54 protein-coding genes and 3 pseudogenes (2 of these 57 only partly in view) are annotated in these 56,093 nt (G+C 67.0%); 25 read left to right on the top strand and 32 right to left on the bottom strand.

Annotated features, from left to right (window positions below):
• Both K3G64_RS25085 and K3G64_RS25090 read left to right on the top strand, forming a co-directional pair.
• Window positions 1-620, top strand: partial view of an NAD(P)/FAD-dependent oxidoreductase gene (locus tag K3G64_RS25085; protein ID WP_238888269.1) — the 3' portion only. The gene continues 565 nt to the left of window position 1, outside the view; only the last 620 of its 1,185 coding nucleotides appear in the window; its start codon lies off the left edge, out of view; it ends in the stop codon at window positions 618-620.
• Between the two features lie 119 nt (window positions 621-739).
• Window positions 740-910 carry a hypothetical protein gene (locus K3G64_RS25090; protein WP_238888270.1) on the top strand — a complete coding sequence of 57 codons (171 nt, stop codon included), beginning with the start codon at window positions 740-742 and terminating at the stop codon, window positions 908-910.
• An 81-nt stretch (window positions 911-991) separates the two neighbouring features.
• Here the strand turns inward: K3G64_RS25090 and nrdE are convergent, their stop codons facing one another.
• The 4 genes from nrdE to K3G64_RS25110 all read right to left on the bottom strand — a co-directional run bounded on the left by nrdE (window position 992) and on the right by K3G64_RS25110 (window position 4,872).
• Complete coding sequence (gene nrdE, locus K3G64_RS25095) at window positions 992-3,169, bottom strand: class 1b ribonucleoside-diphosphate reductase subunit alpha (protein ID WP_238888271.1); 2,178 nt, start codon at window positions 3,167-3,169, stop codon at window positions 992-994.
• On the bottom strand, window positions 3,136-3,582 hold the full coding sequence (gene nrdI / locus K3G64_RS25100) for a class Ib ribonucleoside-diphosphate reductase assembly flavoprotein NrdI (protein ID WP_238888272.1): 447 nt from the start codon (window positions 3,580-3,582) through the stop codon (window positions 3,136-3,138). Before nrdI ends, nrdE begins: the two co-directional genes overlap by 34 nt.
• 15 nt (window positions 3,583-3,597) lie before the next feature.
• A complete protein-coding gene (locus tag K3G64_RS25105; protein ID WP_238888273.1) occupies window positions 3,598-3,855 on the bottom strand; it encodes a redoxin NrdH in 258 nt (85 codons plus the stop codon).
• A 474-nt stretch (window positions 3,856-4,329) separates the two neighbouring features.
• Complete coding sequence (locus tag K3G64_RS25110; protein WP_238888274.1) at window positions 4,330-4,872, bottom strand: NADPH-dependent FMN reductase; 543 nt, start codon at window positions 4,870-4,872, stop codon at window positions 4,330-4,332.
• Between the two features lie 90 nt (window positions 4,873-4,962).
• Here K3G64_RS25110 and K3G64_RS25115 point away from each other — a divergent pair, with 90 nt between their 5' ends.
• Genes K3G64_RS25115 through K3G64_RS25125 form a run of 3 tightly spaced genes read left to right on the top strand, consistent with a single transcriptional unit; the run spans window position 4,963 to window position 7,834 of the window.
• The gene (locus K3G64_RS25115; RefSeq protein ID WP_238888275.1) at window positions 4,963-5,571 is read left to right on the top strand and encodes a TetR/AcrR family transcriptional regulator; all 609 of its coding nucleotides are present in this window, start codon (window positions 4,963-4,965) and stop codon (window positions 5,569-5,571) included.
• On the top strand, window positions 5,568-6,635 hold the full coding sequence (locus tag K3G64_RS25120) for a DNA polymerase IV (protein WP_238888276.1): 1,068 nt from the start codon (window positions 5,568-5,570) through the stop codon (window positions 6,633-6,635). Before K3G64_RS25115 ends, K3G64_RS25120 begins: the two co-directional genes overlap by 4 nt.
• Before the next feature lie 2 nt (window positions 6,636-6,637).
• On the top strand, window positions 6,638-7,834 hold the full coding sequence (locus K3G64_RS25125) for an AAA family ATPase (RefSeq protein WP_238888277.1): 1,197 nt from the start codon (window positions 6,638-6,640) through the stop codon (window positions 7,832-7,834).
• Here K3G64_RS25125 and K3G64_RS25130 read toward each other — a convergent pair.
• Both K3G64_RS25130 and K3G64_RS25135 read right to left on the bottom strand, forming a co-directional pair.
• The gene (locus K3G64_RS25130) at window positions 7,831-8,691 is read right to left on the bottom strand and encodes an SDR family oxidoreductase (RefSeq protein WP_238888278.1); all 861 of its coding nucleotides are present in this window, start codon (window positions 8,689-8,691) and stop codon (window positions 7,831-7,833) included. The genes K3G64_RS25125 and K3G64_RS25130 overlap by 4 nt on opposite strands.
• Before the next feature lie 14 nt (window positions 8,692-8,705).
• The gene (locus tag K3G64_RS25135; RefSeq protein ID WP_238888279.1) at window positions 8,706-9,338 is read right to left on the bottom strand and encodes a TetR/AcrR family transcriptional regulator; all 633 of its coding nucleotides are present in this window, start codon (window positions 9,336-9,338) and stop codon (window positions 8,706-8,708) included.
• 130 nt (window positions 9,339-9,468) lie between these two features.
• On the opposite strand from K3G64_RS25135, the gene K3G64_RS25140 reads away from it, so the two are divergent.
• Window positions 9,469-10,953, top strand: coding sequence for a cytochrome P450 (locus K3G64_RS25140; RefSeq protein ID WP_238888280.1), 1,485 nt, complete (start codon window positions 9,469-9,471; stop codon window positions 10,951-10,953).
• Window positions 10,954-10,967: 14 nt separating this feature from the next.
• Here the strand turns inward: K3G64_RS25140 and K3G64_RS25145 are convergent, their stop codons facing one another.
• Window positions 10,968-11,480, bottom strand: a complete 513-nt coding sequence (locus tag K3G64_RS25145; RefSeq protein ID WP_370647041.1) for a homocitrate synthase — start codon at window positions 11,478-11,480, stop codon at window positions 10,968-10,970.
• Between the two features lie 361 nt (window positions 11,481-11,841).
• On the opposite strand from K3G64_RS25145, the gene K3G64_RS25150 reads away from it, so the two are divergent.
• The gene (locus K3G64_RS25150; RefSeq protein ID WP_238888281.1) at window positions 11,842-12,090 is read left to right on the top strand and encodes a hypothetical protein; all 249 of its coding nucleotides are present in this window, start codon (window positions 11,842-11,844) and stop codon (window positions 12,088-12,090) included.
• Between the two features lie 62 nt (window positions 12,091-12,152).
• A complete protein-coding gene (locus K3G64_RS25155) occupies window positions 12,153-12,905 on the top strand; it encodes a sulfite exporter TauE/SafE family protein (protein ID WP_238888282.1) in 753 nt (250 codons plus the stop codon).
• On the opposite strand, the gene K3G64_RS25160 is transcribed toward K3G64_RS25155, so the two are convergent.
• From K3G64_RS25160 to K3G64_RS25175, 4 genes are all read right to left on the bottom strand, one after another.
• A complete protein-coding gene (locus K3G64_RS25160) occupies window positions 12,902-13,966 on the bottom strand; it encodes a phosphotransferase family protein (RefSeq protein WP_238888283.1) in 1,065 nt (354 codons plus the stop codon). The two genes, K3G64_RS25155 and K3G64_RS25160, sit on opposite strands and share 4 nt — an antisense overlap.
• A 12-nt stretch (window positions 13,967-13,978) precedes the next feature.
• Window positions 13,979-14,806, bottom strand: a complete 828-nt coding sequence (locus K3G64_RS25165) for a class I SAM-dependent methyltransferase (protein WP_238888284.1) — start codon at window positions 14,804-14,806, stop codon at window positions 13,979-13,981.
• A 102-nt stretch (window positions 14,807-14,908) separates the two neighbouring features.
• Window positions 14,909-15,478 (bottom strand): hypothetical protein, encoded by a 570-nt coding sequence (locus K3G64_RS25170; protein ID WP_238888285.1) that lies wholly within the window; start codon window positions 15,476-15,478, stop codon window positions 14,909-14,911.
• 5 nt (window positions 15,479-15,483) lie between these two features.
• Window positions 15,484-15,861 (bottom strand): hypothetical protein, encoded by a 378-nt coding sequence (locus tag K3G64_RS25175; RefSeq protein WP_238888286.1) that lies wholly within the window; start codon window positions 15,859-15,861, stop codon window positions 15,484-15,486.
• A 169-nt stretch (window positions 15,862-16,030) separates the two neighbouring features.
• Between K3G64_RS25175 and K3G64_RS25180 the strand changes: the two genes are divergently transcribed.
• Window positions 16,031-16,705: a winged helix-turn-helix transcriptional regulator gene (locus tag K3G64_RS25180; protein WP_238888287.1), complete on the top strand. Its 675-nt coding sequence runs from the start codon at window positions 16,031-16,033 to the stop codon at window positions 16,703-16,705.
• A gap of 66 nt (window positions 16,706-16,771) precedes the next feature.
• On the opposite strand, the gene K3G64_RS25185 is transcribed toward K3G64_RS25180, so the two are convergent.
• Complete coding sequence (locus K3G64_RS25185) at window positions 16,772-17,539, bottom strand: SDR family NAD(P)-dependent oxidoreductase (protein WP_238888288.1); 768 nt, start codon at window positions 17,537-17,539, stop codon at window positions 16,772-16,774.
• A 98-nt stretch (window positions 17,540-17,637) separates the two neighbouring features.
• Between K3G64_RS25185 and K3G64_RS25190 the strand changes: the two genes are divergently transcribed.
• From K3G64_RS25190 to K3G64_RS25205, 4 genes are all read left to right on the top strand, one after another.
• Window positions 17,638-19,176 carry a molybdopterin-dependent oxidoreductase gene (locus K3G64_RS25190; RefSeq protein WP_238888289.1) on the top strand — a complete coding sequence of 513 codons (1,539 nt, stop codon included), beginning with the start codon at window positions 17,638-17,640 and terminating at the stop codon, window positions 19,174-19,176.
• Between the two features lie 65 nt (window positions 19,177-19,241).
• The gene (locus K3G64_RS25195) at window positions 19,242-20,789 is read left to right on the top strand and encodes an ATP-dependent DNA ligase (RefSeq protein ID WP_238888290.1); all 1,548 of its coding nucleotides are present in this window, start codon (window positions 19,242-19,244) and stop codon (window positions 20,787-20,789) included.
• A gap of 49 nt (window positions 20,790-20,838) precedes the next feature.
• Entirely contained in the window at window positions 20,839-23,133 is a 2,295-nt protein-coding gene (locus tag K3G64_RS25200) for a carbon starvation CstA family protein (protein WP_238888291.1), read from the top strand.
• Between the two features lie 8 nt (window positions 23,134-23,141).
• Window positions 23,142-23,279 carry a YbdD/YjiX family protein gene (locus tag K3G64_RS25205; protein WP_370647044.1) on the top strand — a complete coding sequence of 46 codons (138 nt, stop codon included), beginning with the start codon at window positions 23,142-23,144 and terminating at the stop codon, window positions 23,277-23,279.
• A gap of 10 nt (window positions 23,280-23,289) precedes the next feature.
• Here the strand turns inward: K3G64_RS25205 and K3G64_RS25210 are convergent, their stop codons facing one another.
• Both K3G64_RS25210 and K3G64_RS25215 read right to left on the bottom strand, forming a co-directional pair.
• Window positions 23,290-24,528, bottom strand: coding sequence for a cytochrome P450 (locus K3G64_RS25210; protein WP_238888293.1), 1,239 nt, complete (start codon window positions 24,526-24,528; stop codon window positions 23,290-23,292).
• Window positions 24,525-25,571 (bottom strand): LLM class F420-dependent oxidoreductase, encoded by a 1,047-nt coding sequence (locus tag K3G64_RS25215; protein WP_238888294.1) that lies wholly within the window; start codon window positions 25,569-25,571, stop codon window positions 24,525-24,527. Before K3G64_RS25215 ends, K3G64_RS25210 begins: the two co-directional genes overlap by 4 nt.
• Before the next feature lie 86 nt (window positions 25,572-25,657).
• Between K3G64_RS25215 and K3G64_RS25220 the strand changes: the two genes are divergently transcribed.
• Complete coding sequence (locus K3G64_RS25220) at window positions 25,658-27,154, top strand: acyl-CoA carboxylase subunit beta (protein WP_238888295.1); 1,497 nt, start codon at window positions 25,658-25,660, stop codon at window positions 27,152-27,154.
• On the opposite strand, the gene K3G64_RS25225 is transcribed toward K3G64_RS25220, so the two are convergent.
• The 4 genes and pseudogenes from K3G64_RS25225 to K3G64_RS25240 all read right to left on the bottom strand — a co-directional run bounded on the left by K3G64_RS25225 (window position 27,151) and on the right by K3G64_RS25240 (window position 31,095).
• Window positions 27,151-28,197, bottom strand: coding sequence for a TIGR03857 family LLM class F420-dependent oxidoreductase (locus K3G64_RS25225; protein WP_238888296.1), 1,047 nt, complete (start codon window positions 28,195-28,197; stop codon window positions 27,151-27,153). The two genes, K3G64_RS25220 and K3G64_RS25225, sit on opposite strands and share 4 nt — an antisense overlap.
• Window positions 28,194-28,331 (bottom strand): annotated as a pseudogene (locus K3G64_RS25230) (nuclear transport factor 2 family protein); the annotation flags it as partial. The pseudogene K3G64_RS25230 and the gene K3G64_RS25225, both read right to left, overlap by 4 nt.
• Before the next feature lie 38 nt (window positions 28,332-28,369).
• Window positions 28,370-29,482: an alpha/beta hydrolase gene (locus K3G64_RS25235; RefSeq protein ID WP_238888297.1), complete on the bottom strand. Its 1,113-nt coding sequence runs from the start codon at window positions 29,480-29,482 to the stop codon at window positions 28,370-28,372.
• A complete protein-coding gene (locus K3G64_RS25240) occupies window positions 29,479-31,095 on the bottom strand; it encodes a flavin-containing monooxygenase (protein WP_238888298.1) in 1,617 nt (538 codons plus the stop codon). Before K3G64_RS25240 ends, K3G64_RS25235 begins: the two co-directional genes overlap by 4 nt.
• A 164-nt stretch (window positions 31,096-31,259) precedes the next feature.
• Here K3G64_RS25240 and K3G64_RS25245 point away from each other — a divergent pair.
• The 6 genes and pseudogenes from K3G64_RS25245 to K3G64_RS25270 all read left to right on the top strand — a co-directional run.
• Window positions 31,260-31,551: pseudogene (locus tag K3G64_RS25245) on the top strand (hypothetical protein); the annotation flags it as partial.
• On the top strand, window positions 31,548-32,162 hold the full coding sequence (locus K3G64_RS25250; RefSeq protein WP_238888299.1) for a PaaI family thioesterase: 615 nt from the start codon (window positions 31,548-31,550) through the stop codon (window positions 32,160-32,162). The pseudogene K3G64_RS25245 and the gene K3G64_RS25250, both read left to right, overlap by 4 nt.
• Before the next feature lie 8 nt (window positions 32,163-32,170).
• A complete protein-coding gene (locus tag K3G64_RS25255; RefSeq protein WP_238888300.1) occupies window positions 32,171-33,823 on the top strand; it encodes an acyl-CoA synthetase in 1,653 nt (550 codons plus the stop codon).
• A gap of 103 nt (window positions 33,824-33,926) precedes the next feature.
• On the top strand, window positions 33,927-35,138 hold the full coding sequence (locus K3G64_RS25260; protein ID WP_238888301.1) for a cytochrome P450: 1,212 nt from the start codon (window positions 33,927-33,929) through the stop codon (window positions 35,136-35,138).
• A 33-nt stretch (window positions 35,139-35,171) separates the two neighbouring features.
• A complete protein-coding gene (locus K3G64_RS25265; RefSeq protein ID WP_238951010.1) occupies window positions 35,172-36,386 on the top strand; it encodes a CaiB/BaiF CoA transferase family protein in 1,215 nt (404 codons plus the stop codon).
• Window positions 36,387-36,501: 115 nt separating this feature from the next.
• Window positions 36,502-37,647: a thiolase family protein gene (locus tag K3G64_RS25270; RefSeq protein ID WP_238888302.1), complete on the top strand. Its 1,146-nt coding sequence runs from the start codon at window positions 36,502-36,504 to the stop codon at window positions 37,645-37,647.
• A 57-nt stretch (window positions 37,648-37,704) separates the two neighbouring features.
• On the opposite strand, the gene K3G64_RS25275 is transcribed toward K3G64_RS25270, so the two are convergent.
• The 8 genes from K3G64_RS25275 to K3G64_RS25310 form a co-directional block, all read right to left on the bottom strand.
• Window positions 37,705-38,193 (bottom strand): nuclear transport factor 2 family protein, encoded by a 489-nt coding sequence (locus K3G64_RS25275; RefSeq protein ID WP_238888303.1) that lies wholly within the window; start codon window positions 38,191-38,193, stop codon window positions 37,705-37,707.
• Window positions 38,190-39,212, bottom strand: coding sequence for an NAD-dependent epimerase/dehydratase family protein (locus K3G64_RS25280; protein ID WP_238888304.1), 1,023 nt, complete (start codon window positions 39,210-39,212; stop codon window positions 38,190-38,192). The genes K3G64_RS25275 and K3G64_RS25280 overlap by 4 nt, the downstream gene beginning before the upstream one ends.
• 82 nt (window positions 39,213-39,294) lie before the next feature.
• Entirely contained in the window at window positions 39,295-40,482 is a 1,188-nt protein-coding gene (locus tag K3G64_RS25285) for an acyl-CoA dehydrogenase family protein (protein ID WP_238888305.1), read from the bottom strand.
• Window positions 40,482-41,537, bottom strand: a complete 1,056-nt coding sequence (locus K3G64_RS25290) for an acyl-CoA dehydrogenase family protein (RefSeq protein ID WP_238888306.1) — start codon at window positions 41,535-41,537, stop codon at window positions 40,482-40,484. Before K3G64_RS25290 ends, K3G64_RS25285 begins: the two co-directional genes overlap by 1 nt.
• Window positions 41,538-41,539: 2 nt before the next feature.
• On the bottom strand, window positions 41,540-42,373 hold the full coding sequence (locus tag K3G64_RS25295; RefSeq protein ID WP_238888307.1) for an amidohydrolase family protein: 834 nt from the start codon (window positions 42,371-42,373) through the stop codon (window positions 41,540-41,542).
• Window positions 42,370-43,923, bottom strand: coding sequence for an acyl-CoA synthetase (locus tag K3G64_RS25300; protein ID WP_238951012.1), 1,554 nt, complete (start codon window positions 43,921-43,923; stop codon window positions 42,370-42,372). Before K3G64_RS25300 ends, K3G64_RS25295 begins: the two co-directional genes overlap by 4 nt.
• A gap of 61 nt (window positions 43,924-43,984) precedes the next feature.
• Window positions 43,985-45,193 carry an amidohydrolase family protein gene (locus K3G64_RS25305; protein WP_238888308.1) on the bottom strand — a complete coding sequence of 403 codons (1,209 nt, stop codon included), beginning with the start codon at window positions 45,191-45,193 and terminating at the stop codon, window positions 43,985-43,987.
• Window positions 45,190-46,035 carry an enoyl-CoA hydratase gene (locus K3G64_RS25310; protein ID WP_238888309.1) on the bottom strand — a complete coding sequence of 282 codons (846 nt, stop codon included), beginning with the start codon at window positions 46,033-46,035 and terminating at the stop codon, window positions 45,190-45,192. The genes K3G64_RS25305 and K3G64_RS25310 overlap by 4 nt, the downstream gene beginning before the upstream one ends.
• A 294-nt stretch (window positions 46,036-46,329) precedes the next feature.
• On the opposite strand from K3G64_RS25310, the gene K3G64_RS25315 reads away from it, so the two are divergent.
• Entirely contained in the window at window positions 46,330-47,700 is a 1,371-nt protein-coding gene (locus tag K3G64_RS25315; protein ID WP_238888310.1) for a hypothetical protein, read from the top strand.
• Window positions 47,701-47,835: 135 nt separating this feature from the next.
• Here K3G64_RS25315 and K3G64_RS25320 read toward each other — a convergent pair whose 3' ends face one another.
• Together K3G64_RS25320 and K3G64_RS25325 are read right to left on the bottom strand one after the other, a co-directional pair.
• Window positions 47,836-48,843, bottom strand: a complete 1,008-nt coding sequence (locus K3G64_RS25320) for a dihydrodipicolinate synthase family protein (RefSeq protein ID WP_238888311.1) — start codon at window positions 48,841-48,843, stop codon at window positions 47,836-47,838.
• A gap of 31 nt (window positions 48,844-48,874) precedes the next feature.
• A pseudogene (locus tag K3G64_RS25325) lies at window positions 48,875-49,496 on the bottom strand (SDR family NAD(P)-dependent oxidoreductase).
• Window positions 49,497-49,734: 238 nt separating this feature from the next.
• Here K3G64_RS25325 and K3G64_RS25330 point away from each other — a divergent pair.
• Window positions 49,735-50,472, top strand: coding sequence for a TetR/AcrR family transcriptional regulator (locus K3G64_RS25330; protein ID WP_370647045.1), 738 nt, complete (start codon window positions 49,735-49,737; stop codon window positions 50,470-50,472).
• A gap of 2 nt (window positions 50,473-50,474) precedes the next feature.
• Here the strand turns inward: K3G64_RS25330 and K3G64_RS25335 are convergent, their stop codons facing one another.
• From K3G64_RS25335 to K3G64_RS25350, 4 genes are all read right to left on the bottom strand, one after another.
• Window positions 50,475-51,650: a thiolase family protein gene (locus K3G64_RS25335; RefSeq protein ID WP_238888313.1), complete on the bottom strand. Its 1,176-nt coding sequence runs from the start codon at window positions 51,648-51,650 to the stop codon at window positions 50,475-50,477.
• 77 nt (window positions 51,651-51,727) lie between these two features.
• Complete coding sequence (locus tag K3G64_RS25340; RefSeq protein WP_238888314.1) at window positions 51,728-52,597, bottom strand: enoyl-CoA hydratase/isomerase family protein; 870 nt, start codon at window positions 52,595-52,597, stop codon at window positions 51,728-51,730.
• Window positions 52,598-52,606: 9 nt separating this feature from the next.
• Entirely contained in the window at window positions 52,607-53,380 is a 774-nt protein-coding gene (locus K3G64_RS25345) for a FadR/GntR family transcriptional regulator (protein ID WP_238888315.1), read from the bottom strand.
• Window positions 53,377-54,030, bottom strand: a complete 654-nt coding sequence (locus tag K3G64_RS25350; protein ID WP_238888316.1) for a hypothetical protein — start codon at window positions 54,028-54,030, stop codon at window positions 53,377-53,379. Before K3G64_RS25350 ends, K3G64_RS25345 begins: the two co-directional genes overlap by 4 nt.
• A gap of 121 nt (window positions 54,031-54,151) precedes the next feature.
• On the opposite strand from K3G64_RS25350, the gene K3G64_RS25355 reads away from it, so the two are divergent.
• The 3 genes in view from K3G64_RS25355 to K3G64_RS25365 are tightly spaced (at most 15 nt apart) and all read left to right on the top strand, a layout consistent with a single transcriptional unit that may run on beyond the window.
• Entirely contained in the window at window positions 54,152-54,934 is a 783-nt protein-coding gene (locus tag K3G64_RS25355) for an enoyl-CoA hydratase/isomerase family protein (protein ID WP_238951014.1), read from the top strand.
• Window positions 54,935-54,949: 15 nt separating this feature from the next.
• Window positions 54,950-55,753, top strand: a complete 804-nt coding sequence (locus K3G64_RS25360) for an enoyl-CoA hydratase/isomerase family protein (protein WP_238888317.1) — start codon at window positions 54,950-54,952, stop codon at window positions 55,751-55,753.
• A protein-coding gene (locus tag K3G64_RS25365) for an enoyl-CoA hydratase/isomerase family protein (protein ID WP_238888318.1) crosses the window boundary here: on the top strand, window positions 55,750-56,093 show its 5' end (the start). The gene runs 442 nt beyond the window's last position; only the first 344 of its 786 coding nucleotides appear in the window; the start codon lies at window positions 55,750-55,752; the stop codon falls past the right edge of the window. The genes K3G64_RS25360 and K3G64_RS25365 overlap by 4 nt, the downstream gene beginning before the upstream one ends.

Raw genomic sequence — 56,093 nt, forward strand, 5'->3', positions numbered from 1 at the left:
ACTCCGACAGCCTGGACATCTACCTCAAGCTGGCTTTCGAAGGCGACCAACTGCCGGGGTACGGCTGGGTCTTCCCGATGGGCAACGGCATCTTCAACATCGGGCTGGGCTACGTCAACAGCTACAAGAACTGGCAGTCGATCAACGCGACCCAGTTCCTCGGCGATTTCCTGCGCACGCTGCCGCCCGAGTGGGAGTTGCCGCCGATCGAGGAACTCAAGAAGAACAAGAGCGTACGCGCATGGCGGCTGCCGATGGGCTTCACGGCCTGGCCGCCGTGGCGACCGGGCGTGCTGTTCACCGGCGACTCGCTGGGGGCCGGCAAGCCGGCGTCCGGCGCGGGCATCTCCAAGGCGCTGGAGTCCGGGCTCGCCGCGGGTGAGTGCGCGATCGCGGCGCTGCAGAACGGCGGGCCCGACGACTTCACCAACTACGCGCAGCGGATGGAAGCGGCGTGGGGCCGCGAGTACAAGCGCGGCCGCTATTTCCACAAGTTGCTGGGTCAGCCGCGGTTGGCCAACGCCGGCATCAAGCTGATCGACAACGCGGCGTTCCGCGACCGGATGCTTCGCGCCCTGTACAAGAAGGCCCAGGGCCCGCAGCACACCATCAAGAAGTAGGCCAGGCGTCGCGGCCCCTAATCCCCTAGCGGTCCACCCACCGCAGCCCGGATGCCCGCCCGGCAAGTAGCGGCGTCCGCCCCGTTTCGGTGCCGCCGGCTGCCCGGCATGCTGACGCCATGAACACCTATCTGGCCGCGATCGCCATGTCCGTCGGCCTCGGGCCGGCCCCGCACGCCGGCGGGGAAACCGACGCCTTCTGGGCGTTCGACACGGAGCAGTCCGACGACATCGGTGTGTGCTGTGAGTACGACGCCGGCGGAAAGCTCCCCGTCTCCGCGGTGGACTAGCGCACATGGCGCCGAGTGTCGGCTCAAGGCACGGTCAGACCGTACTTTGCGTGCGACAACCCGACACTCGGCGTCGAATCCCTACAGCATGCAGGACACGCAGCCCTCGACCTCGGTGCCCTCGAGCGCCATCTGACGCAGCCGGATGTAGTACAGCGTCTTGATTCCCTTGCGCCAGGCGTAGATCTGCGCCTTGTTGACGTCGCGCGTGGTGGCGGTGTCCTTGAAGAACAGCGTCAGGCTCAGCCCCTGGTCGACGTGCTGGGTCGCCGCGGCGTAGGTGTCGATGACCTTTTCGTAGCCGATCTCGTAGGCGTCCTGGAAGTACTCCAGGTTGTCGTTGGTCATGTAGGGCGCCGGGTAGTACACCCGGCCGATCTTGCCCTCCTTGCGGATCTCGATCCGCGACGCGATCGGATGGATCGACGACGTCGAGTGGTTGATGTAGCTGATCGACCCCGTCGGCGGGACCGCCTGCAGGTTCTGGTTGTAGATGCCGTGCACCTGCACCGACTCCTTGAGCCGCAGCCAATCGTCCTGCCTCGGAATACGAATGCCCGCGCCGGCGAACAGTTCCTTGACGCGATCGGTCTTGGGCTCCCACATCTGCTCGGTGTACTTGTCGAAGAACTCACCGCTGGCGTACTTCGAGCGCTCGAAGCCCTTGAAGTGCGTGCCCCGCTCGATCGCGATCCGGTTCGACGCCCGCAGCGCGTGGTAGAGCACGCAGTAGAAGTAGATGTTCGTGAAGTCGACGCCCGCTTCGGAGCCGTAGTGAATCCGCTCGCGTGCCAGGTAGCCGTGCAGGTTCATCTGCCCGAGGCCGATGGCGTGAGAGTCGTTGTTGCCCTGCTCGATCGACGGCACCGACCAGATGTGCGTCTGATCGCTCACCGCGGTCAGCGCCCGGATCGCCACCTCGATCGACTGGGCGAAGTCCGGCGAGTCCATCGTCTTGGCGATGTTCATCGAACCCAGATTGCACGAGATGTCCTTGCCGACCTTGGCGTAGGACAGATCCTCGTTGAACACCGACGGTGTCGAAACCTGCAGGATCTCCGAGCACAGGTTGGAGTGGGTGATCTTGCCCTCGATCGGGTTGGCCCGGTTCACCGTGTCCTCGTACATGATGTACGGGTAGCCGGACTCGAACTGCAGCTCGGCCAGCGTCTGGAAGAACTCGCGCGCCTTGATCTTCGTCTTGCGGATCCGCGCGTCGTCGACCATCTCGTAGTACTTCTCGGTTACCGAGATGTCGGCGAACGGTGACCCGTAGACCCGCTCCACGTCGTACGGCGAGAACAGGTACATGTCCTCGTTCTTCTTCGCCAGCTCGAAGGTGATGTCGGGGATCACCACCCCCAGGCTCAGCGTCTTGATCCGGATCTTCTCGTCGGCGTTCTCGCGCTTGGTGTCGAGGAAACGGTAGATGTCGGGATGGTGGGCGTGCAGGTACACCGCGCCGGCGCCCTGCCGCGCCCCGAGCTGATTGGCGTAGGAGAACGAGTCCTCGAGCAGCTTCATGATCGGGATGACGCCCGAGCTCTGGTTCTCGATGTTCTTGATCGGCGCGCCGTGCTCGCGAATATTGCTCAGCAACAACGCCACTCCCCCGCCGCGCTTGGACAGTTGCAGCGCCGAGTTGATGGAGCGCCCGATGGACTCCATGTTGTCCTCGATGCGAAGAAGAAAACAGCTAACTGGCTCACCGCGCTGCTTCTTGCCTGAATTGAGGAATGTCGGTGTGGCCGGCTGGAACCGGCCGTCGATGATCTCGTCGACGAGCTTTTCAGCTAACATCGTGTCGCCGGCGGCCAGCGTCAGCGCCACCATCACGACGCGGTCCTCGAAGCGCTCCAGGTACCGCTTACCGTCGAATGTCTTGAGCGTGTACGACGTGTAGTACTTGAACGCGCCGACGAACGTCGGGAAGCGGAACTTCTTCGCGTACGCCCGGTCGATCAGCGTCTTGACGAAGTTGCGGGAGTACTGGTCGAGAACCTCGCGCTCGTAGTAGTTCTCCTGGATCAGGTAGTCGAGCTTCTCGTCATAGTTGTGGAAGAAGACGGTGTTCTGGTTGACGTGTTGCAGGAAGTACTGGTGCGCAGCCTCACGGTCCTTCTCGAACTGAATCTTGCCGTCGGCGTCGTAGAGATTCAGCATCGCGTTCAGGGCGTGGTAGTCCGTCTCGCCGGGTAACGCATGCGCGTGCGGCGCGGGGACGGCTACAGGCTCTGAAGCTGTGACGGTTGGTGGCACGTCTGGTCCTTCCAGAAGTCGTTGAGGCCTGCGCGAACCGCGAGCACGTCGTCGGTGGTGCCCATCAGTTCGAAGCGGTAGAGGAACGGGACGCCGCACTTACGGGAGACGACGACCCCGGCGTAGCCGAATTCGGCACCGAAATTGGTGTTGCCCGCGGCGATGACGCCGCGGATCAACGACCGGTTGTGTTCGTTGTTGAGGAACGCGATCACCTGCTTGGGGACGTATCCGCCGCGGTCCGGATCGGGACCGTTGGCGTGACCGCCGCCGTAGGTGGGCAGCACCAGCACGTACGGCTCACCGACCTCGATGCGCCCGTGCAGTGGGATACGGGTGGCGGGCAACCCCAGCTTCTCGACGAAGCGGTGGGTGTTCTCCGAGACGCTGGAGAAGTAGACGAGGTTGCTCATGCCCGCCGGATCCCGTCAGGCCGTGGCGGCGACTGCGCCGAGGGCCTTGATGCGGTCGGGCCGGAAGCCCGACCAGTGCTCGTGACCGGCCACGACGACCGGGGCCTGCAGATAGCCCAGCGCCATGACGTAGTCACGGGCCTCGCTGTCGAGGCTGATGTCGACGGTCTCGTAGGCGATGCCCTGCTTGTCCAGCGCCTTGTAGGTGGCGTTGCACTGCACGCAAGCCGGCTTGGTGTACACGGTGACGAAGGACTGTGCTGGCTGGGACATCTGCGGTACGGCTCCTCTGCGACGGGGTCTGGCAACTGGACGGGTACTGCGCTCCGCCGATGCTCACCACAATTCAGCGGACCGGAGACCCTTGAAATTCCTTGCGCCCGGTGCCTCGGTCCGGTGTGGCGGGCAACCGACACGGCCGGATTTCGGGGCTCCGGCCGACCCTTTTCAGCTCAGGAACTGTGGGGGCCTGTCGGTGCTCGAAACACTACACCTAGTGTCCGACATCGCATGCGGATACCAGATGTTCTGAATAACATTTTTGAAATTCCCAGGTCGTAAGCCATTCCTCGACACCGCGCACGGCGTGTCGTGCATCACAATCGCCGGTGTGTCGCCCACGGCCCCTATATCTAGCAGGGCGCACCGACATCTCCCGGGAGATCGGTTCGCGAACAGCAAAGCGCCGGCGGGGCGCCAAGGCTCCGCCGGCGCTGCGGTGCTGCCGGTGCCGAGACGCTGCAGCGACTAGCCGACCTCGGCGACCAGCTTGCCGACGATGTCACGCAGCGTCTGCGCCACCTCGGCGTTCTCGCGCGGATGCTTGCCGTCGAAGACCGTGGTCTGCACCGAGAGCTTGAGGTCCTCGACCACCCGGGGTCCCGCGATGCCGAACGACTTGCGGGTCTCGTCGTGCGCCCACACCCCGCCGTACTGTCCGAGCGCCGCCCCGACCACCGCCAGCGGCTTGTCGTTCAGTGCGCCGTTGCCGTACGGCCGCGACAACCAGTCGATCGCGTTCTTCAGAACGCCCGGGATGCTGCCGTTGTACTCGGGAGTGACGACGAGCGCCGCGTCGGCGCCGGCCGCCGCCTGCCGCAGCGCTGCAACGGGCTCGGGGACGTCACCAGTGTCGAGGTCCTCGTTGTAGAACGGCAGCTCGCCGAGCCGGTCGAACAGCTCGAGCCTGACCCCCTCGGGCGCCGACTCGACCGCCAGTTCGGCCAGCTGGCGGTTGATCGACGCGGCGCGCAGGCTTCCGACCAGCACCAGCACCTTGATGTCCGACATGTGCACACTTCCTTCCGATGATTGCGAGGCGTTTCACCCAGGTGAACCGGACCGCAGTCCGAATCATTCCCGCTGATCTAAACTGCTGCCATGGCCGCACCTCGTCACCTGGCCGAGTTGCCGGTGACCGACCAGACGCCGCACGAGCGGGGTGATGCCGCCCGCAACCGGGCGCTACTCCTTGACGCCGCCCGGCGGCTGATCGCCGAGCACGGCGCCGACGCGGTCAGCACCGACGACATCGCCGCGGCCGCCGGGGTGGGCAAGGGGACGTTGTTCCGCCGGTTCGGCAGCCGGGCGGGCCTGATGATCGTGTTGCTCGACGAGGACGAAAAGGCCGAGCAGCAGGCGTTCCTATTCGGCCCACCACCGCTGGGCCCCAGCGCCCCTCCGTTGGAGCGCCTGCTGGCCTTCGGCCGCCGACGGCTGGCGTTCGTCCGCAACCACCACGCGCTGCTCTCCGACGCCAACCGCGATCCGCAGACGCGGTTCAACGCGCCGGCCACCCTCCACCACCGGCACGTCCGCGTGCTCCTCGAGGACGCCCACACCAGTGGCGACCTGGACGCCCAGGCGACCGCCCTGCTGGCGCTGCTCGACGCCGACTATGTGCACCATCAGCTGACCGAACGCCGTGCGACCCCGACGTCGCTGGCGCAGGCCTGGGAATCGTTGGCACGCAAGCTCTGTGGCACATGACCCGATGGGTGCTGCACGTCGACCTCGACCAATTCCAGGCGGCAGTGGAGGTGCGCAGGCGTCCCGAACTGGCCGGGCAGCCGATCATCGTGGGCGGCAACGGCGATCCGACCGAGCCCCGCAAGGTGGTCACCTGCGCGTCGTACCCTGCCCGTGACTTCGGGGTGCATGCGGGAATGCCGCTGCGCACCGCGGCCCGCAAGTGCCCGAATGCGACGTTCCTGCCGCTGGACACCGACGCCTACGACGAAGCCTCCGAGGAGGTGATGGGCCTGCTGAGCGACTTCGGCCACCCCGTCGAGGTGTGGGGCTGGGACGAGGCCTACGTCGGCGCGGACCTCGACGCCGAGAGCCCGTTCGGGTTCGCCGCGCGGATCCGTGAGGTCGTCGCCGCCGAGACGGGGCTGTCATGCTCGGTGGGCATCAGCGACAACAAGCAGCGTGCAAAGGTCGCCACCGGCTTCGGCAAGCCACGCTCGGGTGAGCCGGATGCGACCGGAGTCTTCCAGCTGACCGACGACAACTGGATGGCGGTCATGGGCGACCGCTCGGTCGACGCGCTCTGGGGTGTGGGCCCGAAGACCTCGAAAAAGCTTGCCGCGATGGGCATCACGACCGTCGCCGACCTTGCAGGCACCGACGCGACGGTGCTCACGTCGACGTTCGGCCCGACGACCGGCCTGTGGGTTCTGCTGCTGGCCAAAGGTGGCGGCGACGCGAATGTCAGTGCCGAGCCGTGGGTGCCACGCTCGCGCAGCCACGTGATCACGTTTCCGCGCGACCTGACCGACGGCGCCGAGATCGACTCGGCCGTGGTCGGACTCGCCCAGCAGACGCTCACCGAGATCGTCGGGCAGGGCCGGATCGTCACCCGCGTGGCGGTGACGGTGCGCACGACGACGTTCTTCACCCGCACCAAGATCCGCAAGCTGCCCGAACCGACGGTCGCCCCGGAGGTCGTCACGGCGACGGCTCTCGATCTTCTCGGCCAGTTCGAACTCGACCGTCCCATCCGGCTGCTCGGTGTCCGGCTGGAACTCGCGCCGCCCGACGGCGGGTACTGACCGTGTTGCAGACAGTCGCGATCCGCGGATACCGCTCCCTGCGCGACGTCGTCCTGCCATTGGCGCGGTTGACGGTCGTCACCGGCGCCAACGGCACGGGCAAGTCGTCGCTGTACCGTGCGCTGCGGCTGCTGGCCGACTGCGGCCGCGGTGAGGTGATCGGCTCGCTGGCCCGCGAGGGCGGGCTCGAGTCGGTGCTGTGGGCGGGCCCGGAGCAGCCGGCCGGAGCGCGTCGAACGGGCCGCGTCGAGGGCACCACCCGCACCGGTCCGGTGTCACTCGAACTGGGTTTCGCGTCGGATGATTTCGGATATCTGGTCGATCTCGGCCTGCCGCAGATGGCCGGCCACAATTCGCTGTTCGCGCGTGATCCGGAGATCAAACGCGAGGCCGTCTTCGTCGGCCCCGTCATGCGCAACGGCTCCACCCTGGTGCGCCGCACGCGCGAGTACGCCGAGGCCAGCGCGGCGTCGGGGCGGGGCTTCGACAAGTTGTCGCACTCGCTTCCGGCCTATCGCAGTGTGCTCGCCGAGTACGCCCATCCGGGCGCGCACCCCGAACTCGCTGCGGTACGGGACCGGTTGCGCGACTGGCGCTTCTATGACGGGTTCCGTGTCGACGCGGCCGCGCCTGCGCGTCAACGCCACGTCGGGACCAGGACACCGGTGCTGTCCGACGACGGCCGTGACCTGGCCGCCGCGATCCAGACGATCCTCGAGGGGGGCTTCGACGACCTGCAGCACGTGGTCGCCGACGCGTTCGACGGTGCCGAGCTCTCGGTCACCGCGCACGACGGCCTTTTCGACCTGCAGCTACACCAGCCCGGCATGCTGCGGCCGCTGCGGGCTGCCGAATTATCCGACGGCACATTGCGATTCATGCTGTGGGCGGCCGCGTTGTTGAGCCCCCGGCCGCCGTCGTTGATGGCGCTCAACGAACCCGAGACATCGCTGCATCCCGATCTGGTGCGCCCGCTGGCGTCGTTGATCCGCACCGCTGCACAGAGCACCCAGGTGGTCGTGGTCACTCACTCACAGACACTGCGGTCCTGTCTGGGCGCGGTGCCCGTGGCCGGCCGGGACAACCCGCGCGATGGCGACGAGGCCGTGGAGATATGCCTGTTCAAGGACCTCGGCGAGACCCGCGTCGAGGGCGTAGGCATGCTGACCGCGCCGGCGTGGGACTGGGGTAAGCGCTAGCCGCGCGGTGGCGGCCGAAGCGCGCGAGTGAAGGCCACGTTGACCCGCCGCATGACGATGCTGTACGGCCACCACATCGTTCGCTTGAACAGGTAGAGCGCCCGGATGTCAGCCGAGGTGTAAATGAGGAAGCGGTTGCGGCGCACACCGGTGAGCATGCGGTCGGCGACATGCTCGGGCGACTTGGCGTGGCCGACGAACAGGTCGACCAATCGGGCCACTCGCGGATGCTCACGGTCCACGCCCGCTATGTCCACGGTCCGCACCAGTTGTGTTCTCACTGCCCCCGGTACCACCACCGACACTCCGATGCGGTGGCGCGCCAGGTCGAAACGCAGTACCTCCGACAGGCCACGCAGCCCGTACTTGCTCGCGCTGTAGGCGGCGTGCCAGGGCAGCGCGACCAGCCCGGCCGCCGACGACACGTTGACCAGGTGTCCGCCCTTGCCGGCCAGCACCATCGGCGGCACGAACGATTCGATGACGTGGATCGGCCCCATCAGGTTGACGTCGATCATCGAGCGCCAGTGGCGGTGCTCCAGCGTGGAAACCGTGCCCCATGCCGAGATCCCGGCGATGTTCATCACCACGTCCATCGCGGGATGACTGGCGTGGATATCGGAGGCGAACTGCGTCACCGCGTCGTAGTCGGAGATGTCGAAGGCGCGGTGCGCGCTGACCGTGCCGCCGAGCGAACGCACGTCGGCGACGGTCAGTTCCAGGCCCTCGCGGTCACGATCGGTCAGGAAGAGGTCGGCGCCCTCGGCGGCCAGTTTCAGCGCCGTGGCACGGCCGATGCCGCTGGCGGCACCGGTCAACAGACACCGCTTACCCGCGAAACCGCTCTGAGCCGCCATGGCGGTGACGATACCTAGTCGCCACGGAGGTGCGAGTCGCCCCAGAAGGCGGACACCCACAGCCGCTCGAGTGCGTCGACGGCGCGCGCCGGATCGGCGCCGCGGCCGACGAACATGCTGTCGTGGGTCAGCGTCATCGTCGTCACCGCCGCCAGCGTGCGCACGAGTGCGGGCAGGTCGTCGCTGATCGGCCGGGTGTCGGGATCGCTCTCCAAGAGCGCGATGAGCTTGTCGATTATGCCGTCGTAGAAGTCGTCCATCATCTCGCGGATCTGCGCGTCGGTGTTGCGGGCGACGGCGCACGCCTTGAGGACCGGGTCGTCGTTGGCGTACACGGCCGCGGCGCTACCGACCATCCGCTTGGCGAAGTCGCGCGGTGACTCGCCCGGTTCACGCAGCGCGAAATGATGGGTCAGGCTGTCGAGCAGTTCGCCGGCGTCGGCGAGGATCACGGCGAGCACGGCGTACTTGGAGTCGAAATAGAAGTAGAAGCCCGAGCGGGCCACTCCCGCGCGCTCGCTGATGGTGCTGACCGACAGGTCGGCGAACGATCGCTCGTGCAGCAGCTCACGGACGGCACTGACGATCGCGTCACGCTGCCGGTCGCCGCGGCTGCGGCGGGCTTGCGGTGCGGGCTGGGCGGTCATCGTTGTTAGACCTTCGCACCGCGCCACGCCAGAACCAAACTTGACATGCGTCAAGTCTGCCATTCAGGATGAAGATGGAAGTGACGATAGCCACAGTCTGGCCACCGAATTCATGCCCAGGAGCGTGCCAATGACGGCGACCATCAGCACCACCGATTACCTGCTCGACCAGGCGAAGCGGCGGCTGACCCCGTCGTTCAACAATTTCCCCGGCGTGGGCATGGTCGAGCGCAGGCTACTGAACACCGACTTCCCGCAGCACCCGATGGCCACCCCGCCGCCGGGCAGCGACCTCAAGCCGGTGGTCGGCGACGCCGGCCTGCCGATCATCGGCCACATGATCGAGATGTTCCGCGGCGGGCCGGACTATCTGCTGCACGTCTACCGCAAGTACGGTCCGCTCTACTACGCCGACTCGCCGGCGCTGCCCGCGGTCGCGGCGTTGGGACCCGACGCCGCACAGGCCGTCTACTCCAACCGCAACAAGGACTTCTCTCAGCAGGGCTGGGTGCCGGTGATCGGCCCGTTCTTCCACCGCGGCCTGATGCTGCTGGACTTCGAGGAGCACATGTTCCATCGGCGGATCATGCAGGAGGCCTTCGTGCGCACCCGCCTGGTCGGCTACCAGGAGCAGGTGGACAAGGTCGTCTCGCAGGTGATCGCCAACGACTGGGTGATCAACGACGGCCGCTTCCTGATGTATCCGGCGATGAAGGAACTGACGCTCGACATCGCGTCGATGGTCTTCATGGGTCACGAACCGGGCTCCGACAAGGAATTGGTCACCAAGGTGAATCAGGCGTTCACCACCACGACGCGCGCAGGCAACGCCATCATCCGCAAGCCCGTGCGCCCGTTCACCTGGTGGCGCGGCATCCAGGCGCGCAAGCTGCTCGAGGACTACTTCGAGGAGCGAGTGAAGGAACGTCGCGGCAAGGACGGGTCGGACCTGTTGACCGTGCTGTGCCACACCGAGGACGAGCACGGCAACAGCTTCACCGACGAGGACATCGTCAACCACATGATCTTCTTGATGATGGCCGCCCACGACACGTCGACCTCGACGGCCACCACGATGATCTACCACCTGGCCAAGCACCCCGAGTGGCAGGAACGCTGCCGCGAGGAGTCCGATCGCCTGGGCGACGGTCCGGCCGACATCGAGTCGCTGGAGAAGCTGGAATCGCTGGATCTGGTGATGAACGAGTCGATCAGGCTCGTCACCCCCGTCCAGTGGGCCATGCGCCAGGCCGTGCGCGACACCGAACTGCTGGGCTACTACCTGCCCAAGGGCACCAACGTGATCGCCTACCCGGGCATGAACCACCGGCTCGAGGAGCTCTTCCCGGAGCCGATGAAGTTCGACCCGCTGCGCTTCACCGAGCCGCGCAACGAGCACAAGAGCCACCGCTACGCGTTCAGCCCGTTCGGCGGCGGGGCGCACAAGTGCATCGGTATGACGTTCGGCCAGCTCGAAGTCAAGACGATCCTGCACCGGCTGCTGCGCAAGTACCGGCTGGAGCTGCCCTACCCGGGCTACACCACCGAATGGGACTACGGCGGGATGCCGGTGCCCAAGGACGGCATGCGCATCGTGCTGCGGCCACTGCACTGACCGTGCTGTCGCGATCAGGGCGCGATCAGGCGCCCGACCTTTAGGCGATTGGCGCACGCGATCATCGCGCCCAGCGCCGACTGGGTGGGATCCTCGGCGAGCCCCATCGCCCATTCGGCGCGGGTGCCGTCGGATCCGCGAATGAACGTCGCGGTCCGCTGACCTGCCCGCACCTGGTGGAACGCGGTCATCTCGACGGGGAAGCCGCGGTCGTAGAGCATCGCCGTCAGCGCCGCGACGGGTCCGGTGGCGGCGGCCGACGAGGTGCAGATCCGGTCGCCGATGGCCAGGGTCGCCTGGTACGTGCGCGCCTGCGGGCCCACCCGGGCGGCCGGGCGGTCACCGTCCGCGCAGCGCCAGTTGCGCAGGCGCAGCGGTCCTGCGGTGGGTGCGTACTCGGCGAGGAACGTCTCGAAGGACATCGCGTCGGCCTCCTCACGCAGCCCGCGGGGCATCGGGGCGTCCATGTGAGCCGCGAACGGCAGCGACGCTGCGCTGGCTGCGGGTTCTCGTGCGATTGAGATCATGTGCCGGTTTCTTCTTCGATGAGGAAGTGACCGACTACGTAGCGACGACCCACAGCGAGGGGTCGGTCCGGATCAGACCCCGCTGCGGGTTGCTACTACGAGTCGCCTCGGCACGGGTCCGATGCTAGACGGCGGGCAACCGGGTACGCAAAGGGTTTCCGCTTCGCGAATTGATCATCGGATTTCGCCATCCGGCTGTCGATTCGGGCGGAGGGGTGCGATGTTGTGTCCTACTTTCTGGGGTCGGGGGAACGGCCTGGGGGAACGGTGGGATCGTCAGCACGGACCGGGGGTGCGGTGAGCGTGGGACACCGCCTTCGGTGATCGAGCGCGTCGGCTGCAGCCGAGCACCGCGCTGGTGATGTCGCACAAGCATCCCCTCGACGCGGCCGGCATTGCGTTGTTCATCGAGGCGGTGTCCGGCGCGGGCCGGCCGTTCAGCAGCCGACACCGCATCGTCGACGCGAGGGGCCGGGTGCGCCCGGTGCTCGTCATCGCCGAGCGGATGTTCGACCCGCCCGGTGACATCCGCGAGCGCGCCGACCATCTGCTGCTGACGGCGCGCCATCGCATCCACCTCCCGGCGCGCACGCGCAGCGACGCCTGCTGAGGAAGTCACCGCACCCGGGCGGCGGGTTGACGGCCGCGACGCCGTAATGTGAGCCCCCGACGATGAATTGGGCCCTGCTGTTCGCCGCCGGAGTGCTGGGCGGGCTGACGGGCAGCATCGCCGGCCTCGCCTCGGTTGCCACCTATCCCGCACTGCTACTCGCCGGTCTTCCTCCGGTGACGGCCAACGTCACCAACACGGTCGCCCTGGTCTTCAACGGCATCGGGTCGGTGCTGGGGTCGCGCCCCGAACTGGTCGGCCGGGCGGCGTGGATCAAGCGCAGTATTCCGGTTGCCGTGCTCGGCGGTGCGGCCGGAGCGGTCCTGCTGATGTCCACACCCGCCGAGGGGTTCGAGAGAGCCGTCCCGATCCTGCTCGCGGTGGCCTCGATCGCGATCCTGGTTCCGGTGCGTGCTGCCGGTGAGGCACAGGTCGCCGACCACCGGAGGCACCGCATGCGGATGATCACCGAGTCGTCGGCAATTCTCGGCATCTGCGTCTACGGCGGGTATTTCGGTGCTGCGGCGGGCGTGCTGCTGCTGGCTCTACTGCTGCGAGCCGGCCACTCCTCGCTCGCGCATGCGAATGCGGGCAAGAATGTCATCCTCGGCATTGCGAACGGCGTGGCCGCGGTGATCTTCGCCGTCGTCGCGCCGGTGCAGTGGTGGGCAGTGCTGTATGTCGGCCTCGGTTGCCTGCTCGGATCACGGCTGGGCCCGATCGTCGTGCGGCACGCCCCGGCGGGCCCGCTGCGCGTGGTGATCGGTGCGGCCGGAGTGGCGCTGGCGGTCAAGCTGGCGATCGACGCTTACTAGAGCTCAAACGGGCTGTCGCCCTTGGCGACTCGGGTGCCGAGGTCGATCAGGTTCTGCGCGTTGGCGTGGAGCCGCTCCCCCGCGTCGCGGCTGGCCTGGCCGATCAGAAACCGCGACCAGGTGCCCTCGATGACGACGCCGAGCTTGAAGCACGCCATCGCGACATACCAGTCCAGCCGCGACGTCTCGCGACCACCGGCCGCCAGGTAGGCGTCGAGCAGTTCGCGGCGGCTGGCCAGCCCGCCCAGTGCGGCCAATTGCGCGCCTGCGGTGATCGTGTTGGTCTCCAGCGGCCAGCAGATCAACATCCAGCCCAGGTCGAGCAGCGGGTCGCCGACCGTGCACATCTCCCAGTCGACGAACGCCGCCAACTCCGGTTCGTCGCGCCGCAGCAGCACGTTGCTCAGATGCGGGTCACCGTGCAGGATTCCGGGTCTGCCGTCCGGTGGGCGGTTTGCCATCAGCCAGTCCGCCAGGTCGGTGACCGCCAGCGACGCGGGGTCGTACCGGTCGTGCCGGTAGCTTTCCAGCAGCCGCAGAAACTGAGGAACCTGGCGCTCCAGGAAAGATCCCGGCCGTTTGAGCTCGGCGAGCGGACTGCCCTCCCACTCGGCGTTGCCCAACCGGGCCAGACTGGCCGCATAGGACAGGCCGACGTCGTGGCGCATGCTCGGATCCCGGACGTAGGCCTCCGACATGGAATCGCCGGGGTTGAAGCCGTCGACCTCTTCCATCAGGTAGAACACCACGCCGAGAACGCTGAGATCGTCGCAGCCGGCGATGAACCCGGGATGCGGCACCGATGAGCCGGCGAGGGTGCGCAGCGCGGCGATCTCGCGCAGCATCGTCTTGTCGCTCGTCGGCCGTGGGTGGGCAGGCGGTCTGCGTAGCACCATGGCCCGGTTGTCGACGCGCAGGCGCACGACGATGTTCTGCGTTCCCCCGGTCAGCGGCTCGACGTCGCTGACGATCGAACCCAGGCCCTGCTGCCGCACCCACCGCGCAAGGGCGGCCTGGGCCTCGTCGTCGAGGGTCGGCAACTGCTGCGCGTCATCGGGCATGCACACATCGTGTCAGGCGCGGCGAGCCGTCAACAGCAGGTACTCCCACTCCATTGTTGAGTCGCCGCTCAAGACGCTGTCGCCCACGTGCGCAATGGCCGCGTCGAGTTCGGCCACCCGGTCCGCGTCGTCTTCGATGTTGCGGTACACCGCGATCGTCGGGCCGTAGGTGGCCTTGAAATAGTCGCGGAAGGCAGCGCCGTCTGAGAAGTGGTCAACGCTAAGGGTGCGTCGCTCGGTGACGACGTCGGTGACGCGGTCACCGAGCAGTGCACGAACGTGTTCCTCTTGCCCCCACAGCGGTGGCGGCTGAGCCCCGAACGGTGGCGGCGAGGCGTAGGGCTTCATCGTCGCCCAAAGCCGACCGATATGCCCCTCGGGCGTCCAGCTGATCAGGCCGATCCGCCCGCCCGGCTTGCACACCCGGACCATCTGGTCGGCTGCCCGCTGATGAAAAGGTGCGAACATCACGCCGATACACGACATCACGATGTCGAATTCATGGTCCCCGAAGGGCAGTTCGTGCGCGTTGGCTTCGCGCCATTCGAGTTCGACTTCGCGCTCGGCGGCTAATTGAGCGCCGGCGTTCAACAGGTCCGGGCACAGGTCACTGGCGACGACGCTCGCACCGGCTTCCGCGGCGGGGATCGCGGCGTTTCCGGTGCCTGCCGCCACGTCGAGTACCCGGTCGCCCGGACCGATCCCGATGGCTTCCACCAGCACGGGTCCGAGCGGTGAAACGAGTTCGGCGGCGAGCCTCGGGTAGTCGCCCGACGCCCACATGGCGCGGTGCTTTGTCGCCACTGCCTGATCGTCGACGGTCGATGATGGATGAGTCATTGTCTGCTCCTGACGCGAGTTTGCTATCTGAAATCGTGCGCTTGCTGACGGTGGTTATCTAGTGGCGGTTTCTTCGGTCGTCGGTCGGATTGGGGGCCGACCTCAGGAAACCAGGGTGAGGCGGCAGGTTTCGACCTGGTGCGTCGATCCGCTGCGGAAGTCGGGCAGGCGGATTGTGGCGTAGAACTCGTCGGCCTGCGGCGTGATGCTGGTGCTCCCGCGACCTTCGGGGGAGAATCCGGAGTCTTCGTCCAACTCGGAGTTGGAGCGCTGCGCTGACCCGCGCATTCCCAGACCGGCGGGCGAGGCCCAATAGCGCTCCGGATTGAAACTCGCGAGCAGTTGGTCCGATTCGGCGTCGTCGCCCCACAGGCGGAACGATGCCTCTTCATTGCCGGGACGGTCGATGTAGGACCTCGCGTCACTCTCTGACATGGCCGCATAGGCCTCGACGATGGCCAGAGAATTGCCGTTGCCGACGTCCTGCAGCGAGAATTCCCGCACTTGCAGGATGTTGCCGGCGCCGACGGGGCCAACGCAGGATCCCGTGTAAGCGTGAGCGATTCCGGCCGGGGTAAGGGCTCCCGCGCTGAGTCCGATGATGCTTGCCGCGACTGCCCCGGCCGCGAGCCGGTGAGCCGTCCGAGACCAGATTGTGTCGATGTGAGTCATGATCTTCAGCCCACCCCTCCGGTTGTCGGCCCGATGTCCCCGGGCGGGGCCGGCAGCGGCGCTGGTTGCATGACGTGGGTCGGCGCGCTGGTCAGTGGATTGCGGCCGCTCTGCCCGGGAGGCGGTGCCTTACAGGCAGTTCCGTGGCCGTCGGGTTTCCAGTCGCCTCCGGTCTTCCAGCAGCACTCGCGTAACGCGTCATCGCCGTATTCACCCAGCAGCACATCGTCAGGGATCGCGCGGACGCAGCTGTCCCAGGCGACAACGTCCCATACCGGCTCGGCGGTGGCGCCGGCGGCTGATCCAATCGCCACGCCTAGCGCGAGCGCTGGGCCCGCAAGGTAGCGGGTCACACGTCTGGTGGTTGATGCTTCGGTGGTCATGTCCTTCTCCTTCGGTGAGCTTTCGCCTGCAAACATGCTCGGCTGAAGGAACATGGGCGCTCTAGTCACAGATCTGTAGCGGCCCCAATCCTGAATCTGTACTAGTCAGCGTCATGATCATGCTGTGTACTATGCGTACTGTTTGCTGGCCTTGGGGAGGCGGGTGCAGATGTCTGGTTACGGTCAGTTTTGCCCGGTGGCCAAGGCCATGGAATTGCTCGATGAGCGGTGGACCGTGCTCGTGGTGCGCGAGTTGCTGGCGGGAAGCACGCACTTCAACGATCTCCGCCGCGGTGTGCCGAAGATGTCGCCGACGCTGCTGTCCAAGCGGTTGCAGACCCTTACTCGCGCCGGGGTGGTGGAGCGGTCCGAAATCGACGGCCGCACCATCTACACGCTGACCGACTGCGGGCGCGAGCTTGTCAGCGTGGTCGAAGCGCTCGGTACCTGGAGCGTTCGCTGGATGAGCGACCTCGTCGAGAAAGACCTCGACCCCAGCGTGTTGATGTGGGACATCCGCCGCACTATCCCGCTCTCGGAGTGGCCACGCACGCGCACCGTGGTGGCGTTCCGATTGTCGGGCGCGCCTCCAAAGGCGTCGTCGTGGTGGCTGATGGTCACCGACGGTGTCGCACAGGTTTGCGACTTCGATCCCGGATACGAAGTGGCGGCATCGGTTTCGACCAGCTTGCGGACGCTGAGCCAGATCTGGCGGGGCGACCAGTCCTGGCAGCGGGCCGTGTCGGATGGGTCGGTCGTCATCGACGCCTCACGCGAGGTACGTCAGGCACTGCCCACCTGGATCGGTCAATCGAGCCTGGCGGCGGTGCCGCGGCCGGCGTGAGCGTGCCCTAAGCGATCTGTGTGCGCGGGGGAGCGCTCACCGTTCCTCAACGCACACGAACCACATCTACTTGGGAGCGAAGCGCTGGCCCGCGTCCAGTCGCAGGCACTGCCCGTTGAGCATCGGGTTCTCGACGATCGCGGCCACCAGCCTGGCGTACTCCTCGGGCCGGCCCAGGCGCTTCGGGAACGCCGCGTCCTTGGTCAGCGCCTTGGCGAACTCGTCAGGGATGCCCTCGGTGAGGCCGGTCGCGAACAGGCTGGGCGCGATGGCCAGTGCCCGGATACCCAGGCTGCCCATGTCGCGGGCCATGGTCAGGCACATGCCGGCGATCGCGGCCTTGGAGGCGGTGTAGGCGACCTGGCCGATCTGGCCCTCGAACGCGGCGATCGACGCGGTGTTGATGATGACGCCGCGCTCCTCCTGCTCGTCGTCGACCAGGTCCTGCTGACTCATCTGCCACCCGGCGAGCCTGCTGATGTTGAAGGTGGCGATGAGGTTGAGGTCGATGCACTTGCGGAAGGAGTCCAGGCTGTGTGGACCATCCTTCTTCACCGTGCGCTCGGCGGCGCCGCCACCGGCGGTCGTGACGATGATGTGCAGCCCGCCCAGGCTGTCGATGGCCTGCTTGAGCACCTTCTCCGTGCCGTCGAAGTCGGTGACGTCCACCTCGAAGAAGGAGCCTCCGATCGCGTTGGCGACCTCCTTGCCCTTCGACTGCGGACGGTCCAGCACCGCCACCTCCGCGCCGCGCTTGGCCAGCAGTTCGGCCGTCGCCTTGCCGAAGCCCGACGCGCCGCCGACGATGATGGCCTTCTTGCCCTCGATCTCCATCCAGGTGCCTTTCCAGAAATTGGTCGAATCGTAAAGCAACTTAGCCGACGTCATCGTCCGGTAAGGCCTTCGGGTCGTCCGCTGAGTAGTTTGGCGGCATGACCGCACGCGGCACCAAAGCGATGGGCGGCGTCGCGGCAGCCGCCGTCGCGCTCGGTGTCACTCAGCTGCTCGCCGTCTTGTTCGGACCACAGGCCGATGCGCGGGTCGCGGTGGGTTCGGCCGTCATCGACCTGACACCGGGCCCGGTCAAGGAATGGGCGATCGACACCTTCGGCATGGCCGACAAGCTGGTGCTGACGGTCATGGTGCTGGCGGTGATCGCCGGCATCGCAGCGGTGACCGCTCAGTACGAGACCCGGCAGCGTCCTGTCGGCAGCATCGCGATCGCGGTCGGCGGCGCCGCCGGGTGCGCGGCGGTGCTCTCGGAGGCGGGCACCACGCCCGTCGACATAATCCCGACGCTGCTGGGCGCCGTGTGCGGCATCGGGGTGCTGCGACTGCTGGTCTCGGGCCGGTTCACCGACGCACCACACACTTCCGAGCGTGGCCCCGACCACGGCAGGCGGCTGTCGCTGGTGACGCTGGGATTCCTCGCCGTAGGTGCGATAGCCGGCGTCGGCGGCACGGTGCTGTCCAGGCGGGCATCATCGGTGGCCGGCGACCGCGATGCGTTCGCGCTGCCCGAGATCGACGTCCGGGCACCGCCGGTGCCGCCTGCGGTGCAGCCGGAAGGCGTTGCGCTGCCGCCGTTCGTCACGCCCAACGCCGACTTCTATCGCATCGACACCGCGCTCACTGTGCCGCAGGTCAGCCGCGAGGAATGGCAACTGCGGATTCACGGCATGGTCGACAGGGAGGTGACCTACCGCTTCGCCGACCTCAAGCGGTTCGAGGTGGTGGAGAAGCTCGTGACGCTGACGTGCGTGTCCAACCCGGTCGGCGGCGAGCTGATCGACAACGCCGCGTGGACGGGATGCCGGGTTCGAGACCTGTTGGCCGAGGCGGGTGTTCAGCCCGACGCCGACATGGTGCTGTCGATGTCGGTCGACGGCTTCACCGCAGGCACCCCCGTTGAGGCGCTCACCGACGGCCGTGACGCGTTGTTGGCCATCGGCATGAACGGCCAACCGTTGCCGACCGATCACGGCTATCCCGCCCGCCTCGTGGTGCCCGGGTTGTACGGGTACGTCTCGGCGACCAAGTGGGTTGTCGACCTTGAGGTGACGCGGTTCGACCGCGCCGAGGCCTACTGGACCAAGCGCGGCTGGTCGGCGCGCGGTCCGATCAAGACCCAGTCCCGCGTCGACGTGCCCCGCAGCGGGCAGCAGGTGGCGCTCGGGCCGGTGACGTTCGGCGGGGTGGCGTGGGCGCAGCCGCGCGGGGTTCGCGCCGTCGAAGTCCGCATCGATCCGCCTGATGCGCAGGGCGATTGGCAGCCTGCCGACCTCGGCGCGAGTTACTCCGACGACACCTGGCGGCTGTGGAGTCTCGATTGGGAGGCGACGCGACCCGGCCCGCACACCATCACGGTGCGCGCCACCGACAACGCAGGCAACGTCCAGACCGCCGACCTCGCCGAACCGGTCCCCGACGGCGCCACCGGCCGGCACAGCGTCACCTTCACCGTCGAGTAGGGTCACCGCCCCGCCCCGCCACGCTCGCGCCCCCGAATGTCTGACCTTCGTGCCAGGCTGTTCGAGTGCAGTTGATCGACGTCGCCACCGCGTCCAGTGAGGTCGGCGCCTCCTCCTCGCGGCTGGCCAAGACCGCCAGGATCGCCGACCTGCTGCGCCACGCAGGCGCGGAAGGTGACCCGCGACAGGTAGCGGTCGTGGTGTCGTGGCTGTCCGGTGACCTGCTTCAGCGCCAGATCGGTGTCGGCTGGGCAGCGCTGCGCTCGGTGCCGCCACCGGCTGCCGAGCCGTCGTTGAAAGTGCCCGCGGTCGATGCCAGGTTCACCGAGATCGGGCAGGTTGCGGGCAAGGGCTCGCAAGCCCGCCGCACCGAATTGCTCGCGGATCTGTTCGGGTTGGCGACCGACGTCGAGCAGACATTCCTGCGCAGGCTGCTCGGCGGTGAACTGCGTCAGGGTGCGCTCGTAGGGGTGATGGCCGACGCGGTGGCCAAGGCCGCCGATGTGCCCGCCGCGGCCGTGCGCCGCGCGGCCATGTTGGGCGGCGCCTTGCCCGCCGTCGCGTCCGCCGCTCTGACCGGCGGCGAGCCCGCCTTGGCGCTGTTCACTCTCACGGTCGGCAGGCCGGTGGGTCCGATGCTGGCGCAGACCGCGACCGGCGTGGCCGACGCGCTCGAACGGCTCGGTGGCACAGCTGTTTTCGAGGCGAAGCTGGACGGCGCCCGGGTCCAGGTGCACCGCGGTGGTGACCAGGTGTCGATCTACACCCGCAGCCTCGACGACGTCACCGGCAGGCTGCCGGAGGTGGTCGACGCGGCCCTCGCCCTTCCCGTGACGGACCTGATCGCCGACGCCGAGGCGATCGCTCTGCGCGACGACGGACGTCCGCACCGCTTCCAGGTCACCGCGTCGCGGTTCGGGCGCTCGGTCGACGTCGCGGCCGCGGCGGCGGCCCAACCGTTGTCGGTGTTCGTGTTCGATCTGCTCCATGTCGACGGCATCGACCTGCTCGACAGACCGGCCCACGAGCGCATCGCGGTGCTCGACGACATCGTGCCGACGGCGCACCGGGTGGATCGGCTGGTCACCGACGACGCCCCGGCGGCCGGGGAATTCCTCGACCTCACCCTGGCGGCCGGGCACGAGGGGGTGATGGCCAAGTCGCTGAGCGCGCCGTATGAGGCGGGCCGTCGCGGCGCGGGATGGCTCAAGGTCAAGCCCGTGCACACGCTGGACCTCGTCGTGCTCGCGGTGGAATGGGGGTCGGGCCGTCGCACCGGCAAGCTGTCGAACATCCATCTCGGTGCCCGCGATCCGGCATCCGGCGAATTCGTCATGCTGGGAAAGACTTTCAAGGGTATGACCGATGCAATGCTCCAGTGGCAGACCGCGCGGTTCCTCGAACTCGCCGACGGTCCGACCGACAGTTACGTCGTGAAGGTGCGGCCGGAGCAGGTCGTCGAGATCGCGTTCGACGGTGTCCAGGGTTCGTCGCGGTACCCGGGCGGAATGGCTTTGCGGTTCGCGCGCGTGCTGCGCTACCGCGACGACAAGAGCCCCGCCGAGGTCGACACCATCGACACGGTGCGAGCGTTCTACCAGCGCGGCGGGTAAAGCCGCCGTTTCGGCACCGCACTCATGGCGGCTTTGACAGGATCGCCCCATGGCATCTCCCACCGCCGCGTCGGAGCGGATCGTGGAAACCGACGGCGAGGTCACCTATATCCGCACCGACGAGGATCTGCCGCCCGTTGCGATCATCGACCGCTCGCCGATCACCCTCAAACACCGGATCGTCTTCGGGATCATCGCGGTGCTGGGCGCCATCGCCTGGGCGGTGATCGCGTTCTTCCGGGGGGAGACCGTCAACGCGGTGTGGTTCGTGATCGCCGCGGTCTGCACCTACGTCATCGGGTTCCGGTTCTACGCCCGGCTCATCGAGATGAACATCGTCAAGCCGCGCGACGACAACGCGACGCCCGCCGAGCTTTTCGAAAACGGCACCGACTACATGCCGACCGATCGGCGGGTGCTGTTCGGGCACCACTTCGCCGCTATCGCAGGGGCGGGCCCGCTCGTCGGGCCGGTGCTGGCCATGCAGATGGGGTTCCTGCCCGGCACCATCTGGATCATCATCGGCGCCGTGTTCGCCGGCTGCGTGCAGGACTTCCTGGTGTTGTCGATCTCGACGCGCCGACGGGGCCGATCGCTGGGTCAGATGGCACGTGACGAACTCGGCACCGTCGGTGGGGTCGCCGCCATCATCGGCGTGCTCGTCATCATGGTCATCCTGCTCGCCGTGCTGGCGCTCGTCGTCGTCGGCGCCCTGGCCGAGAGCCCCTGGGGCGTCTTCTCGATCGCGATGACGATACCCATCGCGATCTTCATGGGCCTCTATCTGCGGTTCCTGCGGCCCGGCCGGGTTTCCGAGGTGTCGGCGATCGGGGTGGGCCTGCTGCTGCTAGCCGTGGTTGCCGGCGGTTGGGTAGCCGAGACCGATTGGGGTACAGACTGGTTCACCTTGTCGAAGGTGAGCCTGTCGTGGTGCATCATCATCTACGGCTTCGCCGCCTCGGTGCTGCCCGTGTGGCTTCTGCTGGCCCCGCGCGATTACCTGTCGACCTTCATGAAGGTCGGCACCATCGCGCTGTTGGCGGTCGGCATCCTGCTGGCCCGCCCGATCATGGAGGCGCCGGCGATTTCGGGATTCGCAGGCGAGGGTACGGGTCCGGTGTTCGCGGGTTCACTGTTCCCCTTCCTGTTCATCACGATCGCCTGCGGTGCGTTGTCCGGCTTCCACGCGCTCATCTCCTCGGGCACCACCCCAAAGCTGCTCGAGAAGGAAGGGCAGATGCGGCTGATCGGCTACGGCGGCATGCTGACCGAGTCGTTCGTCGCGATCATGGCGCTGATCACCGCCGCCATCATCAACCAGCACCTGTACTTCGTGATGAACGCCCCCACGGCCTCCACGGGAACCACCGGGCAATCCGCCGCGGACTACGTGAACGGACTGGGATTGTCCGGGGCGCCGATCACCGGAGCAGAGATCGACGCCGCGGCCGCGAGTGTCGGTGAGGAGTCGATTGTGTCGCGGACCGGTGGTGCGCCGACGCTGGCGTTCGGCATGTCCGAAGTGCTGAGCAAGGTCTTCGGTGGCGACGCGCTCAAGGCGTTCTGGTACCACTTCGCGATCATGTTCGAGGCGTTGTTCATCCTGACCACCGTCGATGCCGGCACCCGCGTCGCGCGATTCATGCTCTCCGACGGCCTGAGCAACCTGGGCGGGCCGCTGCGCAAGCTCAAGGATCCGAGTTGGCGAGTGGGAGCCTGGGTCTGCAGCCTGATCGTGGTCGCGGCGTGGGGCGGCATCCTGCTGATGGGGGTGACCGATCCGCTCGGCGGTATCAACACACTGTTCCCGCTGTTCGGCATCGCCAACCAGCTGCTTGCCGCTATCGCGCTGACGGTCGTGACGGTGGTGGTGGTGAAGAAGGGGCTCATCAAATGGGCATGGGTACCGGGAGTCCCACTGCTCTGGGACCTCACGGTGACGATGACCGCGTCGTGGCAGAAGATCTTCTCCGGCGACCCGCGGGTCGGCTACTGGACCCAGCACTTCCAGTACCGCGACGCCAAGGACGCCGGCCAGACGGCGTTCCGCGCGGCCGAGGACGCCGACCAACTCGACGCGGTCATCCGCAACACCTTCATCCAGGGCACGCTGTCGATCGTGTTCGCACTCCTGGTGGTGATCGTGTTCGTCACGGGAGTGCTCATGGTGCTGCGGACACTGCGCGGCCCCGCACCCCCGACGAGTGAAGACGAAGCCGTTCCGTCACGCATCTTCGCGCCATCCGGTCTCATCCCGTCCAAATACGAGAAGGAGGTGCAGAAGCAATGGGACGCGCTACCAAGATCGCACGCCAAATCGGTTGGCACTGGGGCACATTCGTAGGTGACCTGATGGGCGACACGCACTACCGGCGCTACGTCGACCACCGCTTGCGCACCCATCCCGGCGAACCCGTGCTCACCGAAGGCGAGTACTGGCGGATGCGGCACGCCGCGGCGGAGGCCGACCCACAAGCGCGTTGCTGCTGAGGATCGGCGTTCAGCCCCGCAACGAGTAGCGGATCGGCAGGTGTTTCAGCCCCCCGACGAAGATGGTCGCGATGTGCTCCGGGCGGCCCGTGAGCTCGATGTCGTCGAGCCGAGGCAGCAACGCGGAGAAGAAGCTGCTGACCTCCATCCGGGCCAGCGCGGCACCCAGGCAGAAGTGCACACCATACCCGAAGGCGTTGTGCCGGTTCGGGTCACGGGACACATCGAAGCGGAACGGGTCGTCGAAGATGTCCTCGTCGCGGTTCGACGACGCGTAGGACAGCAGCAGCGACTCCCCCGCCGCGATCGGCACCCCGCGCACCTCGGTGTCCTCGCGCGCGGTGCGCATGAACTCCTTGACCGGTGTCACCCAACGGATCATCTCCTCGGTCGCCAACGGCAGCAGGGCCAGATCGGCGCGCAGCCGCTCGCGCTGGAGGGGGTGTTCGATCAGGGCCTGCAGACCGCCCGAGATGACGGCGCTGGTGGTGTCGTGACCGGCGGTCGCGATGATCAGGTAGTAGGACACGGTGTCGATGTCGGACAGTGGTTCACCGTCGATGGTGGCGTTGGCGATGGCGGACGCCAGGTCCTCGGTCGGGTTGGCGCGTCGCGACGCGGTGAGCGCGTTGAAGTATTCGAACATCTCCAACAGGACCGCCATCGACTCCTCGATCGAGGCACTGCGCTGCAACTCGGTGTCGTCGTTACCGAACAGTTCCTGCGTGTACTTCAGCATCCGCGGGAAGTCCGACTCCGGAATGCCCAGCATCGACATGATGACGTAGAGCGGATAGTTGACGGCGACCTCTTGGACGAAGTCGCATTCGGGGCCTGCCGCGACCATGTGGTCGACGTAGCGCTGCGCCAACTCGTCGATCCGAACCTTCAGCGCCCGCATGGCTTTCGGCCGGAACCAGTCGGCGCCGATCGCGCGCGCCGCGCGATGCTGTGGGTCGTCCATGTGGATCAGGGTGCTCACTCCGATGGCGGCCTGCTGTTGGTCGCCTTCCCTGGTCGCCAGCACGGGCCGCGGCGAGTTGGTGAACACGGTGTTGGCGCGCTCGACGGCCATCACATCGGCGTGCTTGGTGATGGCCCAGAACGGGTTGTAGCCCTCGACGTCCACCCATGCGACCGGCGTATGGGCGCGCAGATGCGTCAGTGCCGCGTGCAGCTTCGGCTCGTCGGCATATGCCTGGGGATCGGCGAACACCTTGGCGGCCTCGTCCATGATTCGTGCGCTCACGGGATACTCCTAGAGGGGTGGTGCGGTTCGCGGAGGGCGGCCAGCACGTCGATGACGGTCTGCTCGTCGACCGAGGGCGGGAACCCGATCAGCACGCGGTCGATCACGCCGTCGCACCGCTGCCGAATAGCCTGTGCCAGAGTGGATATCGGCGCCACCACCGCGAACGTCTCGAGAATCTCGTCGTCAACGAGCGTGCCCATGGTGTCCCACTGCCCGGCGAGGCTGAGCCGGTGCAGCTCGGTGTGCAGGTCGCCCCAGCCGTGCAGCTCGAGCACCTTGCGGTAGGCGGGCGTCGACCCGTAGAACGCGATCTGCTTACGGGTGCCGGCGGCGGCCGCGGTATAGGCGGCTTCGTCATGGCCGGTGACGACGAAGAGCGGTGCGGACAACTGGAATTCGTCACGCCTGCGGCCGGAGCGATCCATACCGCGCCGCAGCGAGGGCATCGTGACCTCTTGGAGATACCGCTTTGTGGTGAACGCATGGGCGAGCATCCCGTCGGCGACCTCACCGCACATCTCGGTCATCGCGTCTCCGACGGCGGCGAGGAACATTTTAGGCAGTCCGTACGGCTGCGGCTCGGGGGTGAACATCGGCGTCATCAGCCTGTGCGTGTAGAAGTCACCCTCGAAGCGCAGCTTCGAGCCGTTCTGCCAGCACGACCAGATCTCGCGCACGGCGGTCACGAACTCGCGCATGCGCGGGACGGGCCGGCTCCACGGCATGCTGAAGCGCTTCTCGATGTGCGCCTGGACCTGAGAGCCGAGGCCGACGATCAGACGCCCCTGCGAGTAGTCCTGCAGATCCCAGCCGACGTTCGCGACGGTCATCGGGTTACGCGCGAAGGCCACGGCGATGCTGGTGCCGAGTTCCACCGTCGTGGTGTGCTCGGCGGCCAACGTCAGCGGAAGGAACGGATCGTGGTTGATCTCCGCCGTCCAGCAACCGTCGTATCCGTGCCGCTCCAGCCTCTTCGCGGTTTCGACGACATCGCCGAGTCGGCTCGAGACAGCCCCGTCGACCATGAGGCCGCTACGCATGGTCGTAGACGCTACAGTAAGCAATTCAGTATGGTCAACGTGACCATGCCGGTGCGACGATCGCCGTCAGACGACAGGAGTTCGGCATGACCAAGTCGCAGGACTGGGACGACACCCTCGACGAACTGTCGCGCCGTCGTCGACACGCTCATGCGATGGGCGGCGACGAGCGACTGGCCAGGCACCACGGCAAAGGCAAGCTCGACGCGCGCGGTCGCCTGGAGCACCTACTCGACAAGGGCAGCTTTCACGAGTTCGGCACGCTCGTCGGTGGGGACATCGCGGCCGACGGCATCGTCGCCGGGTCCGGCCGGGTCGACGGGAAGCCAGTCATGGTCGGCGCGGAGGATTTCACCACGCTCGCCGGCAGCATCGGCCCGGGCGGCAACGCCAAGCGGTACCGGCTTGCCGAACTGGCTCTGCGCGACCGGGTTCCGCTGGTGATGCTCCTCGAAGGCGCCGGCTTCCGGCCCAGCGGCGAGCATTACGGCCGCACCCCGACGGACTTGTTGGCGCAGGCGCGATGTTCCGGCAAGGTGCCGACCATCGCCGGCCTGCTGGGGCCGTCGGCCGGACACGGCGCGCTGGTGGCCCCGGTGTGCGATTGGACGATCATGAGCAGGCAGGGCGCGATCTTCACCGCGGGCCCGCCGGTCGTCAAAGAGTCGACGGGCGAGGAGATCTCGAAGGAGGACCTCGGTGGCCCCGGCGTGGCGCTCGCCAGCGGGGTGATCCACAACCTGGCTTCCGACGACGAGGCCCTGCTTGACGACATCCGTCGCTACCTGTCCTACTTCCCCGCGAGCGCGTGGTCCTACCCGGCATCGCGGCAGCCCGACGAGACCGCCGAACCAAGGCCCACCTCCGAACTACTCGACATCGTGCCCCGCGGTAATCGCCAGGTCTACGACATGCGGCGGGTGCTCGACGTCGTCTTCGACACCGCCGACTGGTTCGAGGTGCAGCCGAGGTTCGGTCCGGCGATGATCTGCGCGCTGGCGCACCTGGGCGGCCACCCCGTCGCCGTCGTCGCCAACCAGCCCAACGTGCTGGCCGGCTCGATCGACGCCGACGCCGCCGACAAGGCCGCGCATTTCATCACCGTCGCCGACTCGTTTCATCTGCCGATCGTGTTCCTCGCCGACAACCCCGGGATGCTGCCCGGCAGCCGCTCCGAGCGAACCGGCGTACTACGCAGCGGCGCAAGGATGTTCGCGGCCCAGACCGCCGCGACCACCATCAAGCTGCACGTGACGCTGCGCAAGGCCTACGGCTTCGGCTCGATGGTGATGTCGCTGCTCGGGTTCGACAGCCAGAGTGCGACCTTCGCCTATCCCGGCGCAACGATGGGCGCGATGAGCGCCGCCGCGTTGAGCAAGGCGTCGCACGCCGCCGAGGACGTCGAGGCGCGGCTGCGCAAGGCCGAGGTCGAGGCGTCGTTCCGGTCGGCGAGCCACCTCGGTTTCGACGACCTCATCCATCCCGAAGAGACCCGCAACGCGTTGCTGTCGGCGTTGCAGCGGGCCCTCTACAGCAGGCAGGCGGCCGCGGAGCCGGTGTCCCGCACGGTGATCACACCCTAGTTCTCTGAGGCGCGGTACTCGGCGACGATCGGCTCCAGCTCGTCCGGTGTCGCGCCGTGCATGATGATTGCGTCGGCGCCGTAGTCGAATTCCTTGCGGATCCGCGCGACGCACTGCTGGGCCGACCCGGTTGCCGACGGTTCCAGCCACTCATCGGGAATGAGGGTGGCGATGTGCTCGATCTGCTCAGCCGTCGCCTTGTGGTCGATGCCGCCGGGAATCGACTGCACGACGGAGTCGTCGCGAAAATTCTGCAGCACAGCAGGATCCCACCCGTTGGTGGACACCAGCAGATCACCGTAGCCCTGAAGGTAGGTGGCCAGCCGGGCGACGGTCTTCTTCAGCCGCAGTTGCTCGGGCAGATGGTCGCCGACGGTCGCGAAGCACGACCACACCCGCACGGCCGCTGGATCGCGACCGGCCCGCTCCGCGGCCTCCTTGACGGTCTTGACCGCTCGCTGCAGGGTCTCCGGCGTGAAGTACGTGTGCAGGATGACGTCGTCGAATGCCCGGCCGCCCAGCGCGAGGGTCTGCGGCCCGAACGCGACGATCGCCAGGCGGATGTCCTCGCGGAAGTCGGGGTCGAGGAACAGCACCTGGTACTTGCCGAGCGGGCCGTCGTGGTTGAAGATCAGCTCGCCCTGCCACAGGCGGCGCATCACCCGCGCGAAGTCCTCCATCTGCGCCGTGGTCACCGGCGGGATGCCGAAGGCGCCGTAGATGGCGCCGATGCCGCGGCCGATGCCGAGCGTGAATCGGCCGCCGGACAGACGGTGCATCGTGGTGGCCCACGATCCGGTGATGAGGGGATGACGGGTGTTGTGATTTGTTGCCGCCGTGGCGATCTGCATACGGGATGTCACTGCGCATGCCGCCCCGACCAGCGACGACGCCTCCTTGACGTTCCATCGCTCGGAGATGAACCCGGTACCGAACCCGAGTTCCTCGCCGCGGCGCGCCTCGTCCATCAGCGTTGCCGGCCCCTCTCCACCTGCACCGGCCAGCAGGTAGTAGCCCAACTCGTCGAGCACTCGTTCGGTCACGCCCACACTCCGTGTCTATCGCCACAGTTCCACACCTCGACGGTCCGCCCGTCGACCACACGAAAGATCGCCACGTGCTCGTCGTCGTCGCGGGCCACCACCAGGTTCAGGTCGAACCGGGTGGTCTCGAATATCGAACATAGTTGTCGGGCACTGACCGTACGGGAACGCCTCATCGAGCAGTACGGCCTGCGCTGAGACCGTGCAGCAAGCGCTCAGACGCCGCCTGTACGCCACCTGCGAACAGGTGCCCCACATGGCTGCCCCGGTGCCAGTACAACTCCCCGCCCCACCGCTCGTGCAGCGCCTGCGCGGGTTCGCGCATCGCCATCCGGTCGTGCCACGCCCCGACGATCAGCCTGCGGTCCGCCGGCGCTGTCGGTTCGACGGCCTGGTAGTCGACCGTCGACATCACCCGTTCGACGGGCGGGGAAGACAGCAACTCCATCGTGTCGCGGACCGACGGTCCCCACCGCCCGAGGTGTGCCGCGATCATCGCGTTCAGGCCGAAGATCGGCGTGAACACCGCGGCGGCGTCGACGTCCTCGAGGTGCGAAACCATTCCGGCCACCGGGCTTCCCATCGACACCCCCGACACCGCGATCGCCGTAGCCTGTGGGCGTAGCCATCGCACCACCGATCGCACCTCGGACACGACTCGGATCAGGCCCGCCACATTGTTCAACGGGTCCATGCTCGGATACACCGGCCATGCGCCGGCCCGCACACCGCTGCCCGGTTGCACCGGCAGTGCGATGTTGAACCCGATTTCCTCCTGCAGCCGACGGGCCCGCGAGAACAGCAGGTCGATCGGCTGCCCCTGACCCGCACCGTGCACCCACACCAGCCACGGCCGCCGCTCGTCGCCCGACCGACAGAGGTGGACCACCGCGGTGGCCGGGCCACCGAAGGCCGCAAGTGACTCCGGCAGATGCGGATCGTGCTCGAAGGTCAGCTGTTCGTAACGCTGTCTGCCGAAGCGACGGCGCCGAATCGATGAGACGCGCAGCGGATCCGGTTCGCGATGCACACCTGCGATACCGAGCGCCGACAACTCGTCGGCCGCCGTCTGGCACGACTCCACGGACCGTTCCAGCTGCGGCGCCGGGGACGTCAGCGTGAACCCGGTCAGGGCGAGTTCGTCAAGCACGACCTCACCGAACTGCCGGAAATTGCTGCGCGAGAACCAGTTCCAGTCATCGGCCCCTGCGACGGCCGTGTGGGCCCGCGGGATCACGCCGGCGAAGTCTCGGCCGATGCGCCACACCCGCTCCGCCGCCCTCATTTGAGGGTGAACCCGGTGTAGCCCGCCTCGGCGATCTCGTCGCAGCGTCTCCGATATTCGGGAATGCCCGCCGTGTAGCCCATGTACATCCGTTTCTTGCCCGGCACGTTGCCGCCGTTGTACCAGGAGTTGCACGAGGGGTGCATCAGCACCGTCGGCTCCACCAGGGAGGTGGTGTGCTCGATCCATTCGCGCTGCGCTTCGGGCAGCGCCTCAATGGTCTGCAGGTCGTTGGCGCGCATGTATGCGATGCAGTCGCCGATCCATTCGACGTGTTGCTCGAGAGCGGCGACGAAGTTCGTTGCCGCCGAGGGACTGCCGGGGGCCTGCACGATGAACAGGTTCGGAAAGCCGGCGACCGCGAGCCCGAGGTAGGTGTACGGGCCTTCGGCGGCCCAGAAGTCGGCCAGCGACGCGCCGTCGCGGCCCCGGATGTCGACGCGGGTCAGTGCGCCGGTCATCGCGTCGAATCCGGTGGCGTAGATGATCACGTCGAGGTCGTGGTGGACCGCTTCGGTGCTTACGCCGGTCGGCGTGATCTCGGTGATCGGCGTCCGGCGAAGGTCGACCAGCGTCACGTTGTCCCGATTGAACGTCTCGTAGTAGCCCTGGTCGATGATCGGGCGCTTGCAGCCGAACGGATGCGTCGGCGTGAGCGCTGCGGCGGTCTGCGGATCCTCGACGATGCGTGCCACCGCCTCGCCATAGAGTTGGGCGGCCATCCGGTTGGCCTCGATGTCGAAGAAAACGTCACCCCAACTGAGGGCGCCCATGACGCCGCCCTCCTCGATCGCGCGCAGCTGGTCTCCGCGCGACGCCGACTTCAGCGGGGGCTGGGCCATCATGTCGAACAGGACCGAGAACGCGCTGAGCCGCGCCGCCCCGACGGCATGCTCGCGTTGTGCCCTGCGTATGTCGGCGTAGTTGGCCTTCAGTTCGTCCAGTTCACCGTCGTCGAACGCACGGACCTGCCACGGCAGCGTGTAGGCAGGTGACCGCTGGAACACCGTGAGATGGCCGGCCTGGTTTGCCACCACCGGGATCAGTTGCACACCGGTCGATCCCGTGCCGATCACGCCGACCCGGTCACCGGTCAGATCGACGGGCTCCTTCGGCCAGCGGCTGGCGAACAGCGAGCGCCCGGTGAACGCGTCCATCCCGGCGATGTCGGGCTCCAAGGGCACCGACAGGATTCCCGAAGCGGCGACGACGAACGGGGCGGCCAACGCCTCCCCCGCTTCGGTGCGCACGAGCCACTCGGCCGCCACCTCGTCGAAGGTCATCGCGACGACGTGGGTGTGAAAGCGGATGTCCCGGCGCAGGTCCAGCCGGTCGGTGACGAAGTTCAGGTAGGCCTCGATCTCGGGCTGCGCGGGCATCGTCTCCGTCCACACCCACTCCTGCTGGATCTCCTCGGAGAAGCTGTAGGAGTACTCGATACTCTCGATGTCGCAGCGCGCACCGGGGTATCGGTTGAACAGCCATGTGCCACCGACGTTCTCCGCCTTCTCCAGAATCACCGTGCGCAGTCCCTGCTCGCGCAATCGGTGCAGCGCGTACAAGCCGGAGAAGCCGGCGCCGATGACCACGGCTTGGTAGCGGTCAGGTGTCACGGGGCCTCCGACTCGGCAGTCTACTGTTGCCGTTACAGTAACGGCGGTTATACCGTGTTGGCGGCGGATCGGTCCAGAATCGCGCCACCCCGGCGAACGGTCGCGGTCGGCTTCGCCGGAATCCAGGGAGGCATCCGCATGAAGGTCCCGTTCACGTGGAAGGTCACCGGCTGATCTTCGCCTGCACGCCCGTCAAGGACGGCTACTGGCGACATGTTCTACTCGATCTGGTGGCCGCGGCCGCCCGGCGACACCTCCGACGTGCCGCCGCAGCAGGTGCGGGAGAAGGTCGATCGACACTTTCTCGGCACGGTGTGGGAGGACCTCAACATCTTGCGCTACCAGGAGTACATCGAGAACCCCGCGCTGTCCCGCGTCGACGCGAGGCGCGCCATCGGCGCGACGCCTGGCATCACCACTACCGACGACCTGATCCGAGTCTGGAAGAGACAGTGACCGATACCGAGAACCACATCCGCGAGTTCGCCCGGGTGAAACCGACAACGGCCGGACCCGAGATGGGCCGGTTCATGGCCGCCATGCGACGGCTGCAGGATATCGCGGTCTCCAGCGATCCCGATGCGTCGCTGTGGGACGACAGCGCCGAACTGCTCGAGGACATCTGTGCCCGGTTGGAGAACCACGAAGCCCCCGCAGGCATCGCACCGGCCGGGCGCGTCCTGAACCTGCCGGGCCACGGCCATCCGATGATGCCGCCGTGGCAGGTGGCCGAATCGGGCCCCCACGGGGTGGTCATGCGTGGGCAGTTCAGCCGCTTCCACGTCGGCGGCAACCACGCGGTGCACGGCGGGGTGATCCCGCTGTTCTACGACTGGCACTTCGGCATGGTGGTCTCGGCGGCAGGCCGGCCCGACAGCCGCACCGCCTACCTGCACGTCGACTATCGGCGGGTGACGTTGACCGACGTACCCCTTGCTGCCAGGGCGTGGATCGACTCGGTCGACGGCCGCAAGTTGTTCGTCAGGGCCGAGATGACCGATGCCGACGACAACGTACTATCCGAGGCCAACGGTCTGATGATCAAACTGCTCCCCCACCAGCCCTGAGAGGCCTGATGTCCGTCACAACACAGTTCACCGTCCCCGCCGCCGCCGACACCGTCGCCGCCGTCATCGGTGACCGCGACTTCATCATCCAGGGCGAGCGCCGGTTGACCTACGCGCAGATCGTCGCGCGCGCCAATCGCCTCGCGGCCTTCCTGCACAGCCGCGGGCTGGGCTGCTTCATGGAACGTCCGGACCTGCCGGGCCACGAGGTCGGCCAGGACCTGCTCGGCATCTACGCCTACAACGGCCCCGAGTACGTCGAGGCGATGCTCGGGTCGTGGCGCGCCAGGGTCGCGCCGTTCAACGTCAACTACCGCTATGTCAAGGCCGAATTGCAGTACCTGCTCGCGGACTCCGGTGCGGCGGCGCTGGTCTACCATGCGGCGTTCGCACCGCGGGTGGCCGAGGTGCTGCCCGACCTCCCCAACCTCAAGGTGCTGATCCAGATCGCCGACGACTCGGGCAACGAACTGCTCGACGGCGCAACCGATTACGAGTCGATAGTCGTGTCCGGCACCGCGGTACTGCCCCCGAACGAGCCCTCGCCCGACGACCTCTACGTGCTCTACACCGGCGGTACGACCGGCATGCCCAAGGGAGTGTTGTGGCGTCAGCACGACATCTTCATGACGTCGTTCGGGGGCCGCAGCCTCTACACCGGTGAGCTCGCGACGTCCTACGACGACATCGCCAAGCGGGTCGCGGAGGCGCCGGAGACGAAGCTGATGATCCTGCCGCCGTTGATGCACGGCGCCGCGCAATGGGCGGTGATGACCGCGATGACGACCGGCCAGACGGTCGTGTTCTCCACTGTCACCAGCCGGTTCGATGCCGACGAGGTGGTGGCCGCCGTCGAGCGTGAGAAGGTGATGGCGGTGACCGTCGTCGGCGATGCGATGGCCCGCCCGCTGGCCGACGCCATCGAACGCACCGGCGCCGACCTGTCATCACTGGCGGTGGTCGCCAACGGCGGCGCCTTGCTGACGCCGACCGCCAAGCAGCGCCTGATCGACGTCAAACCGGGTCTCATCGTGGTCGACGGTGTCGGATCGTCGGAGACCGGCGCGCAGATGACCCACATGTCGGCGTCGGGCGCGGTGGCGACCGGCAGGTTCAACGCCGGGCCGGACACCTTCGTCGCGGCCGAGGACCTGAGCGCGCTGCTCGAACCCGGTCACGAGGGCATGGGCTGGCTGGCGCAACGCGGTTACGTTCCGCTGGGTTACAAGGGCGACGCCGCCAAGACCGCGGCGACCTTCCCGGTGATCGACGGCGTCCGCTACTCGGTGCCCGGCGACCGCGCCCGCCATCTCGCCGACGGGTCGGTTGAACTGCTCGGCCGCGATTCGGTGACCGTCAACTCGGGCGGGGAGAAGATCTTCGTCGAGGAGGTCGAGATGGCGGTCGCGTCGCATCCGGCCGTCGCCGACGTGGTGGTGTCGGGCCGGCCCAGCGAGCGTTGGGGTCAGGAAGTGGTCGCGATCGTCGCGCTCGCCGAAGGCGCGACCGCCGACGCGCAGGAGTTGATCGATCACGCGGCCGATTCGATTGCGCGCTACAAACTTCCCAAGGCGGTCGTGTTCCGGCCGGCGATCGAGCGCAGCCCGGCGGGCAAGGCCGACTACCGGTGGGCCCGCCAGCAGGCCATCAGCGGCGCCTGACTCGTCGGCACGAGACGGCCGGCGCCCTGCCATTAGGCTGACATCGTTTACTGTAAGGTTTACAGTAAACAAACGCATAACAGCGAGATGCCGGAGACCGCCCGTGGAAAGTCCCGTGCAGGACGTCACCGCCGAGGAGGCGGTCGGCCTCCTTCGTGACCCCTACCCCGTGTTCGCGCAACGTCGCCGCAGCAGCGCAGGCGTCTTCCGCGGCAGCGTCATGGACTGGACCAAGACACCGGACTCCATGCGACCCGACAATCTCTACGCCGCCGTGTCTTTCGACGCCGTGAATCGGGTGTTCCGCGACGGCAAGGCCTTCAACTCGCGCATCTACGACAGCACGATCGGGCTGTTCATCGGTCCCACCATCCTGGCCATGGAGGGCAAGAAGCACTGGCAACACCGCAATCTGGTGTCGGCGGCCTTCAAGACGAGGTCGCTCGCACGGTGGGAGCCGGAGGTGGTCCGACCGGTGGTCACCGGACTCATCGACGAGATCATCGACCGCGGGAAAGCCGACCTGGTCGGCGACTTCACGCTCGAGTTCCCCACCCGGGTGATCTCGAAACTGCTGGGATTGCCGGACGAGGACCTGTCGTGGTTCCGTCAGCGCGCGGTCGAGTTGATCAGCTACCACGTCAAGTACGAGCGGGCGTTCGAGGCGTCCGCGGCGCTGAAAGACTATTTCCTGCAACAGATCGAGAAGAGGCGGTCCGCGCCGACCGAGGACATCATCGGAGATCTGGTCAGCGCGGACATCGACGGCGAGAAACTCGGCGACGAGGCGATCTACTCGTTCCTGCGACTGCTGCTGCCCGCCGGACTGGAGACCACGTACCGCTCGTCGGGGAACCTGCTGTACCTCCTGCTGACGCATCCCGAGCAGTTCCGCGCCGTGCAATCCGACCGCGACCTCATCGCCGCCGCGATCGAGGAAGGCCTGCGCTACGAGACGCCGCTGACCACCGTGCAGCGCTATGCGGCCGAGGACACCGAACTCGAAGGCGTCGGCCTGCCCGCCGGGTCGGTCATCGACGTCTGCATCGGCTCTGCCAACCGTGACGAGAACCGCTGGGAGCGCTCCGAGGAGTTCGACATCTTCCGGAAACGCGTGCCGCACATCTCGTTCGCCGCCGGCGAGCACACCTGCATGGGGCTTCACCTGGCCCGGGTGGAGACACGCGTCGCACTCGAGTGTCTGCTCGACCGACTGACCGACATCACGCTCGTCACCGACGACGACCCTCACATCTGGGGCCAACCCTTCCGCTCACCCACCGCACTCCCCGTGACGTTCCGCGCGACGGGCTGACGGCTTTCGGAAAGGATCGCTTTGATCAAGGTCATGGAGGGCGTCCGCGTCCTCGAGGTCGCCCAGTTCACCTTCGTGCCTGCGGCAGGCGCCATCCTCGCCGACTGGGGCGCTGACGTCATCAAGGTCGAGCACCCGGTACGGGGGGACACCCAGCGTGGCTTCATCAACATGGGCGGCTTCCAACTCGACCCCGACCGCCATCCGCTGATCGAGCACCCCAACCGCGGGAAGCGCAGCGTCGGCATCGACGTGTCCACACCCGAAGGGCAGGAAGTCCTCTACGAGATCGCCGGCACCGCCGATGTGTTCTTGACCAATTACATGCCGGCGCAACGGCAGAAGAACAGATTCGATATCGAACACATCCGCGCCGTCAACCCGAACATAATCTATGCACGCGGCAGCGCGTACGGCGACAAGGGACCGGAACGCGATGTGGGCGGCTTCGACGGCACCGCCTTCTGGACCCGCAGCGGGGTCGGCCACTCCCTGACACCGGAGGGGATCGGCGGCGCGTTGTCGCAGGGCATTCCGGCGTTCGGCGACTCGATCGGCGGAATGAACATCGCGGGCGGCATCTCGGCGGCGCTGTTCCACCGCGAGCGCACCGGCGAGGCCGTCGAACTCGACGTGTCGCTGCTGAGCACCGCGTGGTGGGCGGCGGGCGCCAGCGTCACGCAGGGCATGGAGACCGGCGAGACCATGCGTTCGCTGATGCCCGGCTCGGCGGGACCCACCGTCAACCCGTTCCTCGGTAACTACCTGACGTCCGACGGCGGCACCATCAACCTCTGCATCGTGAGCCCGACGGGCTACATCCGTGATGCGTTCGAGCATCTGGGCCTGCCCGAGCTCGCCGACGACTCGCGGTTCTGCGACGTGATGCCCTTGATCGAGAACGCCGCCGCGGCAGTAGAACTGATCGCCGAGTCGATCCGCAGCAAGCCGTTCGACTACTGGCGACAGCACCTCAAGACGATGAAGGGTCAGTGGGCGCCGTTTCAGAGCCTGGTCGACCTGGGCTCCGACGAACAGGCGATCGCCAACGACATGATCGTCGAGGTCGAGGCGGCCACCGGTGACCAACCGTTCAAGGTCGTGCGCGGACCCGTGCAGTTCAACCACGAGCCGCTGGAGACGACGCGCGCGCCGCAGGCGTCGGAGCACACGGAGTTGGTGCTGATGGACATCGGCATGGACTGGGACCGCATCGAGACACTCAAGGAGAAGGGCGCCATCGCCTGACCGACCACACCAGGCCGGCGAAATGTCGGCTTCTCCTCGATCATCGGGGACACGCTGACTACAATACTGTAAGTATTACAGTTGCCACCGTCACCGGCTCAGAAGGAATGCGCAGATGAATGACGTCGCGATCATCGGTGTCGGCCTGCACCCGTTCGGCCGCTTCGAGGGCAAGTCCGCCATGGAGATGGGTGTCGACGCGATCTTCGCCGCGGTCGCCGACGCGGGTGTCGAGTGGCGCGACATTCAGTTCGCCACCGGCGGAAGCTGGACCGTCGCCAACCCCGATGCGATCGTCGGCATGGTCGGGCTGTCCGGCATCCCGTTCACCAACGTCTTCAACGCCTGCGCGACGGCAGCCAGTGCCACCAAGGCCTGCGCCGACGGTATCCGCTTGGGCGACTACGACATCGGAATCGCGATCGGCCTCGACAAGCATCCGCGCGGAGCGTTCACCGAGGACCCCGCACTGGTCGGGATGCCACGGTGGTACGCCGAGAACGGACAGTACCTCACCACACAGTTCTTCGGCATGAAGGCCAACCGCTACCTGCACGATCACGACATCTCGCAGCAGACGCTGGCCAAGGTCGCGGCCAAGAACTTCCGTAACGGCGCGCTGAACCCCAACGCGTTCCGTCGCAAGCCGATTCCCGAGGATCAGATCCTCAACTCCGCCATGCTGAACTATCCGCTCACGCAGTACATGTTCTGCGCTCCCGACGAGGGGGCGGCCGCCGTCGTAATGTGCCGCGCCGACATCGCCGAGCGGTACACATCCACACCCGTGTACCTGAACGCGGTGGAGGTCCGCACCCGCACGTACGGCGCCTACGAGGTCAATACGACCTTCGCGCCGGTCGACGAGGACGTCGCACCCACCGTCTACGCCGCCAAGGCCGCGTTCGAAAAGGCAGGCGTCGCACCCGAAGACGTCGATGTCGTCCAGCTGCAGGACACCGACGCCGGCGCGGAGATCATTCACATGGCCGAGTGCGGCTTCTGCGCCGACGGCGAGCAGGAGAAGCTGCTTGCCGACGGCGCCACCGAGATCACCGGTGCACTGCCGGTGAACACCGACGGCGGGCTTATCGCAAACGGCGAGCCGATCGGCGCATCCGGCCTGCGGCAGCTACACGAGCTGGTCTGCCAGTTGCGCGGTGACGCCGGTGACCGGCAGGTGCCCGGCGAGCCCAAAGTCGGCTTCGCGCAGCTGTACGGCGCCCCAGGCACCGCCGCCGCCACGATCCTGACGAGATGAGACCGACGAGCAAAGAAGCGGTCGGGTGAGGAGTTCATCCGCTCCGGAGCCGGGTGGCTACGTCATCACCCGCCGCGCGAGTCGCCGGATCGCTCGCCGCATCGGGTCGGAGATGTACACGGCCACAACGCCGTTGCCGACGTCTTCGCGCAGCCGCGTCAGCTTCGAGCTCTTGATCCGCCACTGGCCGTCGGTCTTCTCGTAGGTCTCGGTGTAGTGCCCGTAACCGCGCAGGTTCACCCCCGGCCCGAATCGCACGACGTCCTCCAGCGCCCACACCCCGCATGCGGTACTCGCCGAGGTGACCTCGATCTCGGGTGCGTGCACCTGGTGCACGGTGGCCTGGTTGCGCAGGCTCTTTCGGGTGAACGCAACGAACTCGTCGGCGCCGTCGATGACTTTGCCGCCCGACTCGGAGGTGTCGCTGTGGAAGTCGTCGGTGAAGATGTCGCGCCACGCTGTCCAGTCCTTGGTGTCCAGAAGCCGGCAGTAGCGTGCCTTGAGCTGCTTGATCGACTCGATCTCGACGAGATCGGATTCGGTCACAGCGCCATCTCTTCGGCGTGCTCGACATAGAACTGCGCGGCCCGCTTGATCGCCTCGGCGGTCGGCCGGGGCCGCCAGCCCAGTTCGTTGGTCGCCTTGCTGTGGTCGGCCGGCGCCATGATGTGGAGCAGGCGCACGCCGGTCGTGGTGATCGGAATGTCGCGGCCGGTGAGCCGTCCCACCGCATTGGCGACCCCCACCGACGCATACACCAGTGCCAGGGGCACGCCGAAGCGCGGCGGCTTCGCCCCGACCGCGTTCGCAGCCGTCTGCAACATCTCCCGCATCGACATGTAGGTCTCGGAGATGATGTAGCGCTCGCCGATGCGGCCGTGGTCACCGGCCAGCAGGAACGCCTCGGCGACATCCTCGATGCCGACGACCTCGGTGTCCACGCCGTTGATGTACGCCGGTACCTTGCCGAACGCGGCGTATTGCAACATCAGCCCCTGGTGCGGCTGCCAGTCGCCCGGCCCGTAGGGATTTGATACGCACATCACCACCGCGGGCAGGCCGCGCTCGCGGGTGTAGCGCAGCACCAGTTCCTCGGCTTGGCGGCGTGACTCGATGTACGCGCCACCCTTGTCGCCCCAATCGAACGGCATGTCCTCGGTGACCCGGGTCCGCCCGTCGCCGAGCGCGATCGTGCCGATCGTGCTGCAGAACACGAACCGGTGCAGGTCGGCGTCGGCTGCGATGTCGAGCACCCGCTGCAGACAGTTGACGTTCGTCTCGAACAGCGGCGCCGGATCGCGCAGGTGGAACCGGGTGTCGACGATGCAGTAGTGGACGACGTCGCGATCGGCCATCGCGGCGCGCAGCGCGTCCTCGTCGTACAGGTCGCCGTGGCACTGCTCGACGTCGAGGTCGTCGATGGCCACGGTCGAACTGGTCTTGCGCAGGTACACGCGCACGTCGTGGCCACGCTCGACGAGCTTGCGCGTCACATGTGACCCCACGAAACCGCTCGGACCCATCACCAGGGCTTTGCGGCGGCCGTTGGGAGGTGTGTCGTTCATGCTTCCTTCATCTCACGAGCTCGCGCAAAGTGCTGGTCTGAGCTCGGCGTGTCGGGTGCGAACTCGCGCGCTCGCCGGTTTCTCAAGCTTTGGCGGCGTAGGCGGGCTTGCCGAGGCCGAGCACATATTGCGCGATCATGTTGCGGAACACCTCGAGCGTGCCGCCGTAGATACCGACCAGTGGCGCGAACCGGAACACGTACTCGGCGGCGCCGTCGTCGGCCGCGCCGTCGGTGCCGAACGGAAGCGACGCGGCGGTGCCGAGGATGTCCATCAAGTCGGGCGAGATGTCGCGCATCGTCTGGGCCAGCGCCACCCGGCCGAAGATGTTGGGTGTGGAGAACGACGCCTCCATGCGGGCCACGCTGCGGCCCAACCGGTAGGCGACCGAGCCGTCCTCGATCAATCGTCGCCCGTTCGGATCTGCCTCGGTCACCTTCGCGGCGGCCTTGTCGGCGGCGGTGGCCATGAAGTTCGCTTGGTGCATCATGATCGCGACGTCGGCCAGCCCGTCGTCGGCCGCCTCGACCGCGCCGTGCTCGGCGTTGAGCGGTTCACGCACCACGGTCCAGCCGTCGTTGACCTCGCCGAGCCGGTACTTGTCGTCGACGCGCACATCGGTGTAGTAGACGATGTTGGTGCGGTCGCCGTCGACGGTGCGGATGCCCTGGATCTCTATGCCCGGCGAGTCGAGCGGAACGAGGAACATCGTCAGGCTCTTGTGTTTCGGCGCGGAGGGATCGGTGTTGGTGATGAGGAAGACGTACTGGCAGTTGTGCGCGCCGGTGGTGAACATCTTGGAGCCGTTGATGATCCAGCTCGATCCATCCGCCTCCCGGACGGCGCGGGTCTTGCAGGTGGCGACGTCGGAACCGCCCTCGGGCTCGGTGTAGCCCAGACACATTCGCACATGTCCGCTGTAGACGCCCGGCATCACCTCGGCTCTGAGTTCCTCGGAGCCGAACTTCTGCACCGACCGCGCGATCATCGCGGTGGTGCCGAACGTCACCCACGGCACGTGCGCGCGACGCTTCTCCAGTTCCCAGATGCGGCGCCTGACGCGGTTGAATCCACCCTCGGATTCGGGTCTCCACTCGCGGGCCAGGTAGCCGGCCGCGCCGAGCGCCAGATGCACGCCCTCGTCGAAGTTGTCGCCGGTCTCGCGGTCGCGGCGCAGCACATCCTCGGTGACGATCGACCGCAGGAAGGCGCGGGAATCTTCGAGGAACGCCTGATCGTCGGCCGACAGTTCGACTCTGGAGAAGTCCACTATGCAGCTCCCCCGCCCTCGCGTGCGGCGACGATCTCGGCGATGTACTTCGCGCTGGCTGCCGGGTCGCCACCGGCCAGCGCCCATCCGCGGGCCCGCACCAGGTAGGCGCTGGCCGCCGCTTCGGCCGACACTCCCAGGCCGCCCTGGATCTGCACCGCCATCGTCGCCGCCTTCGCGGCCTCCTCGGCCATGAACACGAACGCCGACGGCGCCAGTTCGGGACGCTCATCGGGTTCGTTGTCGAGGAACCACGCCGCCCGCCGCGCCAGGTTCCGTCCGCCCTGCACGGTGATCGCGATGTTGGCCAACGGATGCGAGATGGCCTGCAACGTCGAGATCGGCACGCCGAGCGTGTAGCGCGTCTTGGCGAACTCGGCGGCGATGGTCATGGTCTGCTCGACGAGACCCGCCAGCGCGGCGCCCGTCAACACCCGCCATTCGTCCAGCGCGCGCTGATAGTGCGCCAGCGCCTCCGTACCGGTCGCCACCACCGTCCGGCCGTCGGCGGCCGTCGGGTCGATCCATGCCATCGGCAGCCTGCCGATGTTGTCGACCCTGGCAGGCCGGGTGGCGAAGGTCAGCTTCACGATGTCCTGGAGATCGGGGCCGTCGCGCACGACGATGTGGTCGGCCACCGAGCCGCTCGGCACCAACCGAACGCCTGGTGCACTGCCGTGCCGAGGGTCCAATCCCACGATCTGCTTGCCGCTCACGACGTCGGGATCGGAGACGCCGAGCCTGCCCAGCAGCCGCGCGGCACAGACATGGTCGATCCAGGGCACGGGCGCCAGGGAGCGGCCGATCTCCTCGGCCACCAGCGTCAGGTCGACGAGGGTCGCACCGTCACCGCCGACGTCCTCGGGCAACGCCATCGACGATGCGCCCATCCCACAAAGGCGTTCCCACAAACTCTTGTCGAACCCGGACTGCTCTGCGGCGCGGACGGTTTCGATGGAACAGAGGGTGGCGAAGAAGTCCTTGTACGCCGCCTGCAGCGCCTGATGGTCCTCCGACAGGCTGTAGTCCAGCCTGCGCAGTTCGTACCGATCCATCGTCAGCCTTCCCGCTCGAAGAAGAATTCCCGGGCGTTGTTGTACAGATAGTTGTCCAGCACCTCGGCAGGCAGGTCAAGGGCCTTGGCCTCGGGTATCAGCCGGCGCATGGTGAGCACCGGCCAGTCCGACGCGTAGATCACCTTGTTCTTTCCGCGGGTACGCATGTAGTGCAGCAGGCTGTCGGGCAACCGCTTCGGCGACCACGCCGACGTCATCAGCCGCAGGTTCTGGTACTTGATCAGCATCCGGATCGCGACGTCCCACCATGGATCGGCGCCGTGGATCATGCACACCTTCAGCTCGGGGAACCGCACGCAGACCCGGTCGAGGTGGATAGGGTTCTGCACCTCACCGGGGATCGGCGGGCCGGGGATGCCGGTGTTGACGCACAGCGGCAGGCCCAGTTCGGCGCACTTGGTGTAGAGCGGGTAGTAGACGGCGTCACTCGGGGCGTACTGCCCGTCGCCCCAGAAGCTCGGTCCCACCACGGCGTACGCCACGGGCAGATCAGCGACGACCGCGGACAGTTCCGCCAGCGACGGCATGGGCCGCAGCAGGTTGACCCCGCCCATGGCCAGCGCGAACCGTTCCGGCTTGGCTTCGACGAACTTGCGCGCCGTGGTCGACGGCTTGGCCAGGTTGTCCATCAGGATCGCCTGTGCGACACCCTGTTCGTCCATCTCGTCGAGCAGTTCGGCCAGATCGACGGGGGCGAACATCGACTGCGGGCCCTTGAAGTAGTCGTCGCGGACCTTGAGCATCCACATGGGCTGCTGTTCGGTCTCGCCGAAGTGGACGTTGACCAGGCAGTCAATGGTCCTGTTGGCGTTCATGTCAGCGACACCTGCTGCGCGGCGGCGCTTTTCGCCCAGCGGTAGTCCGGCTTGCCGTTTCCGAGTCTGCGCACCGCCGGAACGAAGAGGAACTCCTTGGGCGCCTTGAACCGCGCCAGCTGGGACGTGCAGTGGGCGTGCAGCAGGTCGTGGTCCGCTTCGACGTCGGGGCTCAGCGCAACCAGCGCGACGATTTCCTGTCCCCAACGCTCGCTGGGCCGCCCAACGACCAGCGCGTCGGCGACCGACGGATGCGCCCGCAACACTTCCTCCACCTCCTCGACGAAGACCTTCTCGCCGCCGGTGTTGACCACCAGCGAATCCCGGCCGAACAATCGCAGTGTGCCGTCCGGCGCCAGCGACCCGCGGTCACCGGAGATCACCACGCGCCGGCCGTCGACCACCGGAAAGGTCTTGCGCGTTGCGGTTTCGTCGTCGAAGTAGCCCAGCGGGATGCGGCCGCCGCGAGCGACGAACCCGATCTCGTCCTCGCCGGGCCGTAAGAAGCGGCGGTAGTCCTCGGACAGCACCAGTGCGCCCTCGCGCAGTTCGAAGGTCTCCTTCTCGTCGCCGCGCCTGCTGCGGCCGAAGCCCATATTGCCGGTTTCCGACGACCCGTATCCATTGATCAGTGTGATCTGTGGCAGCAGGTCGAGCAGTGCCCGTTGATGTCGGGAATTGGTCGCCGCTCCCCCGGTGCCGATCGCGAACAGTGACGACAGGTCGTAGGACCCGGCGCGCAGTTCTTCGACCAGCGGCCCGGCGTAGGCGTCGCCGACCATCGTCATCAGGCCGACCTTCTCCCGCTGCGCGGTCTCGAGCACCGCGCGTGGGTCGAGCCTCGTCTTGTCGTAGAGGATCACCGGCAGTCCGTTGAGCAGGGCCGCGAAGGCGGTCCACATCCCGGCGGCGTGCATCAGGGGAGACACCGCGAACCAGGGCTGTCCCTCGGGACCGATCCTGGCGTGGATCTCGACGACGGACTCGTGGTCGGCGCCGTTCATCGACACCACATAGGTGTCGCCCTGCCGCCACATCACGCCCTTGGGCCTACCCGTGGTTCCGCCGGTGCAGACCATCATCACGTCGTCGGGCGAGGGTGTGATCGGCCGATTTGATTCGCCCTGCACCAGTGCGTCTTCGAGCTCTGTCGCGCCGGGCAGCTCGGCCACGGAGGCGTCGTCGTCGATCGAGATCATCAGGTCAGCGGTCGACGGTGGCAGCACGTCGGCGAACTTGGGGCCCAAGGACCGGTGGTAGATGACGGCGCGTGGTTTCAGGTAGTCGAGGAGTTCGGCGACCTCACGCGGCGTGTAGTTGTAGTTGACGTTGACCGGCACGGTGCGGGCCTTGAGGCAGCCGATCACCATGTCGGGGTATAGGTCGTTGTGCATGATGAGCGCGACGCGGTCCTGCCCGCACTCCCAGTTCTCCAGGTCGACGCGTTCGCGGTACGCGCCGAACCCTTGTGCCGCGAGGTAGTTCGCGAGCCGCCGTGTGCGGTCCGCCGACTCGCCGAACGTGCTGCGCCGCTGCCCGCACACCGTCATCAGCCGGTCGGGTACCTTGGTGGCGATCGCGTCCAGCACCGCACCGATGGTCCACTCCACGTCAGACTGCCGGAACGTCCGCGCCGAGCAGGTGCAGTGCGTTGTCCCGCATCACTTTTCGGGTGTCGTCCGCGCTGAACTCCGGGAATTGCGGAATGTCGGCGGTGAAGGCCATCGGGTCGGCCAGGCCCTCCCCGTGCGGCCAGTCCGAACCGAAAAGGATCTTGTCCACACCGATGGTCGCGGCTAGCAGCTTGACGTCATCCTCGTAGTACGGCGCGATCCAGACGTTGTTCTTCAGCTGCTCGACGGGATCCTCCTTGAAGTGGTATGGCGCGGTGTTGGCGGCCTTCTTCAGTCTCTTGATCAGGCGGTGGACGAAGTAGGAGCCGTTCTCGATGCTGGCCACTTTGAGTGTGGGGTGGCGGGTGAACACCTGGTGCACGATCATCGAGGCCATCGAGTCGTGGATGGCGCGGTCGTCGAGCAGGACCTGGTCGAGCGGGTCCTTCTTGCCGAACCCCTCGAACGTCGCCTTGCCGCCCCACAGCGCCGCGATCGCGAGATAGCCGCTGTCGGAGAGGTGGAACACCACCGGGACACCGGCTTCGGCCAGCCGCGCCCACACCGGGTCGTGCAGCGGATCGCCGAGCGAGCGCGGCTTCACGAGGCCGGGCACGGGCGCAGGACGCACGCAGACGATCTTGGCGCCGCGGCCCAACACGAACTCGACTTCCTCGACCGCCTTGTCGGGGTCGGCCAGCGAGATGATCGGTGCCGACAGGAACCGATGGTCGGGGCGGTCGAAACCCCAGTCCTCGTCGAGCCACAGGTTGAAAGCGTGCACCGAGGCCATCGTCGCTTCGATGTCGTGCTTGAGCCCTTCCTCCACGCCGCACGCGAAAGTGGGCAACATGAACACGGTTTCGAGGTTCTGCTTGTCGAGGATCTTCACCCGGGCGTCGCGGTTCTGATACTCGGGGTGGTCGGCCAACCGGTCGACCTTCATCAGCGACGCCGGGTCGACGCCGTCGGGAATCTCGCCGCGGAACAGCAGATCCAGGCATCCCGGCTCGATGATCGGGTCGAACGTCGGGTTGGGGATGAAGTGGTTGACGACGCCGCCCATCACCGCGAATGTCCGCTTACCCTCGGTGAGCATCTGCACGCCACGGCGTTTGAACTCCTTGGGCAGGTGCCGGGTGAAGGAGTCGATCGGTTCGTAGTAGTGGTTGTCGACGTCGATCGCCATGTAGTCCAAGGTCGTCATGACTCCTCCTTGAGCGGCGGGAATTTCGGCGGGCGCTTCTCGAAGAAGCTCGTGATGCCCTCGATGAAGTCCGGCCGGGTCATCGACTCGTGCATCAGCTTCTCGGCGTGGTCACTGGCCTCGAAGACATCCCGCATGGTGTCTGCGTACACCTGTTGCTTGATCACCGCCAGAGAACTGGGCGCGCAGTTGGCCGCGATGTCCTCGGCATACGCGAGCGCCCGCGGCACGAGTTCGTCCGGTGCCAGTACATCGTTGACCAGACCCAGCCGGGCTGCCTCGGCGGCCGGCAGCACCCGGCCCGACAGGAGCAGGTCCATCGCCACCCCGGTGCCGACGACTCGCGGCAGGATCCACGAGATCCCGTACTCGGCGATCAGCCCGCGCCGGGCGAACGACGTCGTGAACTTGGCGCCGTCGGCGGCGAAGCGGACATCGCACGCCAGCACCAGGGTCAAACCCATCCCCGCGCACGCCCCGTTGACCGCGGCGATCACCGGCTTGCGCATCGTCATCAGGAAATGCGGGTGACGCGCACCCACCAGCTCGCCGACGTCGGTGCCTGCGGCGTCGTCCACGGTGGCGGCGGTGATGGTCGTCAGGTCGCCCATGTCCGCGCCGGCACAGAACGCGCGGCCACTGCCGGTGACGACGATCGCGCGCACGCGGGGGTCGTTTTCCGCTTCGTCGAGCCGGGCGTAGAAACTCGTCGCCAGACCGCCGCCCCAGCCGTTCATCCGCTCGGGCCGGTTGAGTGTAAGGACGGCGACGCCGGTGTCACGCACTTCGTAGAGCACCGGTACAGAGGCGGCTGGTTCTGCCACGCGGTAAGCAGCGCTCACCCGTCGCTCTCCTTCGGCGGTCCTGGGTTGTGTATGGCCATACTGTACACCTATCGGTAGCGACTTCTACGAGGTTCCCACTTAGCAGTCGCACCGGAATCAGAGGTTAGGCATGCCTATTGTTTCTAAGGGTAGGCTCAGCTACTCTCAGGCTCGCTGAACCAGCAAATTAACGGGACACGGGAGAAAAACGTGCACTTAGCGCTGAGCGACGGCCCATCGGATTGCCAGTACAGACCGGACGGCCCGCCGACGACTTCGTACCGCACCAAGGTTTTCGTCGCTGGAGTCGCAATGGCGAGCGCCGGCGTACTCGCGGTGAATCCAGTGGCTTCGACGGCCGCCATGCCTCACCTCCGCGATGCGGGCGTCGAGCTCGCCGCGATCGCCAGTCCACTCTCGGCATACCAGCAGACCATCACGAACACGCTCGCCTCTCTCAACACGTTGGGCGCCGGCATCTCGGCCTCGTCGACCGCGCTGGCGCAGGCGCTGAGCAACCCCGCTGTCCAAGCCGAATTCGTTGGTTTCCTCACGGCGAGTGTGAGCAACCCGCTGCCTCTCCTGACCGCGCTGACAAGTTTCTCGGCGACCTTCGGCAATCGCCTTGCGGGCGCGAACGCGGAATCACTGGCGGCCTTGCAAGACGCGTTGACAAAGTTGCCAGGTGTCCTGCAGAGCTCGGCGGCCTTTCTCGCCCAGGGCGAATTCACCGAGGCGTTCAGCGCCCTCAATGTGTACTTCCTGACGGAGTTCGGGACCGACGGTAGGCAAGCATTACTCGATGCCCTCGCCATTCCGGGCGACTTTGCCGAGTCCATCGGCGCCGATCAGGTCGCCAGAGTGCTCGACTCTGTGCTTAATCGCGCCGTGGTGGGCAACTTCGCCAGGGCCATACTCGCCCCCGTGATCACCGCGACCCTTCAGACCACGGAGATCCTCGATCGCACCCGTGCCGCACTCGTGGCCGGCGACTTCATGACAGCGATCAGCGAGCTGATCAGCGCGCCGGCCCTGATCGCCAACGCGTTCCTCAACGGTTATGTGCCAGACTTCACCGTTGACTTCCCGCCCAGTCCCAATCAGACGTTCCCTGGCTTGCTCTCGCCGCGAGGCACGCTCGACTTCTTCTTCGCCCAAGTCCCGGCGGCGCTCGCGGGGGCGCTGACTCCGCCGGCGACATCGCCGGCCGCTGCCGCTGCGGCAATTCCGTCGCCGACCGACGTTTCCATCACCGACAACTCGGTCATGTTCACCGTCGACACGGCAAGCAATCCCGTCACTCTCGGGGAGAAGGCGGCACTCGGCCACGACGCCCCCAGTGAAAGCATCGCTGTGGTTGACAGCGGGCGTCAGGCGGCGACATCCGGCGATGCGACCACTGGCGACGCCGTTTCCGGCGATGACGCAACCGGCAACGACGCCACAAGCGGCGACGAAACCACCCACGATTCCAGCACCGCTGACGACAACACCGGCAGCGGTGGTTCCAGCACCACTGGCGCCAACGGGAGCGGTGATTCCAGCAGCACCACCGGCGCCAACGGGAGCGGTGATTCCAGCAGCACCACCGGCGCCAACGGGAGCGGTGATTCCAACGGCACTGGCTCCGGCAACAGCGGCAGTGGCAGCAGCGGTGGCTCCGGCAACAGCGGCAGTGCCTGAACGGAACCGAATTGAAGTGATCCTTCGGCGACGAAGGCCCGCGGTTGGGGGTAGCCGGTACCGGCTGCCCCCAAGCGTCATTTCACAGTCTGGATCGTGACGCCGCTTCGTGCCGCTGCGCGAGCGTCGCACCGCTCAGAGGTGGACGACCCCGAACCGCTTGTATGCCGCGTCGATCTGCGCCTTCGCCACGTCGGGCAGCTTCGCCTGCGGAGGCCGCGAATGTGGGTACGCACCGATCGGCAGACCGAGCACTGAGGCGGCGTATTTGAACGCGCCGCCCCAGTGGGTGAAGTAGTCGGGCCGGCCGGGGTAGCAGGTGAACCATGAACCCAGGTCCAGGTCGAACCGGTCCAAGCCCGAATCCCGCGCGAAGTCCATCGCCTCGACGAGCTGCCCGCTGACGATCAGGTCCCAGTACTCCGAGAACGGGCGGTGCGTAGGTGTCTCGAACAGGTAGCCGGCGGTGCCGAGTTGCGCCGGGCAGACGATCCCGTCCCGCAGCCAACCCGCCCGATAGACCGTCTTGTCGCACTCCCAAACCGCCAGGCCTGGCGCCAACTCGTGCAACATTCGGCTCGCTGCCGGCCGGAACGCGCCCTCCTTGGTCGCACAGACGGCCGGGATCTCCTCGTAGATACGGGCGCTCTCCGCCGGTGTCAGCACGTATCCCGACGACGGCGAGTTGAACATGCCCAGCGCGATGTCGGTGCGATCGGCGATGTACCGAAAGAAGCGCAGCACACCCTCGCCGCCGTGGGCTTCCATCATCGGCGTCTGGATGTACACGATGTCGGCGCCCGCCTGCTGCGCGTGCAGCGTCAGCTCGAGGGTGTCCTTGGCGGTCACCGAACCGGTGCAGGCCTGCACGACGACATCCGGGTTGGCTGCGCGCCCCACCTCGATCGCCATCTCCAGCAGGCGTTTTCGCTCATCGAGGGTCAGCGACCAGAACTCGGCGATGCCGCTCGTGCACCACAGCAGCGGGTGGCGTAGTTCACCGACGCAGTGCCGCACAAGAACTCGATAAGCGTCCCAGTCGATGTCGTCGCCGTCCTCGCCGCAGAACGGCGTGTACAACGAGTCGCCGATACCGCGCAGGTGGACACGGGCCCACTCTCGCGCCTCATTGGCCGTCGCCATGATCACCTCCTCGATGACGTCTCAGGTGCAGTCAGGTGAAATCGCTGCCCCCGTCGACGTTGACGTTGGCACCGGTCATGTACGAGTTGCGCTGTGATGCGAGAAACGCCACGACGGGCCCGATTTCGCCGGACAGGCCGGCCCGAGCGAACTGGACCGGGTGAGACCACGTTGACCGTGATCTCGTCCTTCGCCAGCAACAGCGACAAGTTCTTGGACACGCTCGTCAGCGCGGCCTTGGCGGCGGTGTACGCGGGCAGCAGGGGCAACGCCGATCGAACACAGTGCACCATGCCCGGCACGCCGCCGTCGAAGGCGCCACGCCACTGCTCGTCGGTGAGCTCCTCGAAGGTTCCGACGGACTCGGGCCCGACGGCGTTGACGAGGATGTTGAGCTCGCCGTTCCAGCGCTCGCCGATTTCACCGAAGACCCGTTGCACCTGTGCGGCGTCGGTGATGTCGGCGGTCAGGCCGATGGCGTCAGGGCTGCCGCATTCGGTGAGCGCCGTGGCGGCGTCCGACCCGACGGCCGGGGTCCGCCCGACGACGGCGATCCTGGCGCCGTCCTCGGCCAGGCACCGCGCGGCGGCCAGACCCATCCCGCGTCCGCCACCGACCACGACGGCTGCGGCGTCTCTCAGCCCGAGATCCATGCTGTCGTCACGTCACTTTCGGGTGTTCGCCGACCTGATAGCCTGGAGAACCTTACTATATGACTTACAGTAGAACAGCGGAAAGACCGCGGGACCCGTCGGCAAAGGGGCTCCCGGTATGGTTGACGGCTAGGACCGGGCGGCCGACTCATCTGCATAGGCGCAGATCAGAGGCCAGTTGCCGGTAGATTCAAGTCCACCAACCCCGTCCGCGGGGGCTGCGCGCGCGGCTGATTCGATGGAGGTGCCCTACGTGGCGAGGCAGGCGACCGCCGAGAAGCGTCAACGACGCGAGCGCGGATCCATCAACCCCGACGACATCATCAAGGGCGCTTTCGAACTCGCTGAGCAGGTCGGCATCGACAACTTGTCCATGCCGTTGCTCGGCAAGCACCTCGGCGTCGGCGTCACGAGCATCTACTGGTACTTCCGCAAGAAGGACGACCTGCTCAACGCGATGACGGACCGCGCGTTGCGCCAGTACGTCTTCGCAACGCCGTATGTCGAGGCCAAGGACTGGCGCGAGACGCTGCGCAATCACGCGCGGGCGATGCGAAAGACGTTCATGGGCAGCCCGATTCTGTGTGACTTGATTCTCATCCGGTCCGCGCTGAGTCCCAGGACCGCCAAGGTGGGCGTGCAGGAAGTGGAGAAGGCGATCGCGAGCCTCGTCGAAGCTGGGCTGTCGGCCGAGGACGCGTTCGACACCTACTCGGCGGTGTCGGTGCATGTTCGCGGATCGGTGGTGCTGCACCGCCTGCGTGAGAAGAACCGCGCCGCCGACGAGGGTCCCAGTGACCTCGAGGAGACCATGACCATCGACGCCGACAGCACTCCGCTGCTGGCGTTGGTCACCGAAAAGGGTCACCACATCGGCGTCGCCGACGAGAAGAACTTCGAGTTCGGCCTCGAGTGCATCCTCGACCATGCCTCTCGATTGATCGAGGCCGAGCCCGCGAAGAAGTCGCGGAAGTAGCGTCAGACCTCGACGACGACGGCGCCGCCCTGGCCGCCACCCGCGCACATCGCGGCGACACCGATTCCGCCACCTCGCCGCTGCAGCTCGTACACCAGTGTCGTGACCATCCGCGCCCCCGATGCGGCGATGGGATGGCCTAGGCTGCAACCACTTCCGGAGAAGTTCACCAGTTCCTCGTCGATGCCGTACTCGCGGCAAGCGGCGATCGGCACGGAGGCGAACGCCTCGTTGATCTCCCACAGCGCCACGTCGGACGGTTTGAGGCCGGCGCGGTCGAGCACCTTGCCGATCACCTTCACCGCGCCCAGTCCGCAGTCGCGAGGCGGGACGCCCGCTGCGGCCCAGGCCCTCACGGCAGCCATCCGGGTGAGGTTCTCGGCGGCGGCGTACTCGCTGTCGACGAGGGCGACCGCGGCGGCAGCGTCGTTGGTGCCGCTGCTGTTGCCCGCGGTGATGGAGAAGCCCTCGATCTCCGGGTGCAGCACCTTGAGGCCGGCCAGCTTCTCGACGGTGGTGTCCCGGCGCGGATGCTCGTCGACGCTGAAGTCGATCACCGAACCGTCGAACTGCTCGACCTTGAGCGGCACGATCTCGTCGGCGAACTTGCCGGCGTCCTGAGCGGCGACGGCGCGCTGGTGCGACCGCGCCGCCCACGCGTCCATGTCCTCACGGCTGATGCCCGCCGCCTGGGCGGTGTTCCAGCCGACGGTGATCGACATGTCGCGGCAGGGAGCGTCGGGCGTCTCGACGTGCGTCGGCGGCATCCAGCGCTCCTCGAACTTCAGCTCGGGGCCGGGGATGCGCCAGTTCACCAGCGGAGTCATCGACAGCGACTGCACACCACCGGCGATCAGCGCGCGCTCCATCCCGGAGCCGATCTGCGCCGCCGCATTGCCGATGGCGGTGAGACTGCCTGCGCAGTGCCGGTTGACCGACTGGCCGGGCACGTCGTGCAGGCCGATGGCGTCGGCCGCATAGCGGGCGAGATCGCCGCCGCCGTAATGCGATTCGGCGAAGATGATGTCGTCGATGGCCTGCGGGTCGATCCCCGAGCGGCGGATCACCTCGGGCAGGACCGTGGTGATCAACGTCTCGGGTGGGGTGTTGACCAGCGTGCCCTTGAAGGAACGACCGATCGCGGTCCGGGTTGCACCGACGATGACGGGTTCGCGCATGTTCTCCACCTCGGGGTTCGACGTTAGCGACGTTACAAAACTAGCAGGTTGTGTATAGCTTGCGATACCGAGGGCGGTCAATCCGGCTCGGGCACGTGGAAATGCTCGTCACGCAGCCGGAACGCCTCCTTGGTGCCGTGCTGCGCGCGGGTCTTGACGAAGTTGAACTCACCCTCGGCGAACTGCAGGTTCGTCCCGTAGGCGTGGAACAGATAACTGGCCACTTCTTCGCCCTGATAGGCCTGGGTCTGCTCGACGAGCCGGAACGCCTCCTTCGCGATCACCACACCGTCGGCGGGCATCTTCGCCGCCTTCTGGGCCCAGTAGCGCGCCCTCGCCGGGACCTTGCCGGCATCACAGGTGTCGGTGAACACGCCGAGGTGCTCGACCGCGCCCGCCTCGATGATGTCTCCGGTCAGCAGCAGTCGTCGCGCCAGTACCGGACCCAGCCGATGGAAGAACATGTGCAGGCTGCCGAGTGCAGGCCCCAGGAACCGGGTCGCGGGCATACCGATCCTGGTGTCTCGGGCGATCACCGAGATGTCGGTCATCAGCGCCATCTCGAACCCGCCCCCGAGCGCGTACCCGCTGATCTCCCCCACTGTCACCTTCGGGAACCCCATGAAGTTGTGGTAGAAGCCGAACGATTTGCGGTCGACGGTCAGCCGCCTGCGCTGGCTCGGCCGCTTGTTCCCCTCCTGGCGGTCGCCGTACCAGCCGTAGGCGTTGTTCATATCCGCCCCGGTGCTGAAAACCCCGTCGGCGCCGCGCAGGAGCACGACGGTGATGTCGTCGTCGTCGGCGACGACGTCCAGGCAGCGAGCGATCGCATCGCGCATCGCCGCGTCGTAGGAGTTGCGCTGGGCGGGGTTGTTGAACGTGATGGTCGCGATCCGCTGTTCGCGGTCGACGTCGAACAGCACGCGGTCATCGGCGGTGGCGGTCATCGACTGTCCTCACTGCGCATCGGAGATGAGTCTGGCCTCGATGGTCCGGTCGGCGCCCACGGCCAGCGTGTTGCGCCGCGCGGCCGCGAGATGGTCGGCGGCCAGCCGGACCGCCCTCGCCTCGTTGCCGTCACGGATCGCGTCGAGCAGCCGCTGGTGATCGCGCAACGCGGCGCGCATCGTCTTGCGGTTGAGCGGGTCGACGGGGTTGTTCTCGTCGGCCCACACCGCGGACTCGTGCGCCGACCAGATCAACTCCAGCGAGCCGATCAGCAGGATCATCGGCTCGTTGCCGCACCGCGAGACGATCGCCTCGTGGAAGCGCCTGGCGTTCGGCACATACCGCGCCGGGTCGTCGAAATGCTCTATCTGCGTGTCGATCTCGTCTTGGAGGTAAGCCACGACCTCGGTCTCTCGATCGGCCCGGGCGGCGCACATGCCCGCGCAGATCGGCTCGAGATGCAGAAGCGCACCGCTGACGTCGGCCGGTGTCGCCGAGCGCGCCTGCAGCACCATGCTGATCATGTGCGCGGTGCGGTCGGCCGACGGCAGGTGCACGATCGCCCCGCCCATGTTGCCGCGCCGCACCGAGATGAGGCCGTCCATCTCGAGCATGTGGATGGCCTCCCGCAGCGCCGGCGGGCTGACGCCGAACTCGGCGAGCAGACCGTCCTGCGACGGCAGCACGTCGCCCTCCTTGAGGCGTCCGGTCAGGATGTCGTCGCGCAGTCGCGCGGCGATGATCTCGGCGATGCGCGGCGGCCGGATGCGGACACCGGTCATGCGCTCGGGCCCCGCCGGCCGTAGTCGAAGACCGAGAGCTGCTCGGGCGGCGATGCCGCGGTGGCGAATTCGCCGATGCACAGCACCTCGTCGCTCGACAGCAGCCGGGCTGTCGACGTCACCCGGCCGTCCTCCTCGACACGGGTCACGTCGAATCGCAACTCGGTGAGGATGGGGGTCGGGCGGCGGAACTTCACGCTCAGCGCCCTCGTCTTCCCGGTCCGTCCCGACGCGCAGCTGTGGTGCTGGGTGACGCTATCGAAGAACACGGCGAGGAAGCCGCCGTTCACCAGGCCGGGCGGCCCCTCGAAGACGACGGGGAACACGACGCGCCCGGCGGCGATGTCGGCATCGAGGCGGTCGAAGGTGTACTCGGGGAACGCAGGGTTGTAGGCCCCGACATCGAAGGCGTGGTCGAGATACACGCGTTGGGTGGCGGCGGCGTCCGGACCGATCCGTGGAGTGGGGTCGGGTGCGGCCGCCAGGGCCAATTCGCGCTCCCACGCGGCCATCTGCGTCAGCATCGTGTCCACCGTCGGGTGTTCATGTTCCATCGACAGCAGGAGCCCGCTCAGCCGGCGGATCGCGCCTGCCGCCGCGACCGTCTGAGGAAGGGGTTGCTCGCCGAATCGGGGCCTGCTGTCGATCATCGCTTGCCCTTTCACTCGATGAGGTTTCCTTGCTAACTTGTACAAGATAGCAATACTGTATGACTAACCGTATAGCGACAGATCGGCGGAATCAACGGTGACCGAAGCGGCCGGCGAGGGCATGGTGACGACATCGCGCGAAAGTGCGATCCTGCGCGTCACGCTCGACCGGCCGCACCGTCGAAATGCGCTCAGCCACCGCATGGTTGACGACCTGGTGGCAGCACTGACCGACGCCGCCACCGACGACTCACTGCGCGCCGTCCATATCCGCGGCGCCGGCGCCGACTTCTGCACGGGAGCGGACTGGGTGGCCACTAACGTCACGGGACAACGCCCGCGCACCGGCGATCTGGTCCGCCGTATCCCTCACACCGCGAACCGGGTCGTCGAGCTGGTGCACACGATGCAGCTGCCGGTGGTGTGCAGCGTGCGCGGGTGGGCGGTCGGGCTGGGCTGCAATCTGGCACTGGCCGCCGACTTCGCGGTCGCCACCGACGACGCGCTGTTCTGGGAGCCGTTCGTCGGCCGCGGTTTCAGCCCGGACTCGGGAGCGACGTGGCTGCTGCCGAGACTCGTCGGTCCGGCCCGCGCCCGTCGCATGCTGGTGCTCGGCGAGAAGGTGAGCGGCGCCGACGCGGCCGACTGGGGGCTGATCCACCAGGCGGTGCCCGGCTCCGAACTCGACGCGGTCAGCGACGAACTCGTCGACCGGCTCGCCGCCGGGCCGACGGCCGCGATCGGCCTGACCAAGCAGGGCCTCCACTACGCCCAGCACGCCTCGCTTGCGCAGGCGATGACACAGGAACTGTTCAACGTCGAGCTGTCTTGCCGGACAACCGATTTCAGAGAGGGACTGGCGGCGTTTCGGAAGAAGCGCCCGCCGGAGTTCACCGGACGCTGATTCAGGGAAGCAACGATGACATTCGACGACATCATCTACGCGGTCGACGGGCACAAGGCGACCATCACGCTGAACCGGCCCGGCGCGCTCAATGCGCTGAGCCCGAACATGATCTCCGAACTGCGCGCCGCCTACCACGAGGCCGAGAACAACGACGACATCTGGATCGTCATCGTCACCGGGACCGGTCGCGCCTTCTGCACCGGAGCCGACGTCGGCGAGATCCCCGAGGACGGCCGGGTGATCTACGAGCGGCCCTACCTGACCACCTATGACCAGTGGGAGGCCCCGCAGGAGGGCACGCCGCCGTTTCGCCGGATGGCCAAGCCGGTGCTCACGGCAGTCAACGGACTGTGCTGCGGCGCCGGCCTGGATTGGATCACCACCGGTGACATCGCGATCGCCTCGGACAAGGCCACCTTCTTCGATCCGCACGTCAGCATCGGCCTGGTGGCGGGCCGCGAGATGGTCCGGCTGGCCCGAGTGCTCCCCCGCAACATCGCGCTGCGCATGGCGCTGATGGGCAAGCACGAACGAATGAGCGCCGAGCGGGCCTACGAGCTCGGCATGATCAGCGAGGTCGTCGAGCACGACCGGCTGCTCGAACGCGCCCACGAGATCGCCGACATCGTCAACTCGAATGCGCCGCTGGCTGTGCGGGGCACCCGGCTGGCCGTCCACAAGACCCTCGACCTGCCGCTGCACGAAGCCGAGATCCTCGCCGAGACATTCCGCGAGCGCGTGGTGCGCACCGACGACGCCCGAGAGGGCCCGAAGGCGTTCATGGAGAAACGCGCACCGAACTGGCGGTGCCGATGACCGGCTTCGAGACGATTCGACTCGACGTCGATCCCGTCGATCGCGTCGCCGCGATCACGCTGAACCGCCCGGACCGGCTCAACGCGTTCGACCGCACCATGTGCGGGGAGATGGCGGAGGCGTGGCGCAGGGTCAGGCTCGACGACTCGGTCAATGCGATCGTGCTGCGCGCCGCCGGTGATCGTGCGTTCAGCGCGGGCCTGGACGTCAAGACGGCGTTCGGCCAGCCCGACAACGTCTGGCACCACGAGGATCCGGGCGAGTACCTGAGCCCGAAGTGGCAGAAGATGTGGAAGCCGGTGGTGTGCGCGGTGCAGGGCATCTGCACGGCCGGGGCGTT

It is taken from the genome of Mycobacterium sp. IDR2000157661 (genome assembly GCF_022317005.1).
Lineage (GTDB): Bacteria > Actinomycetota > Actinomycetes > Mycobacteriales > Mycobacteriaceae > Mycobacterium.

Bases quoted from the DNA above. Each gene is read 5' to 3' on its own strand.
- K3G64_RS25300 (WP_238951012.1), bottom strand. From the start codon at position 43,923: ATGACGGTGTGCGGGCAGCGGCGCAGCACGTTCGGCGAGTCGGCGGAC.
- K3G64_RS25335 (WP_238888313.1), bottom strand. From the start codon at position 51,650: ATGCGCGAACCCGTCATCGTCGGTGCAACCCGGACCGCGATCGGTCGT.
- K3G64_RS25280 (WP_238888304.1), bottom strand. From the start codon at position 39,212: ATGAACGACACACCTCCCAACGGCCGCCGCAAAGCCCTGGTGATGGGT.
- K3G64_RS25170 (WP_238888285.1), bottom strand. From the start codon at position 15,478: ATGACTCACATCGACACAATCTGGTCTCGGACGGCTCACCGGCTCGCG.
- K3G64_RS25155 (WP_238888282.1), top strand. From the start codon at position 12,153: ATGAATTGGGCCCTGCTGTTCGCCGCCGGAGTGCTGGGCGGGCTGACG.
- K3G64_RS25355 (WP_238951014.1), top strand. From the start codon at position 54,152: ATGGTGACGACATCGCGCGAAAGTGCGATCCTGCGCGTCACGCTCGAC.
- K3G64_RS25290 (WP_238888306.1), bottom strand. From the start codon at position 41,537: ATGGATCGGTACGAACTGCGCAGGCTGGACTACAGCCTGTCGGAGGAC.
- K3G64_RS25345 (WP_238888315.1), bottom strand. From the start codon at position 53,380: ATGACCGGTGTCCGCATCCGGCCGCCGCGCATCGCCGAGATCATCGCC.
- K3G64_RS25320 (WP_238888311.1), bottom strand. From the start codon at position 48,843: ATGGCGACGGCCAATGAGGCGCGAGAGTGGGCCCGTGTCCACCTGCGC.
- K3G64_RS25160 (WP_238888283.1), bottom strand. From the start codon at position 13,966: ATGCCCGATGACGCGCAGCAGTTGCCGACCCTCGACGACGAGGCCCAG.
- K3G64_RS25130 (WP_238888278.1), bottom strand. From the start codon at position 8,691: ATGGCGGCTCAGAGCGGTTTCGCGGGTAAGCGGTGTCTGTTGACCGGT.
- K3G64_RS25235 (WP_238888297.1), bottom strand. From the start codon at position 29,482: ATGAGGGCGGCGGAGCGGGTGTGGCGCATCGGCCGAGACTTCGCCGGC.
- K3G64_RS25215 (WP_238888294.1), bottom strand. From the start codon at position 25,571: ATGCGTAGCGGCCTCATGGTCGACGGGGCTGTCTCGAGCCGACTCGGC.
- K3G64_RS25090 (WP_238888270.1), top strand. From the start codon at position 740: ATGAACACCTATCTGGCCGCGATCGCCATGTCCGTCGGCCTCGGGCCG.
- K3G64_RS25135 (WP_238888279.1), bottom strand. From the start codon at position 9,338: ATGACCGCCCAGCCCGCACCGCAAGCCCGCCGCAGCCGCGGCGACCGG.
- K3G64_RS25330 (WP_370647045.1), top strand. From the start codon at position 49,735: ATGGAGGTGCCCTACGTGGCGAGGCAGGCGACCGCCGAGAAGCGTCAA.
- K3G64_RS25115 (WP_238888275.1), top strand. From the start codon at position 4,963: ATGGCCGCACCTCGTCACCTGGCCGAGTTGCCGGTGACCGACCAGACG.
- K3G64_RS25185 (WP_238888288.1), bottom strand. From the start codon at position 17,539: ATGGAGATCGAGGGCAAGAAGGCCATCATCGTCGGCGGCGCGTCGGGC.
- K3G64_RS25165 (WP_238888284.1), bottom strand. From the start codon at position 14,806: ATGACTCATCCATCATCGACCGTCGACGATCAGGCAGTGGCGACAAAG.
- K3G64_RS25145 (WP_370647041.1), bottom strand. From the start codon at position 11,480: ATGATCTCAATCGCACGAGAACCCGCAGCCAGCGCAGCGTCGCTGCCG.
- K3G64_RS25305 (WP_238888308.1), bottom strand. From the start codon at position 45,193: ATGACGACCTTGGACTACATGGCGATCGACGTCGACAACCACTACTAC.
- K3G64_RS25180 (WP_238888287.1), top strand. From the start codon at position 16,031: ATGTCTGGTTACGGTCAGTTTTGCCCGGTGGCCAAGGCCATGGAATTG.
- K3G64_RS25110 (WP_238888274.1), bottom strand. From the start codon at position 4,872: ATGTCGGACATCAAGGTGCTGGTGCTGGTCGGAAGCCTGCGCGCCGCG.
- K3G64_RS25350 (WP_238888316.1), bottom strand. From the start codon at position 54,030: ATGATCGACAGCAGGCCCCGATTCGGCGAGCAACCCCTTCCTCAGACG.
- K3G64_RS25255 (WP_238888300.1), top strand. From the start codon at position 32,171: ATGTCCGTCACAACACAGTTCACCGTCCCCGCCGCCGCCGACACCGTC.
- K3G64_RS25175 (WP_238888286.1), bottom strand. From the start codon at position 15,861: ATGACCACCGAAGCATCAACCACCAGACGTGTGACCCGCTACCTTGCG.
- K3G64_RS25270 (WP_238888302.1), top strand. From the start codon at position 36,502: ATGAATGACGTCGCGATCATCGGTGTCGGCCTGCACCCGTTCGGCCGC.
- K3G64_RS25265 (WP_238951010.1), top strand. From the start codon at position 35,172: ATGGAGGGCGTCCGCGTCCTCGAGGTCGCCCAGTTCACCTTCGTGCCT.
- K3G64_RS25200 (WP_238888291.1), top strand. From the start codon at position 20,839: ATGGCATCTCCCACCGCCGCGTCGGAGCGGATCGTGGAAACCGACGGC.
- K3G64_RS25360 (WP_238888317.1), top strand. From the start codon at position 54,950: ATGACATTCGACGACATCATCTACGCGGTCGACGGGCACAAGGCGACC.
- K3G64_RS25205 (WP_370647044.1), top strand. From the start codon at position 23,142: ATGGGCGACACGCACTACCGGCGCTACGTCGACCACCGCTTGCGCACC.
- K3G64_RS25315 (WP_238888310.1), top strand. From the start codon at position 46,330: ATGGCGAGCGCCGGCGTACTCGCGGTGAATCCAGTGGCTTCGACGGCC.
- K3G64_RS25340 (WP_238888314.1), bottom strand. From the start codon at position 52,597: ATGACCGCCACCGCCGATGACCGCGTGCTGTTCGACGTCGACCGCGAA.
- K3G64_RS25140 (WP_238888280.1), top strand. From the start codon at position 9,469: ATGACGGCGACCATCAGCACCACCGATTACCTGCTCGACCAGGCGAAG.
- K3G64_RS25190 (WP_238888289.1), top strand. From the start codon at position 17,638: ATGACCGCACGCGGCACCAAAGCGATGGGCGGCGTCGCGGCAGCCGCC.
- K3G64_RS25120 (WP_238888276.1), top strand. From the start codon at position 5,568: ATGACCCGATGGGTGCTGCACGTCGACCTCGACCAATTCCAGGCGGCA.
- K3G64_RS25150 (WP_238888281.1), top strand. From the start codon at position 11,842: ATGTCGCACAAGCATCCCCTCGACGCGGCCGGCATTGCGTTGTTCATC.
- K3G64_RS25105 (WP_238888273.1), bottom strand. From the start codon at position 3,855: ATGTCCCAGCCAGCACAGTCCTTCGTCACCGTGTACACCAAGCCGGCT.
- nrdI (WP_238888272.1), bottom strand. From the start codon at position 3,582: ATGAGCAACCTCGTCTACTTCTCCAGCGTCTCGGAGAACACCCACCGC.
- K3G64_RS25295 (WP_238888307.1), bottom strand. From the start codon at position 42,373: ATGAACGCCAACAGGACCATTGACTGCCTGGTCAACGTCCACTTCGGC.
- K3G64_RS25220 (WP_238888295.1), top strand. From the start codon at position 25,658: ATGACCAAGTCGCAGGACTGGGACGACACCCTCGACGAACTGTCGCGC.